The sequence below is a fragment of the Mammaliicoccus vitulinus genome, assembly GCF_029024305.1.
GTDB classification, from domain to species: Bacteria; Bacillota; Bacilli; order Staphylococcales; family Staphylococcaceae; genus Mammaliicoccus; species Mammaliicoccus vitulinus.
The window spans coordinates 173,015-230,685 of the sequence record NZ_CP118974.1 but is presented as its reverse complement, the minus strand read 5'-3'; the positions used below and the strand labels follow the sequence as shown (position 1 = coordinate 230,685).

The window sequence follows — 57,671 nt, the reverse complement described above, 5'->3', positions numbered from 1 at the left end:
GCTAGCGAATTTTTTCTGTACGCCAGGTAATGGCGCTGAACCACCTTGAATAAGGAAGTCTATATTATCAAAGTTCTTAACATTAAAGTTCGGTGCAACTAACATCGCATAATACATTGTAGGTATAAGCGACAAATAGTTCGGTTTATATTTAGCCATTAAATCGTTGAGCTGTTCACCTTCAAAATAGCGATGCAATACAATTGAACCACCTGCCATTAATAGTGGAATAACTAAGTCATTAAAGCCAAATACATGAAACATTGGTAACGATACAACTGTTGAAAAACCTGCATTAACTTTATACGTTAGAATCGTATTAACAGCATTTGTCGTAAACGATTCATATGTGAACATGACACCTTTAGGTAAACCAGTTGTTCCACTCGTATACATTAATGCTGCTAAATCATCTCTATCAACATCGGCCGTTTTGAAAGGTTTATGATTTCTAGGATGTACAAGTTCATCATATTCAGGTGAATCAATATCCATGTGCAAATAATCATCCGCAATACCTTGTAAACTACTTAAATGTCGATTTGCATAAAATATCATTTTAACGCCTGAATCTTCAATCACACTTTCAATTTCGTTCGGTTTCAGTCTCCAGTTCATCGGAAAGTATACTGCACCTATTTTAAATGAAGCGAATAATAAATCGATGACCGCTACATCATTTGGTGCAAATATGCCTACTACGTCTCCTCTTTGAACACCTTGTTCTTGAAGATGATTCGCTAAGTTTTCAGCACGAATATTTAAATCTTGGTACGTCCACTCCGTTCCTTTTAACGGATCGGTGACTGCTGCCTTCTCTTCATCAAATTGTGCTCTCGTCTTTATCCAATCGTAATTCATATTAAACTACCCCCTTAATAGTTTGAACCATTGCCTTTAATACATTGTTGCAATCCTCCCCAATTGTCTTGATAAATATTCTGATCTATCACTTTAAGTTCGTCATCAATAATTGGTTGAAATGCTATGTTTGCGAGTATATCTTTTTCCAAATCAAGACCAGCAGCTATTTCAATCAATTTCAGACCTTCATCAGTTAATTGGAATACAGCACGTTCTGTAACATAATAAATTTCTTGACCTAATTCTTTTGCATAAGATGCATTGAAGTCCATATTATGCACATGTTCCACAAACTTTTTAGAGTGACCTTCTTGTTCAATAACTAATGCTTTATCATTACAAGTAGACTGACTTCCGACTACCATTGTTCCTGAAAATATAATTTTTTTAACAGTTTGGCTGATGTCTATGAAACCCCCACAACCATTCATTCTATCGCCATATTTAGAAACATTTACATTGCCAAACTGATCTACTTCAGCAAAGCTTAAGTAAGCTATATCTAAACCACCATTATAAATAAAATCCCAAGTCATTTCGTGTCGCATTTTAGCATCTAAGTTATAATTCAAACCGAAATTTTGACCGCTGCCAATCATGCCACCAAACACACCAGTATCTATATTCAATTGCACTAAGTCATCAACTTTTTCCTCAACTAATAAATTAGAAAGCTCATTATTAATGCCAAACCCTATACTTACGACATTACCTTCACTTAAATATTGAGCTGCACGTCTTAAAATCACTTTACGTATACTAAATTTATTAGCCGGTTCAGGCATATCGAGCACTTTGTACTCACCTGATATAGCAGGATTATAATAATGTTGAAATGTTTGTCTATGATATTTTGGGTCATCATTTATAAATACATAATCCACAAGTTCTCCAGGTATAAAGACTTCTGTTGGTTTAAAACTACCATGTTGTACAACTTCTTTTACTTGCACAATTACTTTTCCACCATTTTGGTGAGCAGCTAAAGCAACACCATATCCTTCACCTAAATGTGCTTCATGGTTCATATAAATATTTCCCTCGCTATCAGCGTATGTACCACGAAGCAAAGCAATATCTACTTTAGGAAATGCATATTGTAAAAATTCTTCACCATTGATTTCTAATAATGAAACAATTTCTTCCTTAGTCATATTATTTACTTTTCCGCCAGTGTATCTTGGATCCACAGAAGTGTGTAATCCTATTTTAGAAATCATGTTTGGAAATTTATTCGATGAATTTCTATAATGGGTAGCCAATAAACCTTGTGGCACAAAGTAAGCTTCTAACTCATTATCTTTAATAGCCCCAATCGTTTTAGGTGACCCAATAATAATGCTCATAATGAGACGTTTAATCATACCTCTACTAACAAATGAATCTAAATCATATCCATCCCCGCGATAATCACTTATATCATTTGCTAACATAAACGTTAAATCATCAATATTACCAAATTCATCGTGAGCCTTAACAATATGTTTTAAAACATTAACAGGTAAATTGCTTACCGATAATGCAGCAAGTGCTATGACATCTCCACTTTTAACAATATCTTTTAAATCATTGAACGACATAATTTGCATACGATTATCCCCTTATCTCTCATTATTACAATCGTTACATAAAAGACCTCCCTAATATAATGTAAGCCCTTACATAACTTAATATAACATAGTGTAAATATGAATTAAAAGCGAAAAGGTATACAACAATATCTTTTAAATAACAAAAATTAAAAATTTACAACTAACACTTAGTACCTCCTCACATACTGTAGTTATAATATTTTTAAAAATATTCATCGTTCGATAACAAGCAAAAATTGACAAAGTAAGATGAATGTTAAGGAAATATTTAATTATATTTATATAACATTTATAGCGTTGATAAATAGAAAAAACCTATAAATGATTATGGAAAGATACTAGATACTAAGCGAAATTCGGTGTATAATTTCACGAAAATATTAAATTCATAATATTTGATAAATGAAACATTATGACGCAAAATTTAACCAAAATCGTTGGATAATTAAAGAAGGCCATCTAGCTTATGACTATTCATAAAAAAATAGCTATGAAGAAGTCTATTGGCATAGATTTCTTCATAGCTAATCTTAATATGTTCTTTCTTTATAACTTGTTATTCTTCTAGTTGTAGTTCTTTTGCTGTTTGTTTACGAATCTTTTGTAATAATTGTGTATCTTCGATTAAAGATTCACCATATGAAGGAATGATTTCTTTAATTTTTGGTTCCCAACTTTCAATATACTGCGGGAAGTTCTTTTCGATTACTTCTAAAGCAACTGATACAGATGTAGATGCTCCAGGTGATTCTCCTAATAAAGCAATTACTGTATGGTCTTCTGAATTCACAACTTCTGTTCCAAATTGAATAAATCCTCTACCATGTTCTTCTTTATCTTTAATAACTTGTACACGTTTACCTGCGATGTGGATATCCCAATCTTCGTCTTTAGCATTAGGTACAAAGCGACGTAATTCTTTCATACGATCTTCTTTTCGTTGTAATACTTGTTGAATTGAATATTTCACAAGCGATAAATTTTTAACACCTGAAGATAACATTGTAACAACATTACTTCTATTAATAGATTTGAATAAATCTAAGTTAGATCCATTCTTCAAAAATTTAGGTCCAATTGCAGCAAATGGGCCAAATAACAAACTTTCTTTTCCTTGAATATAGCGTCTGTCTAAGTGAGGAACCGTCATTGGTGGTGTGCCAGGTGGCTCTTTACCATAAACTTTCGCATTATGTTCACGCACAACTTTAGGGTTGTTACACACTAAGAATGCACCGCTAATTGGGAAACCTCCAAGATGTTTACTTTCAGGAATTTTAGTTTTTTGTAGTAACGGAATCGCATTGCCACCTGCACCGATAAAGATGTAATCTGCAACGTGCGTTTCTGTTTCTCCTGTTACAAGATTACGTACTTTCACTTCCCATTTGCTATTATCTAGTTGTTTAAAATCTACAACTTCATGACGGAAGTGTACTTGTGCATTGTCATGTTGTTCAATGTTTTTAACTAATTTACGTGTTAACTCACCAAAGTTCACATCTGTACCTTCATCAATTTTACTAGCAGCAAGAGGTTCGTTTGAATTACGACCTTGCATCATTAAAGGCATCCATTCCGCTAAAACTTTATGATCTTCTGTGTATGTTAAACCTTCAAACATCGGTAAAGATTTTAATGAATCATAACGACGCTTTAAGAAGTCTACATTTCGAATACCCATTACAAAACTAATATGAGGCAATGGTCTTATAAATTCTTTAGGATTTTCGATAGATTTATGCTTAACTAAGTATGACCAGAACTGTTTAGAAACTTCAAATTGTTCATTTATTTCTTTAGCTTTTTCTACATCAATAGAACCATCTTCTTGATCCACTGTATAGTTAAGCTCACATAAAGCTGCATGACCAGTACCAGCGTTATTTTTTCGTTCGAACTTTCAATAGCCGGTTGATCCAATCTTTCAAATAATTTAATGTTCCAATCCGGTTCAACATTTTTCAAAAAAGAACCAAATGTCGTACTTAAAATACCAGCACCAATTAAAATAATTTCTTTTGGTTGCTTATTATCCATTGTGATCACCTTTCTTTTGTAAAATTCATTATATGCTTACATAATGCTTTATTCTCTCTTCGAATAAAGCATTATTAAACTAATTATTATATATAAAAACCTTTAAACACTTGAAAAACACTGTATAAACTTATATTAAAACAACTGTTATGAAATGTAAATTGCAAGGTATGAAAGCGCTAATATATTTTAATCTTCATTTTTTGAGCGTTCTATTTGAATTTTCCCTAGTGTAATAATACACTTGTAGTAAATAGGGGTATCCTCTTATTTTGGCATTTTGGGTTTTAATATATAGTAATCAAGGAGGTTTTTTAAATGACTGTTGAAGGTAAACATTTTATAAAAGTGAACCGACAGAATGAACACAGATCCTCAGAAATTTCAGTAATGATCGAAGAAGGTGGATTAGGCGCTGATAGTTACTATCAAATTATTAAACCGAACACGAGTCATAAAGAGACAGAAGAGAACATTTTTCAATTTGAAGACGAGGTTAGCCAAAAGAGTGACGCTGAACTAATTGATTTACTCATTGTAAATGCACAGGAACATACTGCTGAAAATTATAAAGAAGCGCTCAATATTATTAAAACTGAATTGCTTAAACGTATGGGATAGACAACTTTTCGTAACGATAAGGGATAAAGATGAACAGGTTTTTTAGCTGTTTGTCTTTATCCCTTTTAATGTATATTTTTGTCAAAATATGGTACAATTTTATCGATTGGAATTTTTTACAAATTATCAAGGAGTCAACGAGAGATGATTGGTCACGAGAAAAACATCACTAAACACCAGACTAGATATCTACATGGTTTGGATGGTTTAAGAGCTTTAGCTGTTATAGCGATTATTATTTATCACCTTAACCCTAAATGGTTATCAGGTGGTTTTTTAGGTGTTGATACCTTTTTTATCATTTCTGGTTATCTGATTACGAGCTTACTCATTCACGAATACAAGCATACGGGCTCTATTAATTTGATGCAATTTTGGAAAAAGCGCATTAAAAGGTTGCTTCCTGCAGTCTTGTTTTTAATCAGTATCGTCTTGATATATACGTTAATGTTTGAACCGAATATCATTAAAAATGTTAAACAAGATGCGATTGCTGCATTGTTCTATGTATCGAACTGGTGGTATATATTTCATGATGTCAGTTATTTTGATAGCTTTAAAATAATGCCACTGAAACATTTGTGGAGCTTAGCAATTGAAGAACAGTTCTATATTTTTTGGCCAATTTCGCTTCTGATATTATTACGAATTAAGAAACTGAAGCAACATTTTTTGCTCATCATTTTTGTTTGTTCTCTTATTTCTTTATTGACTATGTTCCTTATAACACAACCAAATGTCGATAATTCAAGAGTGTATTTTGGCACGGATACTAGGTTACAAACTTTGTTGTTAGGTGTCCTACTCGCATACATATGGCCACCATTTAGACTTAAAGCGCAAATCCATTTACCGCTGAAGATCGTGATAGAATCATTCGGTTTTATCTCAATTGCACTGTTAATATTTTTCATAATGACTGTGTCATCAAATGATAATTGGTTCTATTTTGGAGGCATTTATTTTATATCATTATGTACATTACCTGCAATTGCAAGTGCTGTTCACCCTAGTACATTTTTAGCAAAAGTATTGAGTAATCGAATATTTTCATGGATTGGTCAAAGGTCGTATAGTTTATACTTATGGCATTATCCTGTAATAACATTTATGAATAAACACTTCGTACAAGGTCAAATACCTGTTTATATTATTGTTATTGAAATCATCTTAACTTTGATATTAGCAGAATGCTCTTATCGTTATGTTGAAGTACCTATTAGAGTTCAAGGCTTTAAATATTTCTTACCTAAAAAAAGCGCGTTGAAACCACTTATAATAAGAAGTTGTTTCGCTTTAATTTTGGTAAGCTGTTCAACCGTCATTTTATTAGGTCACTACGATGCTTTACAACATGAGGATAAAAAAGAAGTTAAAACAACTTTTACAGTTACAGATAATGAACCACCACATAAAAGCTTGATCTTACCTGTTCCCAAAATCATCATAAACAATCCACAATCCGCTCATCAGAAAGTCGATTATAAAGATGTACCTTTGTTTATTGGCGATTCAGTAATGGTCGATATTGGAGAAGAACTACATAAAAATTATCCGAATTCTTTAATTGATGGCAAAGTAGGTCGTCATTTATATGATGCTATCCCACTCGTTCATGATAAATACCCTTACTTTAAACAGCAGAATCAACAAGTTGTGCTAGAACTCGGTACAAACGGTGATTTTTCTTATGAAGACTTAACAAAACTCATTAACTTATTTGGTAATGCTAAAGTTTATGTAGTCAACACGCATGTTCCTCGAGACTGGGAAGAAAGCGTAAATGAAAAATTAGCAAAAGCCGCCGATGCTCATAAAAACGTACAATTAATAGATTGGTATAGTACATCACAAAGTCATTCTGATTACTTTGCTTATGACGGTGTACATTTAGAACACCAAGGCGTTCAAGCACTCGTATCAGAAATAAACAAACATATGAAACATTGATAATTTTGAAGTTAATATGTAAAAATTAAAAGAGCGTAAATTCCTATTTATAGAAGAATTTACGCTCTTTCTTATTTATCATGTGGACCGCGACTTGATAAATTCAACGGCTCTATTTATCATGTGGAGCCCGACTTGATAAATTCAACGGCTCTATTTATCATGTGAAGCCTGACTTGATAAATTCAATGGCTCTATTTATCATGTGGGCACTGACTTGATAAATTCAACGACTCTATTTATCATGTGAAGCCTGACTTGATAAATTCAATGGCTCTATTTATCATGTGGGCACTGACTTGATAAATTCAACGACTCTATTTATCATGTGGACCTCGACTTGATAAATTCAATGGCTCTATTTATCATGTGGAGCCTGACTTGATAAATTCAATGGCTCTATTTATCATGTGGAGCCTGACTTGATAAATTCAACGGCTCTATTTATCATGTGGAGCCCGACTTGATAAATTCAACGACTCTATTTATCATGTGGACCGCGACTTGATAAATTCAATGGTTCTATTTATCATGTGGGCACTGACTTGATAAATTCAACGGTCCTATTTATCATGTGGTGCCTGACTTGATAAATTCAACGGCTCTATTTATTTTTCTGGTGTAAACACACTGGCTTCACTATTTTCTGGGTAATAAAATCCTGAAGGTATGGTTTGTAATTCTATTAAACTTCCCCACGGTGCTTGAACGTACACAGTCTTATTGCCTTCTGTATCTTCATATTTTGTATTTTCATGTGGTTCTGACAAAGCTACGCCGCCTGCTTTTTGTATTTGTTCAAAAGCTTTATCAAAATCATCAACATAAAATGAAAGATGTGTATAACCTATATCTTGCAACAAGACCGGTTCTCTTTGTTTTGCATCTTTAAATTCAAACATTTCAATATTAGGACCATTTCCAAATACCATCATACGTTTTTTAATAATTTTCGCACCGTCTTCTAGTCCTAATACATTTTCAACAAATTCTCCTGCTCTTGGAGGATCTATTTCGGTTTGGCTATCATATGCAATTTTCCCATCTAGTGATTCTTTGAAAAATTTTGTTGCTTCATCGATACTCGGAACTGTTAATCCAATATGGTTGATACCTCTTGTAATGCTCAATAGTATCTCTCCTAACTTTCACTTGCTACTATGAAATGAATGTCATTGCGACTGATTTTGCTTTTCTTTTTTTCGTTTTGCTCTTACTGTTTCTTCTATTATTGAACCTACAATCAGCCCTACTGAAATAATGATGTTTCCTATCAATAGAATCATTTGAAATCACCCTTAATTTCATATTATTCTTCTGGAATAAACATTTATGCTAGTAAAGCTTTAGCGATTAAACGATATGACTGGACTCTGTCTTCATAAGAAATAGTGTTCGTACTTATCATAATCTCTTCACAACCATATTTATTTCGGAGTGATTGAAGTTCTTTTTTAACTACATTTGGATTTCCTATAATGATGTTGCGCTTCATTTCATATAGCATTTCTTTTTCTCTTTCAGATAGTTGATCGAATTCTAGCACTTTATGCGCTTTATCATCACCTTGAACTGCAGGAATCAAACTTTTTACTGCTCGTTCTTCCGCTTCTTGTGTAGTTTCTGCACATATAACAGATACCGTAACAATCACTTCAGGCTTCACATTTGAATTCTTTTGTTGAAAATGCTCACGATAACTTTGCACAATCGCTTTTCCATCTTGCTCGCTCATAAATTCTCCAAAGACATAAGGCATGCCATTTTTAGCAGCTAGCAACGCACTTTTCTCGCTTGTACCGAGTAACCAAGGGGTTGGTTGTACATCAGGCTTAGGTAAGACCGCTACTTTGTTATACTCATGTTCTGCTGGAAAATCATCTTTTAAAAACATGAGCAATTCTTCTAATAGTTCAGGTAAAGCCCAAACTTGTTTTAAATATTGCGTTGATAATGCATTCGTCGCTTCCGCAGAACCACCAGGCGCTCTACCGATACCTAAATCTACGCGATTTGGAAACAGTGTCGACAAAGTATTAAATAGCTCTGCTACCTTATAAGGTCGATAGTGTGGTAATAATATCGCGCCGGCACCAATTCTAATATGATTCGTATGCGCGCCAATATAAGCCAACAATACTTCTGGTGCAGAACTAGCAAGGTTTGATAAACCATGATGTTCTGTTAACCAATACCTAGCGTAACCTAAAGATTCACCTAACTGAGCTAAATTTAAAGAACCCTTTAAAGCATCATGAGCAGTTTCATTAGGCGATATCGGTGACTGATCAAGTATACTCAATTTCATATTAATCATTCCTTTGTTTCTTCTGGTATTTCAACAAGAACAAGACGATATTGTGCAACTTGGTCTGCCTCATATAAATTCGTTAAAGAAGTCGCATAATTGTATATCTTACCTTTGAAATCCTTATCTTTTTCAGGAACTTTAATATTAAACTTTTCTCTATATAATAAAACTGCGATATCATGGTACGCTTCACTCGTAACGTCGAATTCTACCGATATCTTGTACAAACCGTTATCCACGTCATCTTCAAAATAAGTTAATGGAATGCGCGTTTCATCTAAATAAATTTCTTTAACCAATTTACTCACCTTCATGTCATATATTTGTTATCTAAACTTAGTATAATATTTAAAATGCGATAATACATTTATTCTGTTTATACTATACACCTGCTAAATACCTACTATATTTGTCTATCGCACATGATATGCTTACAATGTAAGTGAAATATAAAAGAGATTTTGGGAATGTGGTGGAAACTTTGCTAGATAGACACGTTAAACTTATCAAGCTACTACTACTAAATAGTGAAAGTTATTTAAACGGGAATGAAATAGCTGACTATTTAAGTGTTTCTAATCGAACTGTAAGAAACGACATCAAATACATAAATAGCGAAATAATTGAAGGTGTCATCATGAGTGTTAAAGGTCGTGGATATACATTAAATAAGGAACTGTATAGCACAAGTGAGCTTGAAAAAATACTAGAACAATACGCGGAAAAGAATGGGCAAATACTTATAAAGTTGGCTTATCAATTACTGATGTATAAACAATCTGTGACACTAGATCAATTGGCACAAGATTTTATGATAAGTAAAAATGAACTGATCGATCATATGACACAAATTCAATCTTGGTGTGAGTCTTATGATATTTCAGTCGACCTCGTCAAAAGAAAAGGTGTGACCATTAACGGCAATGAAATGGATATACGAAATGCGATTCTTCATTTGAATCAACTTTCTACTAATAATGTTAAAGTAGAAGATTTTATCCTTCATGAAATTCCGAAAGCGCATAGCCAGTTAATAATGCACATTATGGAACAACATTTAAACGATTATGGCATCCAAACTTCTCATGTGCATATACGACAATTACTTGTACACCTTATTATCATTTTTAAAAGAATTCATAAATCAAATGAAAAATGGGATATTAACGAAGAAGCACTCGTCATTTCCCGGGCAATCATTCAAAATATCAACGAACAGTTAAAATACAATTTAAGTGATGAAACTGCAAAATTATTTTCATTCTTTATTAGCTATTACTTTGATAAATATGATCTTGGGTTTAAACATATATTTATTCAAAGCTATATAGATAGATTAATACATCAAATGAATTCAAAAGTTGGTATCGACTTCTCACAAGATCAATTGCTCCGTGAAAATGTTTATTCTCATTTTAGTAGAACTTATTTACGCATTGTGAAAAACATCTATATCAATAATCCGCTTACTGAAGATATTAAACGACAATACCCTTTTGTGTTTAATGCTTTATATGAAACAGTTAGTCATCTTGAAGCAGATGCACAACTTAATTTAAGTGAAGATGAAATAGCTTTTTTAGCATTACATTTCCAATCTTCAATAGATAGAAATGTTCAAGAGCATTTCAACATCGTCATTACATGTTATTACGGCCTCGGAATTTCAAGTTTATTAGAAGCTAGAATTCAAAAGCTTAACGACAAAATTAATATTACAGATACGATTAAACTTGAAGATGTGCCCCACTATCAATTTTCTAATATAGACATACTCGTCACGACACATGAAATTGATGTTACACACGTTCCTGATTCAGTAGAGGTCATTCAAGTTTCTCCGTTATTTTCTGAAGACGATGCATATAAAATCCAAACCATTTTAAATCAAAAACAAAATCCTATTTTAAAGAAAGACGCACTATCACCTATTGAATTTGTAACGTATCCAATTCAAAAAAACATCTCAACAACAGTCGATATTTTTGAACAAACGCAAATTATATTAGAAAATCAACATGCTATAACGAGTGGATATATAGAGAGTGCTTTAGAACGCGAAAAATTCTCTTCTACTTATATAGGTAACGGGATTGCTATACCACACGGTGATCCAACACGCGTTCTTAAATCTCATGTACTCATGTTTAGGCATCGCAAAAAGTTACCTTGGAAGCAACATAAAGTCCAACTCGTTTTCTTTTTAGCAATTGCAGAAAAGGATGCCCAAGTTATGAAAAAAATCATTCATAGTATCGCTGCTTTAACTGAACACGATGTTGATCAATTATTAAAACTTGATGATGAACAATTCAAAAATAAAATCATTCAGCACTTCAAAGAATAATTGCCACTACTAACGGCAATTATTCTTTTTTATACACCAATGAATGCGTTTACAATTAAATCAAGAAGGAGATGACGTTATGAAAATTTTAGCAATAACATCTTGTCCAAACGGGATAGCACATACTTACATGGCTCAGGAAAAATTAGAGCAAGCTGCTAAAGAAATGGACATAGATATAAAAGTAGAAACACAAGGTGGTGTCGGTGCTGAAAATGTACTTACATCAAAAGAAATTAGAGAAGCAGATGGCATCATTATCGCTGCAGATAGACAAGTCGATTTATCACGTTTTGACGGGAAACGATTAATTAATGAAAGTGTTAGAGAGGGTATTCATAATCCTAAACTATTAATTCAACGTATCATTGATCAAGATGCGCATATACACCATGAAAAAAATGGTAATAAACATACACATGATGAAGATGAACAAAAGAGCGGTCTACAAATGGTTTACCAACATTTAATGAACGGTGTATCGTTTATGGTTCCATTTATCGTAGTCGGTGGTTTATTAATGGCTATAGCATTAACATTAGGCGGGAACACTACACCTGAAGGGTTAAAAATTCCTGAAGATTCGTTTTGGAAATCTATCGAAAATATCGGTAGCTTAGCATTTAGTTTCATGGTGCCTATACTAGCTGGTTATATTGCAGTCAGTATTGCTGATAAACCCGGGTTAGTTCCAGGTATGATTGGTGGTGCAATTGCTGCTGATGGAAGTTTCTATGGTAGTGAAGCAGGCGCAGGATTTTTAGGTGGTATTGTGGCTGGTTTCCTAGCAGGTTATATTGCAAAATGGATTAAAAATATCAAAATTCCAAAAGCAATGGCACCTATAATGCCAATCATTATTATTCCTATCATCTCTTCAATATTAGTAGGACTTATCTTCATATTCGTTATCGGGGCACCAATTGCAAGCATTTTTGAAGGATTAACAACATGGTTAAAAGGCATGCAAGGTGCAAATAGTATCATCTTAGCCTTAATTATCGGCGCAATGATTGCATTCGATATGGGCGGACCTGTAAATAAAGTCGCGTTCCTATTTGGTTCAGCACTAATTGCTGAAGGTAATTACGCAGTTATGGGTATGGTAGCAGTAGCTGTATGTACACCTCCAATCGGACTGGGACTTGCCACTTTTATTAATAAACGCAAATTTAATAAAGGTGAAATTGAAATGGGTAAAGCCTCATTCACAATGGGACTTTTCGGTATTACAGAAGGTGCCATTCCATTCGCAGCTCAAGATCCACTACGTATTATCCCATCTAACATGATAGGTGCAATGGTTGCTGCCGTTATAGCATCTATAGGTGGAGTTGGAGACCGAGTAGCTCATGGTGGACCAATTGTAGCTGTCTTAGGTGGAATAGATCAAGTACTATGGTTTTTCATAGCCGTTATAGTCGGAAGTATCGTAACGATGCTTGTGGCATTACTTTTAAAGAAAAAAGAAACAGCAGTATCCCCAGCTGATATAGATGATTCAGACAGTGGTATTACATCGTCATTTATGGGTATCGATGAGAATGATGAAAAAGATCAAACCACTTCAAACGTTGAAACTCAAAATTCAGAAACAGAAGAATTTAAAGTATTTGATAAAAATGTTATTACAATAGAAAACAGCAACATTTCAAGAGATGAAGCAATCGACAAACTTATTCTAAATTTAAAACAACACAACTATATTGATGACGAAGAAATTTTGAAAGAAGCCGTACTTAAACGCGAATCAGAATCAACAACTGCAATAGGCATGAACGTAGCCATCCCACACGCTAAATCAAATGTCGTCAAACAACCAGTAGTAGCAGTCTTAAACAATAAAAGCGGTGTGGAATGGGAAAGCTTAGATGATACACAACCAAAAATCATCTTCCTAATAGCCGTACCAAATGATAGCAGTGACACACACTTGAAACTATTGCAAAGACTATCACGTACACTCATGGACGATGAAACACGAGAAACATTAATAAACGCAGAAAGCACTGAAGAAATATATCGCATCTTGAAAGAAATATAGAATAGATAAAAATTCCTGGAACAGAGAATTGAACTGACCCCAATTTGTGGGAATAAAATAAAAAAACGCTTTCGTTGAATTCATATCAAAATGAATTAATACGGAGGTGTTTTTTCTATGAAAAGAGTCACATATTCAGATATGTCTTGGATTAACTTTGGAATAAACTCACGACTTGAGCAATGTCTTGGATTAACTTCGGACTTAACTCACGACTTAAGCGATGTCTTGGATTAACTTTGGACTTAACTCACGACTTGAGCGATGTCTTGGATTAACTTCGGAATAAACTCACGACTTAAGCGATGTCTTGGATTAACTTTGGACTTAACTCACGACTTAGGCAATGTCTTGGATTAACTCAGCACTTAACTCACGACTTGGACTATGTCTTGGATTAACTTCGGACTTAACTCACGACTTAAGCAATGTCTTGGATTAACTTTGGAATAAACTCACGACTTGGACTATGTCTTGGATTAACTTCGGACTTAACTTCGGACTTAACTCACGACTTAGGCAATGTCTGATGTGCACCCCAAAAGTTGAACCTCAAATCTAGCTTATAGGGGTGCATTATTTATGAGAAAAAAATATGATTTTAACTTTAAATTAAAATTAGTAAAAGAGTACTTAGATGGTCAATCAGGTTATAAAGCACTTACCTTAAAACATGACATTTCCAGTTCATCTGTCATTCAAATATGGGTCAATCAATATAAAGAGTTTGGAGAAGATGGCTTACAAGAAAAAAGAAGAAACACTGTTTATACTAGCGAATTTAAATTATCTGTTATAAAATTTAGACAAGAAAATATGTTGTCTTATCGAGAAACAGCTAATCATTTTAAGATTATTAATCCTATAATGGTTGCCAATTGGCAACATCAATTTGATGAAAAGTGTCGTCTTGATCTAGCTAATAAACAAAAGGGACGGTCTATCAATATGGATAAAAAATATTCGGAAACTGATAATAAAAATTCATCTCTAAATGAAAATGAACGTGAAGAACTCGAAAGACTTCGCAATGAAGTTGAAACGTTAAAGGCAGGTATTGCTTATCAAAAAAAGTTACAAGCCTTGACCGACATATACGGAAGCAAAAATCAGAAATAGTAAAGATCATTACGGAACTACACGAAACACTTAATATAAAATTGAGTATTTTATTCAAAGTCGCTAAATTAGCTAAATCTGTATATTATTATTGGATAAATCAGTTCAATAAACCTAATAAAGATGATGAACTGATTAAAGTAATAAAAGAAATATGTAAGGAATCTAATTATACCTATGGTTATCGAAGAGTTACACAAGATTTAAGTAATAGAGGTATCAAAGTAAATCATAAAAAAGTAAGAAGATTAATGAAAGAATTAGGGTTATCTTGTTCGAAATTTACGCATAGAGGGCGTAAATTTCGATCATTCAAAGGTAAAGTTGGTAAGGTCGCTAAAAATATAATAAATCGTAGATTTAAAACACATGTCCCTTTTCAAAAAATAGTGACAGATATTACAGAATTCAAGTTGAAGAATGGCCAAAAATTATATTTATCTCCTTTTATGGACTTATATAGTTCGGAGATTATTAGTTTTGAAATTTCAAAACGTCCTTCGTTAGAGATTGTCATCAATCCACTAAAAGAAATGATAGCTATGCGTCCAGATTTAAGCTATCGTTTAACGATACACTCAGATCAAGGTTGGCATTATCAACATTCGCAATACACTAAATTATTAAAAGCAAATAAAGTATTTCAAAGTATGTCTAGAAAAGGTAATTGTTTAGATAACTCAGTTATGGAAAACTTTTTCGGACTACTTAAACAAGAGATGTATTATGGTCAAGAATTCGAAGATTTTCAGCAACTAGAACAAGCTATACATCGTTATATTCATTTTTATAATAATGAAAGAATCAAATCAAAATTAAAAGGCTTATCTCCTAAAAAATTCAGGAAACAAACCTTTCAAATATCATACTAAAAAAGTTCAACTTTTTGGGTTCAGTACAGTCTTGGATTAACTCAGCACTTAACTCACGACTTGAGCGATGTCTTGGATTAACTTCGGACTTAACTCACGACTTCCACCCTGTCTCGCCTTCTCTCACTCCGATTATATTTCTGGATATCTGCGTTTATATAAGTATACTTTGTATACTTATATAAAGCTGTTTAAAATAGGCAGTGTTAATAAGGTATTATCAACTAATATAAACTTGACATCATTTGTTAAAAACTATACATTGAAAGTAATTAAATAGATGCACTAGGGGTGTTTTAAACTGAGATGAGTATTTACTCAAACCCTTTGAACCTGAACTAGTTAATACTAGCGTAGGAAAGTGTTTGTGAAATGAATTTTAAGGGATGAATATGCCTTTTTATAAATGTTTTCTAATTTTACACAACTTTCTTACGGGAAGGTTGTGTATTTTTTTATTTAAATTTTGTATAGGAGTGATTTAAATGGTTAAAACAGTACTAGTTACAGGAAGTAGTAGAGGATTGGGTGCCACAATTGCACGCACATTGGCATCTGAAGGTTATCAAGTCGTCATCAATTACAATAGTAGCAAAGAACAAGCTGAAAACCTTGTAGCTGAAATCGGTCATGAACAAGCTATTGCTATTAAAGCAGACGTTACAAATCGTCAAGAAGTTGATCATTTAATAACAGAGAGCACGAAGCACTTTGGACAAATAGATGTCGTTGTTAATAATGCGCTCGTTAATTTCAAATTTGATCCTGTGCAACAAAAAGCTTTTGTTGACCTTTCTTGGGAAGATTATCAACAACAAATAGACGGCACTTTAAAAGCTGCTTTTAATATTGTACAAAGTGTTGCTCCACAATTTATAGAAAGAAAACAAGGTGCTGTTATAAGTATTGGAACTAACCTATTCCAAAATCCAGTCGTACCATATCATGAGTATACAACTGCAAAAGCTGGTTTAATTGGTTTTACACGAAATATTGCAGCGGAATTAGGACAATATGGTGTGACAGCAAACGTTGTATCGGGTGGATTGCTGAAAACAACGGATGCGAGTTCAGTGACGACACCAGAAGTTTTCGATTTAATCGCTCAATCTACACCACTAAAAAAAGTAACGACACCACAAGACGTTGCCAATATGGTGAGCTTCTTAGCTTCTGATAAAGCTAAAGGTATTACAGGTCAGAATTATACAGTAGATGGTGGTTTGACGATGAACTAGAATTTCAAACTATATAAGGAGAATATGAATGAGCAATTTCAAGAACGAGCAACTTAATATCGGTGTTTTATTATATGGGTGTGGACATCATCAAGCTGCATGGCTGATGGAAGATTCATCTATCGAACAAATTGGAGATATTTCATATTATCAATCGTTAGCACAACTCTCAGAAAATGGATTGTTAGACGCTGTATTCTTTGCTGATAACCAGTCTTTTCCTGCAAAGTCAGACAGTGAACTCCCTGCATTTTGGTTAGATCCAATCATAAATTTAACAGCAATATCACAAGTGACGCATCATATTGGATTAGTCTCAACAATATCCAGCTCATTTTCGAATCCATATACTGTCGCGCGACAACTTTTAACGCTTGATCATGCTACAAACGGTCGCGTCGGTTGGAATTTAGTCACTTCTATGTCCGATTTAGAAGCACAGAACCATAGCATGGAGGCTTTGCCATCACATGACAAAAGATATCAAAAAGCTAATGAATTTGCTGAATTAATGGATAAACTGTTCACATCTTGGCAAAAAGAGCATTTCATACACGATCGCGACAATAATCAACTCATTAAACATGATCAGATTAAACCTTTTAACCATTCAGGAGAACATTTCCAAGTAAATGGACCTTTATCAACGCCAAGTAGTCCACAAGGTAAACCTGTCGCTATGCAAGCTGGCGCTTCTAAGCAAGGTATAGCATTAGCAGTTAAACATGCAGATGCCGTCTATTCTGTATCTTGGAACATAAAACAAGCAAAAGCTTACAGAGCAAAATTAAACGACGCGATACAACAAAGTAGCACGCCGAATAAATATATTAAAGTCTTTCCTGGATTAGTGACTTATGTTGCAGAAACACGTGAAGCGGCTTTATTAAAAAAAGAAAAGTTAGATAAACGTCTCCCGATTGAAAATGCTATAAAACAACTGAGCACATTCGTAAGGCAAGATTGTACGAAATGGGCATTGGACGAACTAGTGCCAGCATTGCCTCCAGTTGAAGCATTCGACGGTCCTGTAGGAAGATACGAAACGATTTTAGAAATTATAGAAGACACTCAACCTACTGTGAGAGAATTATTAGGATATCTCAATGCAGGCGGTGGACATCTCACTTTAATTGGGACACCTGTAGAAATAGTAGACGAGATGGAACGTTGGTTTAAATTAGGTGTAGCAGATGGCTTTAATTTAATGCCACCTACACTGCCTTATAGTTTAGAAGATTTTGTAGAGTTCATCGTCCCAGAATTACAACGACGTGGTCTTTATCGAGAAGCATACTTCGGCCACACCTTTAAAGAACATCTCAATATAAATTAGAAAATAATATGAGATAAATAAATGACGATCACTACTGATATCGAACTGAATAGCGTAGACATAAAGACAAGCTCAGCAGCCAACTCAGGATAATTGTCATATTCTTGCGCAATGACCGAACTGTTAACAGAAGTTGGCATCGCTGAAGCGATAAATAAAGTTTGCGCAATAATACCATCTAGACCCATGCACTTTATAATCACAAGAGCAATCGCAGGCCCTACTACTAGCCTTATAAATATATAAATATAAGAAGATGACCATTTAAAGTTGAGCTTAATATTCGCAATTTGCGCGCCCAATAATATTAAAGCGACCGCAATCATGGCATCAGACAAATAACTTACAGTTGTCCACATGAATTCAGGAATCGGAATATGGTTGTAGTTTAAGATGATGGCTAATAAAAGCGCATAAATAATTGGCATCTTAAAATAATTCAGCAGCGCTTTAAGTTTACCTAATTGAACTGATTGAATCGCAAAGACACCATAAGTAAAGGTAAAGACATTTTGCAAAGTTAACACGATTACTTGCGCAGACATTGCAAGTGGATCACTTTTAAATACAATATCATTTAAAGGTGCACCGTAATTACCCGAGTTAAAAAAGAGCACGCTGTTCGTTAAAGTCGTCTCTTTACCTTTATCTAAATTTTGCATTTTGGCCAAGACAAACGCAACAATATAAAGCATTACTATGTATATAATAAAGAAAATGACGATAGAAAATAATAAATTGACAGCTAAGTCAGCCTTATAGAACTTCGCAAAAATAAATCCAGGCACAAACACATTAATATTTAACTTAGCTAACGTTCTTAAATCTAATTTAACACGCTTTTGCAAAACATAACCTAATGCCGTCATCAAAAAAATAGGCACAACTACAGTTAGTAGAATATTGAATATTTCAGCCAAAAAGGCACCCCCATTTCAAGCAAGATATGTTATCGATTACATTTTATCATAACATTCTTCATAACTTGTTGGGGGTGTGTTTTTGTATGAATTTATTTAATAAAAATATACTTAGACATTCCTAAAATAATAAAGTTATTAGAAATAATATACTTTGTGATGTAACATGCGTCATTATATGAGCGACCATGGCACATTCTAAATAGTATTTATAGTATAAAAACCCATAAATAGTACTAGCAATCATATTTAACGTCATTACTTTGATTATAGAAATCGTAATATCGCTATTTGATACTAAAAGCATGGCTGGTAAGTGACCTAATGAAAAAATAAGTGAGGATATTAGAATCGATATAATATATACAGATTTAGATTCTCTTTTAGTTATTTTGATTAAAGAATAACTAATTAAAGTCATTAATCCAAATCTTATAATAATTTCTTCTAGAACACCCCCATAGCTAACTCCCCCTAATAATTCTATAAAAGAATTTTCAAGCAAATTCTTGTTCTGTATAAATACATTAGATATCCATTCCCCAATTACTAGAATGAAACCTATAAAAACACCACTCAAAACACTAATCATTAATGTTTTTTTTAATTTTCCTTTTTGATATATTACAGATTTTAATTTAGTTTTCTGATGTAAAAAATGACCCAAAGTCAAACCGACTAAACTTAATATCAACGGATTTATCATGGATAAAAGCGTTAATTGGTATACCGAAAAATGAGAATGAACTTTCATTATTTCTAACTTCTCCATCACTAAGTGGCGTAACATTGGAATGCTTAATAATAAACAAGATAAGATAATCAAGATATAAATTAAGTATGCTTTAAAATTTTTATTCATGCTGAACAGCTCCCATATATAATATAGGTGAAACTATATTATATGACGTCGCGTAATAATCAATACATAAATCTAACTCTTTAAAAGATACTTCATAATACTATTCTGAAAAATGATTTTGTTAGCTCTAAGAGTTACCAATTTCATTATATTTTTCGTTTGTTCTTTTAAGTATATGCTCTATGTTGCAAGACTGATCAAACAAGCAACATAGAAAGCTTGTATGTTGCAAGACTCACTAAACAAGCAACATAGAACGCCTGTATGTTGCAAGACTCACTAAACAAGCAACATTCAGAGCCCGACTCCACTTCCACCACACACATCAACCTCATCCAATTAATAAAGTGTATATTTAACATTAAGTAATCATTTTTCACACAACCAAAAATTATATAGTTTTCGAATTTTTTTGTAAATTCTGTTTATTTTATTGAAATATGTTTTCATTCGTACTATCATTTAGTTTAATATGTTTTTTTAATATTGTTTTTTATATATAGAAGGAGAGTCAATCATGAGTGAAAATAGCAATCTTGTTACTTCAACACAGAATATTATTGAAGAAGCTTTATATAAACTAGGTTATGATGAAGGTCTTTATGAGCTCATTAAAGAGCCGGCTAGATTTTTAAAGGTTCGTATTCCAGTAAAAATGGATGATGGTTCGGTAAAAACTTTTACAGGTTATCGTTCTCAACATAATAGTTCGGTCGGACCTACTAAGGGCGGCATTCGTTTCCACCCTGATGTCGATGAGAATGAAGTGAAAGCTTTATCTATGTGGATGACCTTAAAGTGTGGCATCGTTAATTTACCTTATGGCGGTGGTAAAGGCGCAATTCAATGTGATCCTCATAACATGAGTAAGACGGAACTTGAAAGATTATCTAGAGGTTACGTAAGAGCAGTATCTCAAATTGTCGGACCTACTAAAGATATTCCAGCACCAGATGTGTATACGGATGCTCAAGTTATGGCATGGATGATGGATGAATATAGTTTAATGCATAAAGTAAATGCACCAAACTTCATTACAGGTAAGCCTCTTGCTTTAGGTGGTTCACTTGGTCGTGAACAAGCGACAGCTTTAGGTGCTGTCATCACAATTGAAGAAGCTGCTAAACGTAAAAATATTAATATTGAAGGATCACGTGTTGTCATCCAAGGTTTTGGTAATGCTGGTAGCTTTATCGCTAAAATCTTACATGATAAAGGTGCAAAAATCATCTGTATTTCAGAAAGTCGTGGCGCATTATATGATCCTGAAGGTTTAGATATTGATCATTTATTAGAGCTACGTAAAGAACATGGCAGAATCACACCTTTATTTGATAACCTCATTCCAAATAGCGAGTTGTTTGGGCTAGATTGTGACATTTTAGTACCTGCTGCTTTAGCTAATCAAATCACTGCTCAGAATGCTGGAGATATTAAAGCTAGCATTGTAGCTGAAGCTGCAAACGGCCCTACTACTCAAGAAGCTACACGTATCTTAACTGAAAACGGCGTGTTGTTAATTCCTGACGTATTAGCAAGCGCCGGCGGTGTTACCGTGTCATACTTTGAGTGGGTGCAAAACAATCAAGGTCTTTATTGGACTGAAGAAGTAATCAATGATTTATTGAAAGAAAAATTAGTTGAAGCTTTTGATAAAGTCTATGAAATATCTCAGAATAGAAATTTAGATATGAGATTATCTGCCTATGTCGTTGGTGTTAGACGTACAGCTGAAGCAACACGTTTCAGAGGTTGGGCATAGCATTATAAATAAAGAGGTTGGCACATAAATCCCAACTTAAAATAAATCACCCAATCCGTTGGAATCATTTTCGGATTGGGTGTTTTTATAATTTATTCAAAATAATGATGTTCTTTTAGAAACTTTTCAGCAATAATTGCAGGTTCTTCTTTTTTACCATCAGCTTTGAAATTCAGTTCTTGCATTTTTTTAGTAGACACTTTGCCAATTAATTTTTCGATAGATTTTTTAGCTTTAGGATTATCTTTCAAATATTCATTTGTTGCTAAAGGACTTGCATCATATGGTGGGAAGAAATGACGATCATCTTCTAACGTCACTAAATCATAGGCGGAAATTCTACCATCTGTCGTATAACCAAGTGCTACATCGATACTTTTATTCTTCAAGGCATCATATACGAGTCCAATCTGCATTGTTCTTATATTTTCAAATTCAAATCCGTAAGCTTTCGCGAACGCTGGATAACCATCACCTTTACGTTTAATCCATGTTGCATCACTTGCTACTCTGAGTTTGTCTCTATGTTTCTTTAGATCTGATACTTTTTTTAAATTGTATTTTTCTGCCGTTTCTTTCGTTACGGTAAAAGCAAAAGTATTTTCAAAGCCATATGAATCAAAAAATGTTTGATTAAATTTATTTTCAAAGCCTGTTTTAACTGCTTTTTCGGCTTTTTTAGTATTTGTAATAGGTTCCAAACCAAGTGCACCTACTAAATCAGTACCTGTATATCTCGTAGCTGATATTTGAGCATCGTCATTTAAAATCGCATTGTGTTCAATAGCTGCAGAACCTAAATTGTTTACAATGACGGGTTTAATTTCTTCATTTGTATCATGCTCAATTTGTAGTCTAATCATATGGGCCATAATTTGAGACTCGCTTGTTGCGAGCGCTGTTATTTTAACAGTTTCTGACGATGCCCCGCCTAACCCAGGTAAAGAACAGCCACTTAACAATATTGTACAAATTATAATTAAAGTAAATTCTTTAAGTTTGATAACAGTTCCCCTCCATAAGCTTTATATTTATATAGTAGTGACTCTTATATTACCATAAAAATTTAACGCCAATTACAGTCTGTATAACGGGCAGTCTAAAGGGTGTCTTGATTTATATTGTTTAGTTTATATTCAATATGACAACTGCTATAATGTGAATGAGATAAAAATAAATCATTAAACATATAGATGCACGGAGGATAAATGAATGGACGACTCATTAAGAAGTAGAAGAAAGAATGAACATATTCAATTAGCTTTAGATACTTATCAATCAGCAGGTACTGATTTTGATAAAGTACAGTTAATACATCAATCCATTCCTTCAATAAATAAAAACCAAATCGACTTATCTGCAACATTTCCTCACTTCACTTTTAAATACCCTTTATATATCAATGCAATGACAGGTGGAAGTGAAAGAGCAGCAGCAATTAACAAGGCATTAGCACAAATAGCGAAAGCTTGTGATATTCCAATGGCAGTCGGTTCAACACATTCAGCTTTAAAAGATTCTAACGCTGAAGCAAGTTTCACAGTTGTTCGAGATGAGAATCCAGATGGCATCATTTTAAGTAATGTTGGCGCAGATATTGAATATGCAAAAGCAAAAAGATCAATTGAATTACTAAATGCAGACGCTTTGCAAATTCATGTTAATGCCCCACAAGAATTAATCATGCCTGAAGGTGATACTCAGTTTGAAAATTGGTTAACAAACATCCAAGAAATCCAAGCACATATTGATATCCCTGTCATTATTAAAGAAGTAGGTTTCGGTATGAGTGCTGAAACGATTCAAAAAGTTAAAAACATCGGTATTCAATATGTAGATGTAAGTGGTCGAGGCGGCACTAACTTTGCCGATATCGAGAACCAAAGAAGACCATTGAAAGACATGGCATTCTTAAATCAATGGGGACAAAGCACTGTGCAAAGTTTACTCGAAGCTAAATTATTAAATACAGACATGCATATACTAGCAAGCGGTGGCGTTAAAAACCCACTTGATGCAATCAAATCATTAGTATTAGGCGCAGAAGCAGTCGGTCTTTCAGGATATGTACTTAAATATTTAGATGAATACGGCGTAGAAGAAACAATTGAACATATGAAGCAATTCATTGAACAAATGCACGTCATAGCAAACTTGCTCAACGCATCAAACGTATCAGACTTGAGATCAGTCGGCTATGTGTTGGCACCTGAATTACAAACTTACGTAGAGCAACGCTCAAAAATTATAAATCCCGAGTAATATGAAGCAGCTTTTTCTTAATGGGGAAAGCTGCTTTCCGTTTGTGAGATATTGAGGAAGTTCAGACTAAAATAGCGCCACCCCTCAAAATTAAACGAAAATCTATCTATATATCTTACGAAACTAACCTGCTCATTCCAAAAACTCCTATCTCTATCTCGCTTTATATCAGACTTTTTTACGATATAATATTCATTTTCAATGTAGGATATAAAGTGATAATATTAAACATATATATGAACCGCATCTTTAAAGTGCACACACGCTTTTTTTATAAAATAAAAATTAAAGGAGAGCTGAATATGAGCAATCAAGATATACCATCTTTATATTATACTGAAGCTTCGAAAAGTGCTGTTCCACTCCTTGCAAGTGAACAACATTTACAAACTGTTACTGCGGAGCCTTGGCTAAAAATTTCTGACGAAGGTCTTCAATTAGAAGGCTTATGTTTTGATAGAAATCACAACCTTTTTTTATGTGAAGTTTTTGGTGGAACAATATTCCGCGTAGACTTACCTGAGAAAAAAGTAAATACTGTATTCAAATCTGAGAAAACAAACCCGGCTTCTGTTAAAATACATAAAGATGGGCGCTTATATTTGTCTTACTTAGGTGATTTCAAAAATTCTGGTGGTGTTATATCCACAGATGCTGATGGCAGAAACCCTCAAAATATTGTTTCAGATATTGATACTGAATATTGTGTAGATGATTTAGTTTTTGATCGTAAAGGCGGATTCTATTTCACTGATTTTAGAGGGTACTCAACTAATCCTCTTGGTGGTGTTTATTATGTATCACCTGATCATCAAACGATTACACCTATCATTCAAAATATTGCTGTAGCAAATGGTATTGCTTTAAGCACAGATGAGCGTGTGCTTTGGGTTACTGAAACAAACGCGAATAGATTACACCGTATTTCTTTAGAAGAAGATGGTGTTACGATTGAACCATTTGGTGCTTCTATTCCTTATCATTTTACTGGCCATGAAGGTCCTGACTCTTGCTGTATAGACAGTGATGACAACCTTTATGTCGCAATGTATGGTCAAGGTAGAGTACTTGTTTTTAACAAAAGTGGTTATCCAATTGGACAAATATTAATGCCAGGTCGAGATCAAGGTCATATGCTAAGATCTACACACCCTGCTTTCATTCCAGGAACTGATCAATTGATTATTTGTGCAAATGATATAGAACGTGGTGGCGATTCTTGGTTATTTACGGCAAAAGGCTTCGCAAAAGGACATAATAGTTATCAATTTCATTAAAAATGCAATTATTATATAATAATTAGTTAAAGTTTTTGAATATATCGTGACAGAGCTTTATAATAATAAAGTGTTGTTTAACAAAAAATAAAATAGGAAATATTAAAGGTGATTGAAGATATGGCACAAATAGGATATGGGGAAGCAAATGGGAAAGTGATTTTAATAGGAGAGCATGCTGTTACTTTTGGACAACCAGCAATAGCTATTCCATTTACAACAGGTAAAGTGAAGGTAACAATCGCGTCACTTAGTGAAGGTGCGCCTTCATACATCAATAGTGATGTATATGAAGGTACGTTACAACAAGCACCTGAACATATTAAAGCTGTTACGACTCGTTTTATCGAAAAACATCATATAGAAGACTCTATAAATGTTACTTTTGAAACGAATCTTCCCCCTTCAAGAGGATTAGGTTCCAGTGCTGCTATGGCTATCGCCTTTGTAAGAGCAAGTTATGATTATATAAACAAGCCTCTTTCTGACGAGTTGTTAATAGAAGAAGCGAATTGGGCAGAACAAATCGCTCATGGCAAACCGAGTGGCATTGATACACAAACGATTGTTTCTAATAAGCCTGTTTGGTTCCATCAAGGCAAAGTTACAACTTTAAGACCTTTATCATTAAATGGTTATATGGTTGTAATAGACACTGGTGTTCGAGGTTCTACAAAGAAAGCAGTCGAAGATGTCCATCAACTATGTAATCATGACGAGCAATATATGCGATATATTGAACATATTGGCAATCTCGTATATGAAGCAAACGAAGCAATTGAACAGCATGATTTCAACCAATTAGCGCATGTGTTTGAGCTTGCTCAAGATAATTTACGTAAGCTTACTGTCAGTCATGACAATATCGAATCATTGCTTGAAATCAGCAAAACACAAGGTGCAACTGCTGGTAAACTGACTGGTGGCGGACGCGGCGGTAGTATGATTGTACTCGCACAAAATCTTGAAATCGCTGAAAAAATAGCGACAAATGCTGAAAAATTCGGTGCACATCATACTTGGATTGAAAAATTAGGAGGTTAACGAGATTGAATATTAGTGGCAAAGCCCGTGCTCACACAAATATTGCATTAATTAAATATTGGGGAAAAGCCAATGAAGACTTAATCATTCCCATGAATAATAGCTTATCCGTTACACTAGATAAATTTTATACAGAAACAAAAGTGACATTTAGTCCTGAGTATACGAAAGACACTTTAATTTTAAATGGACAAGAAGTTAACGAAGAACAAGCTAAGAAAATTTATAAATTTATGGATATCGTAAGAGAGCGTGGTAATACGTCATTACACGCATACATCGATAGCGTGAATTATGTACCTACCGCTGCCGGACTTGCTTCTTCAGCAAGCGCATATGCAGCCTTAGCAGCAGCTTGCAACGAAGCGCTTGATTTAAACATGTCTGATACAGATTTATCAAGATTAGCACGCAGAGGTTCTGGTTCTGCTTCTAGAAGTATTTTTGGTGGATTTGCTGAGTGGGAAAAAGGATATGATGATAAAACATCATATGCGCATTCAATTGATGCACAAAATTGGGAAGACGACTTATCTATGATTTTTGTCGTAATCAATAACCAATCCAAAAAAGTCTCTAGTCGTTCTGGTATGTCTCATACACGCGATACATCTCGATTCTATCAATATTGGTTAGATCATGTAGATGAAGATATTGCATCTGTAAAGCAAGCAATTAAACAGAAAGACTTCAAACATTTAGGCGAAGTCATAGAAGAAAATGGATTGCGTATGCACGCTACAAATTTAGGTGCCCAACCTCCTTTTTCTTATTTAGTACCTGAAAGTTATGAAGTTATGGAAATTGTCCATCAATGTAGAAAAGCCGGATTCCCTTGCTATTTTACAATGGATGCTGGACCAAATGTTAAAATTTTAGTTGAAAAGAAAAACCAACAATTTATACTAGACGCTTTACTTAAATCTTTTAATAAAGAACAAGTTATTGCGAGTGATATTACACACACAGGAATTGAAATTATTGAATAAGGAAGAGATAAAATGATTCAAGTCAAAGCGCCAGGAAAGCTGTATATTGCTGGAGAATATGCAGTAACAGAGCCTGGATATAAATCTGTATTAATCGCAGTTGACCGATTTGTAACGGCCACTGTAGAAGATACTCATTCAACTTCAGGGTTTATCCATTCTAAGACTTTACATCATGAACCGATTACTTTTAAAAGAGAACAAGATAAAATAATCATTTCTGATACAGATGCAGCAGATCAACTTAAATATATTACACAGGCTATCGAAGTCTTTGAGCAATATGCAAAAAGTTCAAATGTCACTTTAAGACATTATAACCTTACAATAGATAGTAACCTAGATGATGCATCAGGACATAAATACGGATTAGGCTCTAGCGCCGCTGTATTAGTATCCGTCATTAAAGCCTTAAATGAATTTTACAATATGCAATTATCCAATTTATACATTTATAAATTAGCCGTTATCGCAAACATGAAATTACAAAGCTTAAGTTCTTGTGGCGATATAGCCGTTAGTGTTTACACAGGTTGGTTAGTCTATAGTACATTTGATCATGATTGGGTCAAACAACAAATCGAAGAAACATCTGTCCTGGAAGTCCTTTATAAAAACTGGCCAGGTCTACACATAGAACCACTACAAGCACCAGAACATATGGAAGTACTAATCGGATGGACAGGTTCACCAGCCTCTTCACACCATTTAGTAAGTGAAGTTAAACGACTGAAAGCCGACCCAACAATATATGGACAGTTTCTTGATCAATCACAAACATTTGTTGAGCAACTTATCAAAGCCTTCAAAACGAACAATATTAAAGGTGTACAAGAAACAATTAGAAAAAATCGCACAGTCATACAATACTTAGACTCATTCGCTACAATAGACATCGAGACACAACATTTAAAAAAACTATGTGATATCGGTGAAAAATACGGCGGAGCAAGTAAAACATCCGGCGCTGGCGGCGGAGACTGCGGTATTACCATCGTTGAAAATGATAAAAACAAAAGCAAAATATATGAAGAATGGTCAAATAACGACATCAAACCACTCAACTTCAGTATTTACCACGGACAATGAAATAAAGAATTGAATATAAAGAACCCCGTTGCACAACAAATACGTTGAGCAACGGGGATTTTTTTATGTTGTAAAGTAATTAAGAGGTAGCTGGACTCAATATTAAGTTATACAAAAGATAGCAAGGGGAAATTTTGGTTATGTCTTGGATTAACTCAATACTTAACTCACGACTTGGGCATTTTCTTGGATTAACTTCAGACTTAACTCACGACTTGGGCTATGTCTTGGATTAACTTCGGACTTAACTCACGACTTGGGCATTTTCTTGGATTAACTCCAGAATTAACTCACGACTTCGACAATGTCTGTACTGAACCCAAAAAGTTGAACTTTTTTAGTATGATATTTGAAAGGTTTGTTTCCTGAATTTTTTAGGAGATAAGCCTTTTAATTTTGATTTGATTCTTTCATTATTATAAAAATGAATATAACGATGTATAGCTTGTTCTAGTTGCTGAAAATCTTCGAATTCTTGACCATAATACATCTCTTGTTTAAGTAGTCCGAAAAAGTTTTCCATAACTGAATTATCTAAACAATTACCTTTTCTAGACATACTTTGAAATACTTTATTTGCTTTTAATAATTTAGTGTATTGCGAATGTTGATAATGCCAACCTTGATCTGAGTGTATCGTTAAACGATAGCTTAAATCTGGACGCATAGCCATCATTTCTTTTAATGGATTGATGACAATCTCTAACGAAGGACGATTTGAAATTTCAAAACTAATAATCTCCGAACTATATAAGTCCATAAAAGGAGATAAATATAATTTCTGGCCATTCTTCAACTTGAATTCTGTAATATCTGTCACTATTTTTTGAAAAGGGACATGTGTTTTAAATCTACGATTTATTATATTTTTAGCGACCTTACCAACTTTACCTTTGAATGATCGAAATTTACGCCCTCTATGCGTAAATTTCGAACAAGATAACCCTAATTCTTTCATTAATCTTCTTACTTTTTTATGATTTACATTGATACCTCTATTACTTAAATCTTGTGTAACGCTTCGATAACCATAGGTATAATTAGATTCCTTACATATTTCTTTTATTACTTTAATCAGTTCATCATCTTTATTAGGTTTATTGAACTGATTTATCCAATAATAATATACAGATTTAGCTAATTTAGCGACTTTGAATAAAATACTCAATTTTATATTAAGTGTTTCGTGTAGTTACGTAATGATCTTTACTATTTCTGATTTTTGCTTCCGTATATGTCGGTCAAGGCTTGTAACTTTTTTTGATAAGCAATACCTGCCTTTAACGTTTCAACTTCATTGCGAAGTCTTTCGAGTTCTTCACGTTCATTTTCATTTAGAGATGAATTTTTATTATCAGTTTCCGAATATTTTTTATCCATATTGATAGACCGTCCCTTTTGTTTATTAGCTAGATCAAGACGACACTTTTCATCAAATTGATGTTGCCAATTGGCAACCATTATAGGATTAATAATCTTAAAATGATTAGCTGTTTCTCGATAAGACAACATATTTTCTTGTCTAAATTTTATAACAGATAATTTAAATTCGCTAGTATAAACAGTGTTTCTTCTTTTTTCTTGTAAGCCATCTTCTCCAAACTCTTTATATTGATTGACCCATATTTGAATGACAGATGAACTGGAAATGTCATGTTTTAAGGTAAGTGCTTTATAACCTGATTGACCATCTAAGTACTCTTTTACTAATTTTAATTTAAAGTTAAAATCATATTTTTTTCTCATAAATAATGCACCCCTATAAGCTAGATTTGAGGTTCAACTTTTGGGGTGCACATCAGTCTTGGATTAACTTCAGACTTAACTCACGACTTTACCCTTTTCTCCTACGACTTGAATTCTAGGAGTTGTCTTTTACCACCTTATACAAAATCCAAGCACAGTCACCTTTTTACGCCTCTGCTTCATTTATATTTATTTATTAACGATTGTGGGATATGACAATAATCATCTGGACATTTGTCTAGTCTGTCTTGATGTTCTTCTGCACTTTTTACATAATTCGTTAATGGCATCACTTCAACCACAATTTTCTCAGCATCGTTTCTATTTTTAATAAATTGACGTGCTGCTTCTAAATGCTCTGAATTCTCACTATAAACGCCTGTTCTATATTTTAAGCCAACATCGACACCTTGTTTGTTCAAGCTATATGGATCAATAACCTCAAATAAGTACCCCATCAAATCATTAACTGTTACAACTTCAGGATTAAAGACCGTCTTTACACACTCGGCATAACCATCATACTCGCCTGCTCTATTATGACTACTACCATTCGCTCTACCCGCTTCAGTTTCAATCACTCCAGGTAAAGTCTTCACGAAAGCTTGTACACCCCATAAACAACCGCCTGCTAAATATATCGTTTCCATACATTACGCTCCTAAAAATAAGTTATGCCCATTATACAAGAAAACACCGTAAGTACATTGGATTTTCAATTATTATGTTAAAATACAATAAACTCAATTCCCACAAAAATTAAATCCTGGAGATACCGTTTCAGATTAAATTGAACAACGAGGTGTAACATGAAATTAATATCATATAATGACTCATACTATAAACATATCAAAGACTTTCAGATTAATGCTTCCCAATTACAATTCACTATCGCACCACTAGATAATATTAGATTAGCAAAACAAAACCCCAACAGACATTGCATATTGGGGCTTTCCGAACAAAATGATTTAGTTGTATTTTTTGTCTTACATGAAGACAGTGAATTTACGAATTACTTTTCTACAACACCAGAAACAACTATATTTGTAAGATCATTATCTACAGATGAACGTCATTTAAGACAAGGTTATGCTAAAAAAAGTTTAGCACTACTAGATACATATCTATTAGAGCATATGCCCCATATTAAGCACATTGCCCTACTTGTAGATAAACCAAATCAAATCGCCTACAAACTATACATTAGTCTAGGGTTTAAAGACGTCGGCGTAGAAGTAAACAATGATGGAGATATGCAGTTATTAATGGAGAAAAGTATATAAAAATCACCCATTCCTTAACTGTTTCTTAACTATTATTAAATAACTTTTAAATGCCGATTTTTTGGATTTTTTTATATTATAATCAACTCATCAAACGAAATGGAGATGATTATATGAATTTCAAAAAATTAATTCCTGTTACTTTATCGGCTGTTATTTTAGGTTTTGGAGCAGTCAGTGTCACTGAAGCGAATCATGCTAATGCGAGAACTTATTCTCAAAATGGTATCACATTACACGATGATGATCGTTTACCTTTCCACACTACGGAAGATTTAGCAGTGCTTTTAAATAAACATACAGACCCTTTAACTAAAACTCAACTTATTCATTATTTTAAATCATTAGGTTTTAAAAATGTAGGACAAGTTATCAAAACTGCCGAGAAACAAAACATAGATGTTTCAGCTTTTTATAAATACAGAAATCATAAAGGTTGGAAGTAATGATTTTGTAAAGTGTATTCCTCAGAATCAAAAATATAAAAATCACCCAATCCGTTAATACAATTTCGGATTGGGTGATTTATTTTGAGAAAGTGATTGATGCCTAAGCGCTTATTTAAATCCTTCTATAAATGTTACTTTATCTATTGAACCTGCGTGTGCTAATTGATGTCTTAATCTGCTATTTCTCATAGCTTCATTATTATCTAGTTCTTTTAAAGTTTCTATTAGTTCAGCATATTTTTCTAATGAAAATTGATTTTCTGTGGCAATATAATTTTCATTATGCAGTGTTTCTATATATCCTAACACGAGCAATTGATAATCAAATGCGCTTTTAACTGCATCCAAAATTTCATTTCCTTTGTTAATATCTAAATATATATCGCATTTTTGATATAAAGAAAGAATTTTATCTTTTGGAGCGTTAGGAAATAGCATGACGTTCTCATGACTATTTAGTTTCATCAATTTTTGTGACATCTCTGTTAAAGCTACAATATGAAATTGGTATTGTGGAAGACTATTCACCATCTCTTCTAGATGAGGAATTTGATCAGAGTTTGTTAATGTTAAAACATTATGGGATTGTTGGTTCTGACCTACAAAATCATATACATAACCTGATTTCAAAATTCGATTTTTATGTTCTTCTTCTACTAGCTCAGATAAGTGATTAAATTCATGTTCACTTGGCGCTATAATATGACAACTTCGCATTTTTTTAGATAACATCAACTTCATATTTCCAGGTATCGTATCTCCTGTTTTCTCTTGCCAAAACAAATAATCATTACCTTCAACTTTTAAGTCGTGTAGCACTGCACAAGATATAGATAATGAATTTATTAAAAAACTGTCCATGGAAATATTAGCTACTTTCAAATAAAAGATGACAAACTGAACTTTTGAATGAAAAATATATTCCTTGTCACGCCATTTTAAAATGATATCATTTGTTATAAAATTCTCAGTTATAATTTCTTGATTTTTATCATTGAACCAGCGCTTGATAATTCTTCTTTGATTATCATCCACTAACAATTGAGCATATTTCAAACCGTTCTTATTATAATAGTCGATTACTTGTGTCTTTCCATTTTTATTTAACCACTCTATTCTTTCAACTATTCTAAAACTAAAATTCTTTTTATAAATAATTCTACCTTTCGTTTCCCCCATATGTTTAACTTGTGCTGAATTATTGCTACCTTCAATCTCCCAATATCTTGGAATCATCACTTGATTGAAAAATAAAGGATCTGATGAATGATTACTGTTACACGCAAAAAATTGATAAGGCGTTAGTACATTTGAAGGTAAAAATCCATCTTCTTCAATCACGATTGTTTCATTGTCCATACCAACATTTTTAAATGTCTTATAAAGTACTTTAGTTTTTGTGTCGAATGATTCAAAAAGATTAATCATGTAGCACCTCTTTAATTAAAACAAACCATCTTTGTTTTATATTTTCTGTTTTAAAAGTTTCAGCGATTTCATAAGAACGATTATGATAAGCTGCATGATCATTATTGAAAAATTGTATAATGGCATCAGCTAAATTTTCTACAATTTGTTGTTCAGATTGTTTGGTTATATTTATAGGTATTAAATGACCATTTTCGTCATGAACGATAAAAGTTGTATTACCATAATCAACTTCAAATCCAATCATTCCTAACCCTGATCCTATTGCCTCCATTAGCGTTAAACCAAATCCTTCACTAGTAGAACCGGATAAAAACAATTATAACTTTCACATCATTCAACATATAAAATGAATCCCCCTTCCACCTCGATTTCATGTTAAATAGATAAATAAAAACGATTTCATATTATTTCGCAAAATCAAACAATTGAAAAATGCAACTTTTTTGATACAATATAATGAGGATAAAAATGTGCACTCATATTAATATCGTTCCATACTTCACCAAAGATACTATCAAATAGACTTTTAATATAAATTAATAAACAGAATTAGAGGAGATTAGAAAATGGATTATAGAGTATTATTGTTTTATAAATATACAACAATTACTGACCCTGAAACTTTTGCAACAGAACATTTAGAATTTTGTAAAGACCTAGAGCTTAAAGGCCGTATTTTAGTAGCAACGGAAGGTATTAACGGGACACTTTCAGGTACGAAAGCTGACACAGACAAATATATGGAACAAATGAAAGCAGATGAAAGATTTGAAGGTATCACATTTAAAATTGATGAAGCAGAAGAACATACTTTCAAAAAAATGCACGTGCGTCCAAGAGCTGAAATCGTAGCTTTAGATCTAGAAGATGATGTAAACCCAAGAGAGTTAACAGGTAATTATTTATCACCTAAAGAATTTAAAGAAGCATTATTAGAAGATGATACAATCGTAATCGATGCTAGAAATGACTACGAATATGACTTAGGTCATTTCCGCGGAGCAATCCGTCCAAACATTACAAGATTTAGAGATTTACCAGATTGGATCAAAGAGAACAAAGAACAATTTATGGATAAAAAAATTGTTACTTACTGTACAGGCGGTATCCGTTGTGAAAAATTCTCAGGATTCTTACTTAAAGAAGGATTTGAAGATGTAAGCCAACTAGAAGGCGGAATTGCAACATACGGTAAAGACCCAGAAACTAAAGGTGAATACTGGGACGGTAAAATGTATGTATTCGACGAACGTATTAGTGTAGATGTGAACCAAGTAGAAAAAACTGTAGTCGGTAAAGAATGGTTCGATGGTACACCATGCGAAAGATACATTAACTGTAGTAACCCAGAATGTAACCGTCAATTCTTAGTAAATGAAGAAAACGAACATAAATATTTAGGTGCATGTTCACACGAATGTGCAGAACATGAAAGTAACCGCTACGTAAAAGCACATGATATCAGTGAAGAAGAAAAAGCAAATCGCTTAGAAAACTTTAAAGCATTAGTATAAAAAAAGACGCTCAGTTGAGCGTCTTTTTTGTTATCGTTAAAGATAAAATAACTATTATCATTTTAAATTCATTTAAATAAATTTGATATTACATCCGTATTAGTGCTCCTATTTACTTCCTTGTACTTATCGATTAAACGACTATCAATGCTTGCCATTTCACTTAAAAACTCAGAACTCACCTTTAAATCCTCTAATAAATATTCAGGTGTTATCACACGCTCTTTGAAGAAAAAGTTTAATAAGCTATTAATTTTTACAGGTTTAGCTAATTTAATTTCTTCATCTAAAGGTTCTCTTTTTTTATACCCTTTTTTATTAACAGAAGACCAAAAATATCTATATTGAACATCAGTCATTAAATCAAGATAATAAGCTCTCATCGCTATAGCTTGAATAGAAACAAACCATTTTTCTTTTAATAATTTAATATGATCCGGATTGGATTTTTTTGTTAGTTTATTAAAGTCATTAATAAATTCAGCTTCTGGTAAAAGAAACTCAGCTGCAAATATATCTGCTTCTTTTTCAATTTGCTTATATTCATCTTGAGGTAAAATATCAAATTCAATATGTCTGTGTAGAAGTAAGTGACATAATTCGTGCGCGATATCAAAATTCCTTCTCACAGCAACGCCTTTATTATTACCTAAAGCAATATATGGTATATCAGAATCAGACCAAAAACTAAATGCATCCGCTTCGTTATCTATAGCCTTCTCGTAAACCATAATACCTGATTTTTCTAAATAAAATAACAAACGATTATTACTATTATTTCCTAATAAATTCTCTCTACTGATACTTGCACACATCTTGACGATTTTAATTCTATCCATATCCCCTGCTGACATTATAAAATCTTCAAGTTGATTAATTAACTCAAAAATAGGCATTACAGGTGACTTAACATATGAAAGTAAATAATTTGTGAAATTAGACAAATAATTAGCTTGATGATGCTGTTTATTCAATAACTTTGTAGATACTTTATAACTTTTGGCTCTGAATGCTATAGAATGCTTATCAACTGAATTCTGTTTAAAAGCATCAGGTTGTTCACTAATAAAATAACTTGTTTTCACATGAAATAACTTAGACAAATCATAAATCTTATTAATTTCAGGCATCATATTCTTAACTTCATATTGCCATATAGCCTGTTCACTCACATCAACTTTTTCCGAAAGTTCTTTACGACTTAATCCATTAAGCATTCGAATACTTTCGAGATTGCTCCCAATAAACATTTATTTCACCTATTCTTTTAATCCTTATCAAATTCCATTTCTTCTTCAATTCCAAACCCAAATTCATACACTGGGTCTACAATAATATCATCTAAATCATGATCAGATTTTAGAACTTCTAAATCTTTATCATCAATAATATACAATTCTTCACTTTTGATTATATTCAATAATTTTTCTGTTAAATCATAATACATGACTGCTGTATTATCACTTGGATTAGGTATCCATAACTTTGCAGAATTTAATTGTCTAGATATAACATCAATACCATAAGTGATAATAGCAAAAATATTACCTTCATGATTATTTTCATTATTTATATCTTTAAAAAGTAAACTGTCTGCATCTAACTGATATGATTCCTGACTTTTTAACTGAATTTGTTTAAAATCAAGCCCATTATTAAATTCCATTAAAGATTTTAAATATTTTTTCTCTTTCTTCTCTTTATCATTCAATGGATTTTTACCAAACGTAACATTTTTATCATCAAAATATTTTTCATTCTTAAAAATAAAAGTGATTTTATTTTTGCCTTGCTCTTCATTTGTATTAAACTTTAATAATTTCCATGATGGACCAGCATTTTGCTTTCTAATATTTACATACTGATTGATATGTTTATATACTTGATCTTCAATATGATTAGATTTTACAAATGCATAAGCATCACTGATTTGCATTGTTTCCTTTTTTTCTTTTCTTACATCAATATAATCCTTGTAACCTGCAATAATACCTTTAACAATCGAATCGAGTAAATTAGTGTTAATAGAAATCATTTAGTCACCTCTTAAAATATATGTAATTAATACAAATATACATTATAAAAACTGTAAAATCAAAGAATTATTTAAAGTGAAATACCTTAATCTCTAATATATATAAATTAAAAAATCACCTTGCTTATAAAAATATAAAACAAGGTGGTGCCTATGGAGATAGTGCTTTCGAACATTATCTCACCTATCATTGTAGGTGTGACACTTACGTTGTTATCATACTGGTTAGATAAACGTAAGAAAAATGGCGACAAATAACCAGCATCAAATAAACCCCCTTACTAATTACAGTAGTAAGGGGGTTTGATGTTGCCTATGAAAATAGTGCTATACAGATATTATAATAAATCTCCTAGAAAATGTAAATAAAAATTTTTAACTTATCTTTACAATTCATAACCTACATAGACTATTTATCAACAATTATTTTTATTCTTATATATAGCTTCACTTTTGGGAATTAAACCATTTAAACTAGGTTCGTATACTTTATGATTATATGTATTTTTAGCAAATTCCCTAATGTTATTCACGAATTCACCTAAAGCTTCGTCTAATTTCCTTTTTGAAAAAGCTATGGCATTCTTATCAAAATCGGCTAAGTTATAGTTTTGGTTATATATTTTGTATGCTATTCTAAATTTGTTAAATCTACTTTCTACTGGCTCATAAAATCCTAGTAACTCTTGAATAGATGCATTAGAATCATCAATATGATGACTCATCATTGTTATTACTTCTTGCATTAGTTGATCTAAAGAACGAAAATCTTGTTCTACATCATAATAAATTTCCATAGTATTCTCTTTACTATAATTAGCATTCTTAAAATCTAGTCTGTTATTTCTTACTTTAGAAGACTTATATGTCAGTATATCAATCATACTCACTAAATCATTATTATACTCTCTTTCTTTATCTTTAACTTGTTTTTTAAACTGTAGCCAAACAGCAGAAAATGTACCTATTAAAGCTAAAATTCCCCCTACTAAAGCTGCTATAAATTCACTCATTCTTACAACTCCTTATACTCTTTTTGTATACATATACACATTATACTATGAAATAAATCTTTATATATATATAACAACCCCCTTCAAAAAATGGTAAATTTCTATTCTTCATCTATTTCTCTCAATAAACACGATTTTTCGTTTACTCTTCGTCATTTTCCCGTTTTCGTCTACAAATCTATAGTTGGTTAATACAGTGTGATTCGTTTTGATGAGTTTGATATCATTGATGCTTGTTACTTTTTCTGTATAAGCATAGAAGTTAAAGCTGTATTTAGATGTTCCTGATTCGTTTTCGAATTTCGTATATCTTTTTTTATGTTCTTTCACTTTAAATACTGCTATGACTTTTCCATCATGTGGATGAATGCCTATTATATATTGTGTCTTCTTTGCTACTTGTTCACTGATTTCTAAGTCACTTACGACTGCTCTTTTGAGAATTTTAGATGATGTTGAGTATGTTCTCATTCCTGGTACGCTATGTCCGGTTGTGTCTATTGCGAGTTTCACGATGAGTATATTTGGGTTTTTCAATTTTTCTATATCGATATATTGCGTTTGAATATGTTGTTGTATCATATTTAGATTACCGTATATTTTCGAGCTGATTTCATAATTTTTTGTTTGATAATCATTGGCATAATTGTACATTTGATTATATGATACGACGTCTCCTAAATTTGCTGGATTAAATATTCGATATTGATTAATGAGTGCTTTCACGGCAATCTGGGCTTCTCGCTCGCTTATATCTGTCATAAACACGACTGGAGATATGAGGGCGTGATCTATGAGTAATCTTTCGTTATGTTTATAATCTTTTATGATTGGAATGTCTTCTAAATCTTGAATATTTAAATTTCCCAGGTGATAACCAATATGTATGAGTTCTTTGTTTTCATTGTTTATGAGACCATATACATAGTATCGATTGAAGGCTTTAATGTCTTCTATTTTTAATATAACTTTATCATCCGCTTCAACTATTTGTTCTACACTATCCGGTACTCTAAAATCTCGAAAAATATCTTCTGAAAAGTCATCTTCATACTGTTTATAATATAGTGAGTGAAAATGATCGAGCATCTTATTTCCTAGAGTAGGCACAAATACTTGTGACTTTCTTGTATGTCGATACAATTCACTAGTAATCATATCTTGAACATATAAAGAGCGCATGATTTTCGTTGTGTTTTCTTCTATATCTTTCGTTTCAATCAATACTTTCCCTTCATTAACCTCTTGTTCAAACGTCACTTTATGACTAATATGCTTGTAATCTCCTTTAGGAATTTTCACTAATAGTTTCCCTCTATAATTAGGCATATCTTTAATCGCTTTTAAAATGAAATAATGCTTATAACTAAAGTTACACCATGATGTTTTTTCTAAATATTGTTTAATAATTTCCATCATGCTTTCAACATCTTGATAATGATCATAATAAACGGTATACAGTGACTTTAGCGTTCCCTTTCTCTTATGATCACTAATTCTAAATGTTATCCACTGGTGTAAATCCGTATTCAGCAATGTAATATAATAAGAATTTTTGTTACCTGAAAAAGCAAAAGAAAACAACTTTTCACTTGGCTTTAGTAACTTTGTGATTTCAGTTTTTAATACATCAGCAAGTGTCTTGCTATGAGTATTCACAAAATCTTTTCCGTATAACATATATTCCATCCCCTAAATTAAATGAATATATTATAAGATATTATTACTGATTTTAAAATTTTGACCATATTAGAAAGCTTGACCATAAAATTATGGACAAGCCTTCTTCTCAAATTCACTCTAAAATGATATAACGCCAATCATGCCAGCTACAAATATCATAAACAGTGATGAACCCACTGCCCATTTCATAACTACTTTTTGGTTTGTACCATAATCTATTCCTAACATACCGACTAATAAGTAACCTGCTGCATATAATGGACTCAATACGTGTAATGGTTGTCCAAGTATTGAAGCTCTCGCCATCTCTGCTTTTGAAACGCCGAATTGTTGTGCTGATTCTGCTAATATTGGCAAGATTCCATAATAAAATGGATCGTTCGCCATAAAGTAAGTGAAAGGCATACTTAATATCGCTGTGATTAAAGCAAAGTGATTACCCATAGACTCCGGAATAATATTAACTAATGCTTTTGCCATTTCATCTACCATTTCAGTTCCGTTCATGACACCTGTAAAAATTCCTGAAGCAAATACTAAACCAACAACTGCTAATACGTTGCCTGCATGTCTTTTAATCAATTCCGACTGAACTTCCAAACTTGGATAATTGATTAATAATGCTAATGCAAAACCTATCATAAATAGAACAGGTATTGGTAAGAAATTCGTAATGAGTGCAACTAATAATAAGATTGTTAAAAGTGCATTTACGATAACGATTTTAGGTCTAAGTAATGCCTTTTCGTCTTCATCTGTGCCATTTGAATTATGCATATCATCTAAAGTTAAACTTAAATGATTTTTTACGCCGATTCTTTTTCTTTCCTTTACACCTAGAACATATGCGCTGAACACAGCAAATAGAATACCAGCAATCATAACTGGAATAATAGGTAGAAACACTTCTTCAGTCGTTAATTGAAGTGAAGAAATTGCTCTAGCTGTTGGTCCGCCCCACGGTGTCATATTCATTACGCCAATCGATAATAATGCTAAAGTTGATAATATGTATAAATTCATGCCCATTTTCTTATATAAAGGGAGCATAGCAGTAACTGTAATAATAAATGTTGTTGTTCCATCTCCATCTAATGCGACTAATGATGCTAAAGCTACAGTTCCTATTGTAATTTTAACAGGGTCCCCTTTAACAGCTTTCATAATCGCTTCAATAACAGGATTAAATAATCCAGCATCAATCATGACACCAAAGTATAAAATTGCAAATATAAGCATAATACCAGTAGGCGCAACAGTTAAAAGCCCGTCCACCATGTATTCACCTAGATTTGAGTAAAAACCCCCGATTAACCCAAAAACTGTTGGTACTATAATTAATGCAGCCAAAGCTGACATCTTTTTACTCATAATGAGAATCATAAAGATAATAACCATTACGAAACCAAGTATTGCTAAATTCATGATTTTACCCCCTCTATTTCTATTTTTTAATTGTAAGCGTTTTCTGAATTATTCGCAATAGACTTTACGTAAAATTTTCAGAATATTTTTATTTTTATAGGATTGTACACGAAATTTTCGAGAGATAAACGACTGGAATCATATCTCAAGACAAGCATGCACAAGTAAAATTGTAAGACTATAAAAAAATAAGCATATCACGTTAATACTGAGAAAAATCAGCAACATGACATGCTTATTTATTTTGAGTTGAGTATAATGTCTCAGACTCTATATCTTAAATTATTTCGATAATGCTAATTTTATATGTGCTAAGTGGTGTTCTTCGTGCCACGATAATTTTGCTATTTTAGATGCAACTGTAATTTCACCATTATCTTCATGTGTAAATGCTCGTTTTAATTGTTTCTCTGTCAAACCTCGACCGATTGCTACTATACGTTCGTTCATGCCTTCTAACATTCTGAGTGAACATTCTATTGGCAATTTACTATCAGGCAATTTAGCCCATTCATCTTGGTCAAAACTGATTATTGTTGGTTTTCTATCATCTGTTAATGCTATTTTTAATCGTTGATACATATTAAGTTGAGAATCTGCTATATGATGTACAAGCTGTCTTACAGTCCAGCTACCTTCGCGGTAAGTCTTATCCAAATCTGCGCTGTCCAGACCATCCACTACTTTTCTTAATCGATTGGCATAATTGCCCATTTCATCTAACCACTGTTGAATATGATCCATTGTTACTGTTTCAGGTAATTCTTGCTCTCCGATAGGAAATCTCGCATCCATTTTAATCACCCTTTTTAGTTATTTTAGATTCACGTTCATTATATGTCATATTCTCTGTTTAGCAAAAGTTAAGCATTAGTGAAGATACGTAATTTGGTATTTATATATATGAACGCTGGTTAAATGGCTGGTTTTATGGCTGGCTTTATTAGCAAGATTCACCTGTTATGCTCGTATGACCACCCTTATTAGCAAGATCTACCTGTCTTGCTCGTATGCCATCCCTTATAATCAAACCTCACCCTTTCTACTCGCATACTCATCCTTACTTTTCCTACTCGCATGTATGCCACCTTCTCTCCTACAAAAAATACACATACTTTAATCCTGCCTTTAGACTACTCTCCATAAAAAAGCGTCAGCAATATCTTAAAAGATTTGCTGACGCTTACTGTTCATATACTATTTTGTGATTTTCACTTTACCGACTGTATTGTCTTTACTTTTAGCTGTGACTTCAAATTTCAGACCATTGCTTGGCAATAATACACCTGCATCTTGTTGACCTTTATTTGAATAATCTTGGCTATCATCGAATAGTGGATTTTTCTTGATTTTATTATCGTGTAATTCATAACCTTCTTCATTTTTCAGTTTCATTTGTGGTTGATGATCTAGACTGAATGCTGCATCTCTAATTTGGAATTGAGTTGTTGCAGGATCATCTGCCATGCCTTTTTTCTTCCAGTTTAATGCACTTTGATCTGCATCAACAATACTAATGAAACCTTGTCCTGGATGGCTGCTCACATTGTTGTCTGAGAAACTCTTGTCTACATACCAAACTGTTAAACCTTTGTTATAAGACATCGTTCCGCCACCGCGTTTAATATTTTGCAAGCCTTTATCAGGACCAGTGAAGTTTCTCCATTGTAATAAATAATAGTTATCGTCATATCTATTACCATCACTTTGTTCAAATCCTTGTAATTCAAATTTAGAATCACTTTCAGCATCATCACTTAAAATGGCTTTACCATCATTTGATGACACTTTAATTTGGTCGATAAACCAACCAGGATTTGTTTCATATTTATCCGTTACATATAAAAATCTTAATTTAACTTTTTTACCATCGTATTTTGATAAATCGAATTTCGCATCTACATATCCATCAGACTTACCATCTATACCGTTACCTTGGTTTTGTCCGCTTCCTTGTGGATCATCGTTATTCGTAATACTGCCTTTTATGTTTTCCCAGTTTTGACCGTCATCTGTAGACACTTGAACGTAGGCATAGTCAAATCCTTGTTCAATGTCGTACCAAGTTTTGAAGTTTAATTCACTTGTCTTAGCTGACGTTAAATCTAAAGAAGTTGCCATCGCGTGTTGAGAATCATCATCTGCGCCACTCCAATAAGCTTTCTCTCCTTGAGCTGGCTTTTGTATCAACGTTGATTTAGCTGGTAATTTAACTTTTATAGCATCACTGTTCGTACCTTTCGTTGTTGCTTCATCTATTAATTCAGATGTTTCGCCATTAATTTCAGATGCATCTATTTCACTACCTGTTTGCCAGTTACCACCATGTTGTTGTTGAAGCATTTCTTTCATGTAAGGATCAAATCCTGTTGGTTCAGTACCTGGAATCGCACCTGCCCAACTACCCGAAGACATAATTGACCAGAATGACACTGGTTCACCTTTTCCTGAATATTCCGTGTCGTATTCATCTGGTAAACCTAAATCATGACCGTATTCATGAGAGAATACACCGGCAGCACCATCTTCAGGTTGAACTGTGTAATCGATAGCTGCTAATTTACCATCAAATTGGTCAAGACCTGAATCTGTACCCGGAATTGTATATGGTTCACCTTGTTCATCGAAATCAAGCGACCATCTATGTGACCAAATTGCATCTGTACCTAATTTACCACCACCAGCTTCTTCGCCAGGACCAGAGTGTACAATCATAATGTGATCAATAATACCATCTTTCTCATCATAAACACCATCACCATCTATATCGTCACGATCCCATTGATCGTAGTCACTTAAGTTTATACTCGAATCATTTGCAGCTTGTTCTAAAGCTTCTTGAATCAATTCTTTTGGCTTACCGTCACTGCCACTTTCATCTGGTACGTTTCCTCCATAGTAGCTTGCAGGATGTTTAGCTTTGTACCAACCGTGTACTTGACCATCGACATCATAACTGCCGCCAGATTGATTTTGATAATATTGTTTCATACTCATTAAGTTCTTACCATTTGGACCTTCATAACCATTTTCTCCAAACACCATATCTTGAAAATGTGAAATCGGATATTCATCATAATACATATCCGTCTCATCTTTCGTGATAGAGCTATTAGGATAGTCTGGAAATTCCATAGCAAGCACTAACACTTTATCTTTACGTACTTTGCCGCTATATTTTTCTTCTTGAACTTTATCTACGCGTTTACCATTATTCTCTTTCTTATACATTTCTTTTTTGTTCTTATTCAATTGACCTAGACGCTTACCGTTATTTCCCTTGTTATACTTCTTATCAAAAAGTCCCTTATTAGGTATGTATTTCTGACGATACTGTTCACCCTTACCGTCCATATATTGCTTTAACTTTTCATCTTTCTGTTCAGGCGTATTCGCAGACTCAATAACCCCTTCTTTTTCTAACGTTTCAAGCAAACGATCTTCATTCGGAGCAACACTATTTGCAGATGCTTGAGAAGCAAAAGCAGGCAATGCAATTAGAGCACTCAATGAAGCAATTGATAATTTCTTTAAAAATAAACGCACTGTATAAAATCCCCCTTATTTATCTAATCTAAATATATTATATACAATTTACCATAAAATAGTATCAAGAATTCTAAAAATTCTAATTTTTTATATTTAGTATATCAAAATAATACAGCATCATATCATTCGTAAGTCGCATGATATTGACTTGTCGTCAGCTCTATACAACGAAAAAAAGCATTTCATCACTTAGCTTCAACAATGATGAAATGCTTTTGCTTATTTTAGAATGGATTTCTATTCAGCCATTGTCCGCCGTCCATCGTGATACAATCTCCGTTAATATATTCCGCTTCTGGAGAGAATAAGAACCGAGCTAACCCTGCAATTTCTTCTGGTTGCCCCATTCTTCCAACAGGTACGCTGTCTATCGTTTGTTGACGCGCGTCTTCTGACAACGATAATTTTTTAGCACCACCAGTATTATCGATCGGTCCTGGTGCAATAGCATTAACGGTTATACCATATTTTGTGCCCCATTCAACTGCAAGTGTTCTTGTCATAGAAAGCACACCAGCTTTAGCACTTGCTGAATGTATAACACCTGCGCCAGCTGTCCATGAATATGTCGCAACGATATTGAGTATACGACCTTTACGTCCACTTTTAATCCATTCTTTCCCTACTGCTTGTGAGCAATAAAAAGTACCATTTAAAACAATATCAATAACAGAATTCCAACCATTTAATGATAAATCTTCTGCTGCACATAAAAAGTTCCCTGCTGCATTATTAACGAGGCCATCTATTTTACCGAATGTTCTAATCGTTTCATCCACTGTAAATTGAACTCTTTCAGGATTCCGAACATCCATATCTATACAAAGAATTTGTCCTTCATATTGTTCTATATCTTTTTGAGCTTCTTTAAGACGTTCTAAAGAGCGGCCTGTAATGACGACTTTTGCACCATCAGCAGCAAAGCGTTTAGCCATTGCTTTCCCCATACCGCTACTACCACCTGTTACGATTATCACTTTATCCTTCATATATACTCTCCTTATTGTTACTATATTTGAATAACTATATCGAGTAAGCGCTTACATATAGTGTACAATAAGTTGCTATAAAGGACAATTAAACAAGTGTTATAAATCGCACATAAAAAAGGATAAACCTTTATTGATATAATATAAATAAGAGGCTGGGACATAAATGTCCAACTATAATGATTTTGTAAAGTGCATGCTTGCCTAGGGGTATGGTTCGAGCCTGTAGTCTCTCTCTCATACTATTCCCCCGGGCGTCAGCACTTTACAAAATTAGAAATATAAAATCACCCAATCCGAAAATGATGCCAACGGATTGAGTGATTTATTTTAAGTTGGGATATATGTCCTAACCTCTATTGTTCTATCTTAATATCCTGATCCTACTTCTTCTCCATCTTCATCGTACTCGGTTACTTCACCGTCTTCATCAATGGTGTAAGATCCTGCTAAGTTTCCATCTTTATCTTCAAATGAGAATCCCCATTTTCCTTCATCTGTTTTTTCTGGTTCTTTAAATGTATATGAGTCTGTATCTAATGTTTCACCTTCGTATGATTCAACTTTATCTATAACATTATCACGCGTCACTTCTTCTGAACTGCTGTCAGAGTCATCGCTTTGTTCAGTGTCAGTGTCGTCTTCTAAAGTAGAAGTATCTTCGTCATCATTTGATGGCATTGAATCACCAAACTCAATTTTATTAGCTACGTTTGCTACTTTTCGATTATCTTTATACTTACTGTATAAATCAGAAATATTTAAGATTTTAGTTGTTTCACTATCTTTAATATCATTGTAATCGTTTATCACACTTTGAGTCATGATATACACAACTTCTTTTTTATTCACACCGACAATCGTAGCGTAACTCCCTTTCGAAGCATTCAAGCCATAAAACTTCATGCCTTCAGGTTTATTTTTCATCTTATTCAGTTGTGGACTTTCAGAAAGCTCTAAAGTATCAATATCTTGTTCTTGCTTTTCACCCGCACCAAAAGTTTGAGTATATTTCCCGGATAATAATTCATCTCCAGTAACAATTTTAGATTCTAAATTAGGTTCAAGCATTGCCATCGCTATACTTTGCTGTTCAGTTATATTAGATTCGTTTTTAATACCACTTTCATTATTATCTTCATTGTTGCTTGATTGATCATTACTAGTGTCATTATTGGATTGTTTACTCGTCGACTCACTTTTTTGATCATTGTTAGACGACTTTTCATCATCTGAATTACCACCGATATTTATACTACATCCCACAAGCGTCAAAGAAGAACATAGTACGAGTCCCGTAAAGAACTGCTTTTTCAAAAGAACCACTCCTTATATTTTATAATATATTATTCAAATAAATTTATACTAGTTTAATATATATTCTTTTCTATTGTAACAAACACATTGTATTTTGAAATAATTATTAGAATATTTTATAAAATTAAAATGAAAAACTTGCGTTATCTATATAAAACAAAAACAACCTGTCGCATTTACTGTGACTGGTTGTTTTGTTTTATATATATTTAGCTTCTTTCTTGTATTGATTCTGCGAAGACTTCTGGCTCAACATGATTTGATTTTGTTTCTGGCTTTTTATCTTTTTGCCATATTGTTTCTAGTTCTTCTAATGTTTTACCTTTTGTTTCAGGGATGAATTTCCATACGAATATGCCTGATAAGATACTCATTGCTGCATAAAATCCGTATGTCATTGTTCCACTAATATCCATCATGAATGGATAAGTTGATGTGATTGTAAAGTTCGCTAACCACTGTACGGCTACGGCAATAGCCATTGCGCCACTTCTGATTCTATTAGGGAATATTTCTGATAGTAATACCCAGATGATTGGACCCCAACTCATCATAAATGATGCTGTATAAATAACCATAAATAATAATGTAATGAATCCGAATACACCGTTTGCTGTTAATACACTCATACCGATCATGCCGATAGCCATTCCTGTTGATCCTATAATAAGCAATGGTTTACGTCCGAATTTATCTACATAGAATATCGCGATTAATGTGAAGATTACATTTACTAACCCCATAACGACTGTTTGCATCATTGAAGCATCGCTGCCTACGCCTAAGTTCTCAAATATTCTCGGTGCATAGTAAAGTGCAACATTTATTCCGATAAATTGTTGGAATATTGATAGTAATATCCCAATGATAATAACTGTTTTACCGAAGCTGAATAGTGGTGCTTTCAGTTCTTTAGTTTTACTTTTTGTAGCTAAAATATCATTTAATACGTTTTTCGCATGTTCTTTTGATGAATAAATTTTGTTAAGAACAGTAAGTGCCTCTTTATCTTTATTAGCTAAAATTAAATACCTTGGTGTTTCAGGTACTAAGAATAACAGTACGAAAAATACAATTGCTGGTATGGCTTCTGTCATAAACATATAGCGCCATCCGATTAAATCAACCCAACTTTGGGATTGACCAAACGTAATACCATAGTTTACAAAGTATACGACTAACATACCAAATATAATGGCAAACTGGTTCCAAGATACGAGTCTACCTCTGATTGCTGATGGTGAAATCTCACTAATATACATCGGAGAAATTGCAGAAGCTAAACCTACTCCAATACCACCGATAATACGATAAATATTAAACATAATCAGCAATCCAAGAGTCGATTCTCCTCTATCAAAAAATAGAAACTCTGGATATCCTGATAAAATTGCAGATATTATAAATAGAATTGCTGCGACTTGCAAAGACTTCTTACGTCCTAACCTTTTTGAAACAATTGAAGACAATAGTCCACCGATAATACAACCAATTAATGCGCTTGATACAGTTATACCATGAACGAAGCTACCATAATCTGCTGTAATATATTTTTGTAATGATTGTTCTGCACCAGAAATTACTGCTGTATCATAACCAAATAATAGCCCACCAAGCGTTGCAATTAATGCAATCTTAAAGATAAACTTCTTATTATCATAACTACTCATTACCCCATCTCCCTAGTTCTTTATTTAAATTGAGTTAAATCTTTCGTTATTGGCTGAGTTGCAGTATAAATTAATTTATAAATGTTAAATAGTTTATGATATGATTCAGAATGACTTGAAACTGGCGATACTTTCCCGCGATATTTTATCCAAGATTCATTCATATCGTCGAATGAGTCAAACCATTGTTCACCCATTGCCGCTAACATAGCCGCGCCGTATGCAGGTCCTTGTTCTTCAGTTCGTGTCGTAATAGGCACATTAAAGATATCCGCTTGAATTTGAAGCCACTCTTCATTCTTAGCGCCACCGCCGATAGATACGATTTCTTTAATATCAATATCTTTATTTCTCATAATTTCAATACTTTCATTTATAGAATATGTAATACCTTCAAGTACTGAACGTTTCATATCCAATTGCGTCGTATTGGCATCTAAACCTATAAAGCTACCCCTAATAGATGCATCATTATATGGCGTACGTTCGCCTAATAAATACGGTGTATACATCAATCCATTGGAACCAATTTTAGATTGTGAAATATCCTTTAAGAACACATTAAAATCTTCAGATGTATTGATCAGTTGTTTGAGCCACTCTAAACTATAACCTGCTGAAAGTGTCACGCCCATTACATATTTTTGATTCGGTACACAATGACTAAAGTAATGCATATTACCATCATTTTCGTAATTCGGACTATTTTCAATAGAGAGCGCCACACCTGATGTGCCAATGCTTACAAGTTGTTTCGTTTCATCTGTAATACCTGAACCGAGTGCACCACAAGCATTATCCGCTCCGCCTTGATAAACATTTATTTCCCAGTCAATATTCAGCTTTTCTCTAATGCGATCCGTTAATACACCACTGCTCTCATGCGAACCAATTACTTCTGGACAAATATTCGAATCAATATTTAATTGATTTAATAATTCCAGAGACCATGCTTCAGATTTAATGTTATACATAATTGTTCCAGCGGCATCTGATGGTTCTGTGTGAACATTGCCCGTCAATTTATAAACAACATAATCTTTAGGCAACATAAACTTATGAATTTTATTATAATTTTCCGGTTCATGATTTTTTAGCCATATTAATTTAGGCAGTGTAAAGCCTTCAAGTACGGTATTTTGTGTATGTTTAAGCAATGTTTCTAAACCAACCGCTTGTTTGATATCCTCCACTTCTTGAGATGTACGAGTATCATTCCATAAAATAGCTGGTCTGATACTATTTCCATCTTCATCAATCACGACTAAGCCATGCATTTGACCCGAAAAGCTAATACCAGAAATTGATTGTCGATCAAACTTGTTTAATAAATGTCTTAAACTGTCTAATGTCGCTTCATACCAAACATCAGGATCCATTTCGCTGTATCCAGATTTAGGATGTTCAGTTTTGTAGCTAATACTATGTGAGTCAACAACCTCACCGCTTTTATTGACCACGATTGACTTTAAACCACTCGTACCGATATCAATGCCAATTACGTAATTCATTATTATCAGTCTCCATTATTAATATTTAAAATATATTGATTAATTTGCGTTTTGATGACTTCTAAATGATCAGATTCATTCTCAATTTTTGTGATATTATGCGCGTATTCTTCTAATTCTTTAAATGAAGTTGTACCTTCAACAATTTGTTTACCAATACCTTCACTGAATGTTTGATATTTTTTATTAATGATATTTTCAAAGAAATTATCTTCAATCATTTTGTAAGCTACTCTTAAACCAAGTGCAAATGTATCCATACCCGCAATGTGCGTTAATAATAAGTCTTCTTGTTTGAAAGAAGTTCTTCTAGGTTTTGCATCAAAGTTTAAACCACCTGGATTTAATCCACCATTTTTAAGAATTTCGTACATTGCTAATGTTGTATCATACACGTCTGTTGGAAATTCATCCGTATCCCAACCTAATAAAGGATGTCCTTGGTTAGCATCAACTGAACCTAATAATCCATTATCGCGTGCATATCTCAACTCATGTTGGAAAGTATGACCTGCTAAAGTAGCATGGTTTGCTTCAATATTAAATTTAAAAATATTGTCTAAACCATATTTTTGTAAGAAAGCATGTCCAGTAGCAACATCTGTATCATATTGATGAGAAGTTGGTTCTTTCGGTTTAGGTTCAATTAAAAATTGTCCTTCATAACCAATTTCTTCAGCATAACTTTTAGCCATTTTGAAGAAGTTTGCTAAGTTATCTAATTCTAACTTCATATCTGTATTTAATAAGCTTTCGTAACCTTCACGACCACCCCAGAATACAAAGTTTTCAGAGCCTAATTTTTTAGCGATTTCTAAAGATTTTTTAACTTTTGCTGCTGCATATGCATAAACTTCAGCATTAGAAGAAGTTGCTGCACCGTGAACGAAACGTTCATGCGTGAAGTTATTTGTCGTATTCCATAATAATTTTTTACCAGTTTGTTGCATCTTCTCTTGAATTAAATCAACAATGATATCTAAATTTTCGTTAGATTCTTTTAAAGTTTTGCCTTCAGGCGCAATATCTACATCATGGAAACAGAAATATTCGATATTCAATTTTTCCATAAATTCAAAAATCGCTTCAACACGAGCTTTCGATTTACCCATTTCATCTAAATTATCCCAATCACGTTCAGCTGTACCAACACCAAATGGATCTGAAAGGTCAGCAGTGAAAGTATGCCAGTAAGCAACACTAAATCTTAAATGCTCGGCCATCGTCTTGTCGCCTAATTTTTCTTCTGGATTATAATATTTGAAACTATAAATGTTATTTGATTTAGAACCTTCGTATTTTATTTTATCGACGTTAAAGTATGTCATGATAATCCCCCTAGTTTTAGTTGGTTAGTTTAATAAACAAACTAACTTTAGAAATAATATAGCACATCCAATTAAATATGTAAACGCTTACCGTCAGAAAATTGAAAATACCATAAAAAAAATCGTACTAGAATTTTTGTTCTAGTACGATCTTGGATATGGCGCAATATAAACTCATGACTCGATGTCTAAGTAAATATCGTTAATTTGCAGTACTTTTTGAATAATCGCTAATGAGCCGCCTAACAACGTTGCAAATTTCACATTTGATGTGAGTTTAATTTGAATGTCATTGCGTGAATATTGTTTGAACTCGTTCTTAATAGCTTCTAATATTTCAGGCAGTTCATTGAATAAAGGACAGTTAATATAAATGGCACTCGGATTAAACTGAGTGTTTAAATTATGTATTAACACAGCAATTTTATTTATAAATTGCTCCATTTCTTCAACAACAACTTCTTGCTTTTCATTATAATATTGAATCAACTTACTAAGCGTCATCTTCTCACCAAGATGTTGACTTAAATTATTCAATAAAGCTTCCTGTGAAAAAATATCTTCAATTTTATGATACGTTTCTATATCATTATTAACTTTAGAAACAAGTGTCTTACCAATTTCGCCCGCTTCACCATTCGCTCCTCGATACAATTGGTTATTAATAATCAAACCAGCACCTATACCTTTATGTATACTCATAGCAATAAGATTATTATAAGCTAAATTATGATTAAAATTACGTTCATATAAAGCTGAAAGATTCGCTTCATTTTCAACTACAACCGGAACATTCGTAAATTCCTTTATCTTATCAGCAATAGAAATCCCTTCTGTTTCATGGAACGGTAAATAAATCACATTCTGATCATTATCCACAACACCATGTATGGAAACAGACACACCTAACAATCCATTTAAAGTATCATATTTCTCGTCAATATCCACATGATTTTTTAATATATTCAATATGCTACTGACATTTTTATCAGGCAATTCAAAAGACTGATGTTTAATGATATTACCATCAAAATAATTGTACATCACTTCAACAGAACTATAAGTTAAATCCAATGAAATAAAATAGCCATACAGATGATTAACCTTGAGAAGTATTGGCTTTCTACCACCACTTTTAGTACTGTCACCTTCACCAACCTCATGAACTAAAGATTTATACTTTAACTTATTCAAAATACTAGAAATCGTAGCTTTATTAATTTCTAGATTTTTAGAAATTTGAGTACGCGAAATATTATGATGATTATAAATTTCTCTTAGCACTCTCTTTTCATTGTCATTTATATTTAAAATGTTTTCCATAATTGCATACCCCATAAGTCATTTTGAATTTAGTTTAAAGTTTGTCATGTATTTTTATACCAACCATTTTAACATAAATGAGCTTAAATCTTAGAACAACTTAGGCTAACTCTTGGATTAACTCACGAACTACATTGTCCTTGTAATTACTTTTCTTTTTTAATATTTCAAAATGCTACACATTTCCTAAGTGGCGATATTTTATGCAAAGTCGTTGCTTGATTTTCAATTTTTTGACATTTATGCAAGCTAAATAATCAATTAGGGAATTTTTAACATTTTGTGCATATTTGATTTTATACTTAATGTATCTTAAATAGAAAGAGGGTTTGCATATGGACTTCACTGGTGTTATTACAAGCATTATTGATTTAATCAAGACTTGCATTCAGACTTTCGGTTAAGTTTTTTGTTTCAACACAATAAAAAAACAGAGGAAGTATTCAACAACTTGGTTGTTTCCTCTGTTTTTTTAAATATATAAAGGTGAATGTAAATCGATTGTTATAGAACTTAAAATATTTGCATAATAATTCTAGAAATATATAGAATCGCAATGATAAGACTGCAAATAAACACCCAGCTCTTATATTTCTTTTTTGTAGGTTTTTCAGCTTCTATTTCATCTTTTCTCTCTAGATATTCTAATAGTTCTTTTTCAATTTCTTCATTAACGTCTTCATGTTTATCCTGAGTCAATATAATCCCTCCACTATTATATCCACAGTGCTTTAAACTTATATTATTACAAAATATGTAAAAGGACAATCATCATCTTGTTTATATTTTTAATTATTGATAAGTGCTGTTACTTCACCTTTAAATACAATCTCTTCTTTTTCGTTATATGTTGAAAGTGACACTGTAACAAGTCCATTTTCTTTTTTAATGGATTTTTTATTTGTAATCTCAGCGATCACATACAAAGTGTTCTCTGGATAAACAGGTTTGATAAATTTCACGTTGTTCATTTGAGTTCCAGCTACTACTTCTTCTCCGTACTTACCTTCTTCTACCCATAATTTAAATGACATTGAAAGTGTATGCATGCCAGACGCAATAATACCTTCAAATCTACTTTGTTGTGCTTTTTCTTTATCAATATGCATATATTGTGGATCGAATGTCGTCGCAAATTGAATAATATCTTCTTCTGTTACGTGGAGTGTTTTTGTTTTGAATGTATCTCCTACTATAAAGTCATCGTATTTCATATTTCTCTCTCATTTCTGTTAAATTGTCGTGTTCTCTTAATAAAGTAACACTCTATATTTCGAGTTATTATACTCTATAGGTTAGCCTACCGTCACTGAAACGTAAGACTCACCGCTGTTTTTCAATGAACAGCTGATGAAATAAAGTAAAGCCATACTCATCAGCGATTTGATTGGTATGGCTTTACTTGTTATTTCGACAAATGCACCATTTTATCTGCCTGATCTGTAAATATACCATCTACACCCCAATTTGCTAGTTGGTTTGCGCGTGCTGGTTTATTGACTGTCCATACATTTAATTCATATCCCGCTTCTTTTACCATTTTCACTTTTGCTTTTGTAAGTTTTGCATCTTCTGTGTTCACTATTTTAGCGTTGCAGTAATCTAAAAGTGTTCTCCAGTCTTCGCGAAATGAAGTTGTATGAAATATGACTGCTCTTTTATATTGTGGCATGACTTCTTCAGCTAATTTAACAAGTACGACATTAAAGCTTGATATTAATACTTCTTGATTTTCATTTAAATTTTTCAGCTTTTCACTTACTTGTTTAACCATACTTTTTGAAAGTGCTAATCCATTCTGACCTGTTACGCCTTTTAATTCTACGTTTAAATTCATATTGTATTCATTCGCTATGTCGATTACTTCATCAAATGTCGGTAAGTGTTCATCTTTGAATGTTGCACCATACCATGATCCTGCTGAAGCACCTTTAATTTCTTCATAGTTCAACGCTGTTATTTCCCCGGACATATTTGTCGTCCGTTCTAAATAATCATCATGAATGATAATCAGTTGTTCATCTTTTGTAATCGCAACATCTAACTCTAACCAGTTCACACCTTCTACTTCTGAAGCAGCTTTAAATGATGATATCGTATTTTCTGGAGCTTTACTCGGTAATCCTCTATGTCCATATATCGTTAGCATATTACCTCTCCTTGTATGATTGAATTTTTAATTGTTAACAGTTTGATTCAAAGCATATTTATAACAGACGTTCTTTGAATCAATGTATTTGTATTATCACATTAATGACGCTGTTATTTCCATTAAAATGCGCAAGAATGATTTTATAAAGTGCATGCTTGCCTGTGGTTGCTTTATGAATATGGCTCGAGCCTCTAGTCGCACGCGTCATGCTATTCCCTCGGGCGTCAGCACTTTATAAAATCTGAAATATAAAATCACCCAATCCGAAAATGATTCCAACGGATTGGGTGATTTATATTTCTATAACTATTCTTCTATTTTATATGTTCTAATATGATCTTCTATGCTTTCTAGATATACTTTTGAATACGGGTCTTGTTTCAGTTCGCGTTCGAGATCAAATTCTTGATTATCAAATCGGTTAAAGAATGTTTCGTATTCTTCTATTGATAGTTGTTCTCTTGAATCTAGCATATTTAAGTGTTTTTCTTTATCTAACACTTTTTCATATCCTTCAACGATTGAACCACTAAAGATTTCACCTACTGCTCCTGAACCATAACTGAAAAGACATACTTTTTGTTCTGGTTGGAACGTATGGTTTTGCAATAATGAGATTAAGCTTAAATATAATGAACCTGTATAAATGTTACCAACGTCTCTATTCCATAGTACAGATTCTTGATATGCATCCATTAATCTATTTTTGATTGAATCTTCTACGTTTTCGTTTAAAATAGTCTTGAAAGCCTTTTCCCCCATTTTAGTAAATGGTACATGGAAACAGAATGATTCAAAATCTTTCACGTCATAACCAGTACGTTTAGAATATTCATTCCATACTGTGTTAAATGATTCGATATATGCGTCTTTAGATAATTTACCATCTACGACAGGATATCTTTCAGAAGTTGGTCTCCAAAAATCATATACATTGTTCGTATAAGCGACACTGTCATCATTCAATTCTAAAATTCTAGGATTATGGCTTAGCAATAACGCGACTGCTCCTGCACCTTGTGTAGGTTCACCACCTGAATTTATTCCGTAACGCGCGATATCTGATGAAATCACGAGTACTTTTTTACCTGGATGATTTGATAAGAAATCTTTTGCAAGCTGTATTGCTGCTGTTGCAGAGTAACATGCTTCTTTTATTTCAATACAACGTGCAAAAGGTTGAATGTTTAATTGGCTGTGTATTTCAATCGATGCTGCTTTTGAATGATCAATTCCTGATTCAGTTGCAACGATCACCATGTCGATATCTTTTTTATCTTGTTCAGATAAAATATCTTGAGCTGCATTAATACCCATTGATATAATATCTTGGCTCACAGGATTCACAGCCATTTTTGTTTGACCAATACCAATCTTGAATTTATTTGGATCTACTTGACGAGCTTTTGCCAAATCATCCATGCTAACATAGAAATTTGGGATGTAAAAATCTAATTTATCGATACCTATTGCCATAATAATTTCCTCTCAATATGTTATTTTATATTTAAATCATATCAAAATAACATATTTAATTACAGTTATTAGTAAATAAAATTTTAAGGAGAATATAAACATGAATAAAGTTGTAATCGTAAGTGCTCAAAGAACACCGGTTGGGAAATTTAGAGGTAAGTTGAGTAACTACTCTGCAGTAGAATTAGGTACAGCTGCTTTAAAATCTGCTATGGACCAAATTCAATTAGATCCTAATCATATACAGAATGTTATTTTCGGGAATGTCGTTCAAGCTGGAACTGGTCAAAACCCTGCCCGTCAAATAGCGGTTAACGCAGGATTACCATATACAACGCCTGGTATGACTGTTAACGAAGTTTGCGGATCTGGACTTAAATCCATTATTTTAGGTAAACAGCTTATCCAACTAGGCGAAGCTAATGTCGTTGCTGTCGGTGGCGTAGAAAGTATGACTAACACACCTGAACTGATTCTTAAAAAAGGTGATGCGCCGGTTAAAAGCTTTATGCACGATGGATTAACTGACGTATTTCATGAAATCGCAATGGGTCTAACTGCAGAAGAAATTGCAACTCAATATAACGTTAGTCGTGAGGCACAAGATGCGTTTGCGATGAACTCTCATTTAAAATCCGACAAAGCAACAAAAGACGGTAAATTTAACTTAGAAATGGTACCGCTAGAAGATGTTAACGGCGAAACGATGACTGCTGATGAATTAGTAAGGCCTGAAAGTAATATGGAAGATTTAGCTGCATTAAAAACAATTTTCAAAGAAGATGGTACTGTTACAGCAGGTAATGCTTCAGCTTTAAGTGATGGCGGATCAGCTTTAATACTTATGAGCGAATCGTATGCTGAAGAACATGGTTATACAATTTTAGCTACTTTAGGTGCTCATGCCGAGATAGGTTGTGACCCACTATACATGGGATACGCACCTTTTTATGCAGTAGAAGAACTGTTAAATAAGACAGGAAAAACGATTCAAGATATAGATTTAGTCGAAATGACGGAAGCATTTTCAGCGCAAAGTATTCCTGTGAAACAAAATCTTAATATTCCAGATGAAAAATTTAATATATACGGTGGCGCGATTGCTTTAGGACATCCACTAGGCTCTACAGGTTCACGACTTGTTACAACACTTACACATGCGTTAAGACAAGAAAATAAACGCACTGGTATCGCGACTGCTTGTATCGGTGGCGGTCTAGGTATCGCATTAATGA

The 57,671-nt window shown here is 33.1% G+C and carries 49 protein-coding genes, 3 pseudogenes and 1 riboswitch (2 of these 53 running past the window's edge); of the genes and pseudogenes, 21 read left to right on the top strand and 31 right to left on the bottom strand.

Annotated elements, in window-relative coordinates; all coding sequences use genetic code 11:
* The 3 genes and pseudogenes from fadD to mqo form a co-directional block, all read right to left on the bottom strand.
* Positions 1–861, bottom strand: partial view of a long-chain-fatty-acid--CoA ligase FadD gene (fadD, locus tag PYW35_RS01100; RefSeq protein ID WP_103323415.1) — the 5' portion only. Its footprint begins 663 nt before the window's first position; 861 of the gene's 1,524 nt are visible here — the first part of the coding sequence; it begins with the start codon at positions 859–861; the stop codon falls past the left edge of the window.
* A 14-nt stretch (positions 862–875) separates the two neighbouring features.
* On the bottom strand, positions 876–2,453 hold the full coding sequence (gene fadX / locus PYW35_RS01095; protein WP_103323414.1) for a fatty acid degradation protein FadX: 1,578 nt from the start codon (positions 2,451–2,453) through the stop codon (positions 876–878).
* 559 nt (positions 2,454–3,012) lie between these two features.
* Positions 3,013–4,496 (bottom strand): annotated as a pseudogene (mqo, locus tag PYW35_RS01090) (malate dehydrogenase (quinone)).
* Between the two features lie 318 nt (positions 4,497–4,814).
* Between mqo and PYW35_RS01085 the strand changes: the two are divergent.
* Positions 4,815–5,117, top strand: coding sequence for a hypothetical protein (locus tag PYW35_RS01085; RefSeq protein ID WP_103323413.1), 303 nt, complete (start codon positions 4,815–4,817; stop codon positions 5,115–5,117).
* Positions 5,118–5,261: 144 nt separating this feature from the next.
* Positions 5,262–7,067 carry an acyltransferase family protein gene (locus tag PYW35_RS01080; RefSeq protein WP_103323412.1) on the top strand — a complete coding sequence of 602 codons (1,806 nt, stop codon included), beginning with the start codon at positions 5,262–5,264 and terminating at the stop codon, positions 7,065–7,067.
* A 608-nt stretch (positions 7,068–7,675) separates the two neighbouring features.
* On the opposite strand, the gene PYW35_RS01075 is transcribed toward PYW35_RS01080, so the two are convergent.
* From PYW35_RS01075 to PYW35_RS01065, 3 genes are all read right to left on the bottom strand, one after another.
* Complete coding sequence (locus tag PYW35_RS01075; protein WP_016912935.1) at positions 7,676–8,197, bottom strand: VOC family protein; 522 nt, start codon at positions 8,195–8,197, stop codon at positions 7,676–7,678.
* 200 nt (positions 8,198–8,397) lie between these two features.
* Complete coding sequence (locus PYW35_RS01070; protein ID WP_103322744.1) at positions 8,398–9,375, bottom strand: LLM class flavin-dependent oxidoreductase; 978 nt, start codon at positions 9,373–9,375, stop codon at positions 8,398–8,400.
* 5 nt (positions 9,376–9,380) lie between these two features.
* Positions 9,381–9,686, bottom strand: coding sequence for a DUF3219 family protein (locus PYW35_RS01065; protein ID WP_338086593.1), 306 nt, complete (start codon positions 9,684–9,686; stop codon positions 9,381–9,383).
* A 161-nt stretch (positions 9,687–9,847) separates the two neighbouring features.
* On the opposite strand from PYW35_RS01065, the gene PYW35_RS01060 reads away from it, so the two are divergent.
* The 7 genes and pseudogenes from PYW35_RS01060 to PYW35_RS01035 all read left to right on the top strand — a co-directional run bounded on the left by PYW35_RS01060 (position 9,848) and on the right by PYW35_RS01035 (position 18,334).
* Positions 9,848–11,725 (top strand): BglG family transcription antiterminator, encoded by a 1,878-nt coding sequence (locus PYW35_RS01060; protein ID WP_338086587.1) that lies wholly within the window; start codon positions 9,848–9,850, stop codon positions 11,723–11,725.
* Between the two features lie 79 nt (positions 11,726–11,804).
* Positions 11,805–13,188, top strand: a pseudogene (locus PYW35_RS01055) (PTS fructose transporter subunit IIC); the annotation flags it as partial.
* A 143-nt stretch (positions 13,189–13,331) separates the two neighbouring features.
* A pseudogene (locus PYW35_RS13285) lies at positions 13,332–13,769 on the top strand (PTS sugar transporter subunit IIA); the annotation flags it as partial.
* A 582-nt stretch (positions 13,770–14,351) separates the two neighbouring features.
* Complete coding sequence (locus PYW35_RS01050; protein WP_103323507.1) at positions 14,352–14,888, top strand: helix-turn-helix domain-containing protein; 537 nt, start codon at positions 14,352–14,354, stop codon at positions 14,886–14,888.
* The gene (locus PYW35_RS01045; protein WP_204107879.1) at positions 14,864–15,760 is read left to right on the top strand and encodes an IS3 family transposase; all 897 of its coding nucleotides are present in this window, start codon (positions 14,864–14,866) and stop codon (positions 15,758–15,760) included. Before PYW35_RS01050 ends, PYW35_RS01045 begins: the two co-directional genes overlap by 25 nt.
* Positions 15,761–16,037: 277 nt before the next feature.
* A riboswitch (TPP riboswitch) is annotated at positions 16,038–16,137 on the top strand.
* 108 nt (positions 16,138–16,245) lie between these two features.
* Positions 16,246–16,998, top strand: a complete 753-nt coding sequence (locus PYW35_RS01040; protein WP_016913102.1) for a 3-oxoacyl-ACP reductase — start codon at positions 16,246–16,248, stop codon at positions 16,996–16,998.
* Positions 16,999–17,026: 28 nt separating this feature from the next.
* Complete coding sequence (locus PYW35_RS01035; protein WP_103322601.1) at positions 17,027–18,334, top strand: NtaA/DmoA family FMN-dependent monooxygenase; 1,308 nt, start codon at positions 17,027–17,029, stop codon at positions 18,332–18,334.
* Here PYW35_RS01035 and PYW35_RS01030 read toward each other — a convergent pair.
* A complete protein-coding gene (locus PYW35_RS01030; RefSeq protein WP_103322600.1) occupies positions 18,331–19,254 on the bottom strand; it encodes an AEC family transporter in 924 nt (307 codons plus the stop codon). The two genes, PYW35_RS01035 and PYW35_RS01030, sit on opposite strands and share 4 nt — an antisense overlap.
* 121 nt (positions 19,255–19,375) lie before the next feature.
* A complete protein-coding gene (locus PYW35_RS01025) occupies positions 19,376–20,116 on the bottom strand; it encodes a CPBP family glutamic-type intramembrane protease (RefSeq protein ID WP_103322599.1) in 741 nt (246 codons plus the stop codon).
* A 517-nt stretch (positions 20,117–20,633) separates the two neighbouring features.
* On the opposite strand from PYW35_RS01025, the gene PYW35_RS01020 reads away from it, so the two are divergent.
* Positions 20,634–21,878 carry a Glu/Leu/Phe/Val family dehydrogenase gene (locus PYW35_RS01020; protein ID WP_103322598.1) on the top strand — a complete coding sequence of 415 codons (1,245 nt, stop codon included), beginning with the start codon at positions 20,634–20,636 and terminating at the stop codon, positions 21,876–21,878.
* A gap of 92 nt (positions 21,879–21,970) precedes the next feature.
* Here the strand turns inward: PYW35_RS01020 and PYW35_RS01015 are convergent, their stop codons facing one another.
* A complete protein-coding gene (locus tag PYW35_RS01015) occupies positions 21,971–22,882 on the bottom strand; it encodes an osmoprotectant ABC transporter substrate-binding protein (protein WP_169925683.1) in 912 nt (303 codons plus the stop codon).
* A 208-nt stretch (positions 22,883–23,090) separates the two neighbouring features.
* Here PYW35_RS01015 and fni point away from each other — a divergent pair, with 208 nt between their 5' ends.
* The 5 genes from fni to PYW35_RS00990 all read left to right on the top strand — a co-directional run bounded on the left by fni (position 23,091) and on the right by PYW35_RS00990 (position 28,539).
* Positions 23,091–24,140 (top strand): type 2 isopentenyl-diphosphate Delta-isomerase, encoded by a 1,050-nt coding sequence (gene fni / locus PYW35_RS01010; protein WP_103322596.1) that lies wholly within the window; start codon positions 23,091–23,093, stop codon positions 24,138–24,140.
* A 302-nt stretch (positions 24,141–24,442) separates the two neighbouring features.
* The gene (locus tag PYW35_RS01005; RefSeq protein WP_103322595.1) at positions 24,443–25,417 is read left to right on the top strand and encodes an SMP-30/gluconolactonase/LRE family protein; all 975 of its coding nucleotides are present in this window, start codon (positions 24,443–24,445) and stop codon (positions 25,415–25,417) included.
* Between the two features lie 120 nt (positions 25,418–25,537).
* Positions 25,538–26,461: a mevalonate kinase gene (mvk, locus tag PYW35_RS01000; RefSeq protein ID WP_103322594.1), complete on the top strand. Its 924-nt coding sequence runs from the start codon at positions 25,538–25,540 to the stop codon at positions 26,459–26,461.
* Between the two features lie 5 nt (positions 26,462–26,466).
* Complete coding sequence (mvaD, locus tag PYW35_RS00995) at positions 26,467–27,450, top strand: diphosphomevalonate decarboxylase (protein ID WP_103322593.1); 984 nt, start codon at positions 26,467–26,469, stop codon at positions 27,448–27,450.
* Positions 27,451–27,462: 12 nt separating this feature from the next.
* Positions 27,463–28,539, top strand: a complete 1,077-nt coding sequence (locus tag PYW35_RS00990) for a phosphomevalonate kinase (RefSeq protein WP_103322592.1) — start codon at positions 27,463–27,465, stop codon at positions 28,537–28,539.
* 337 nt (positions 28,540–28,876) lie between these two features.
* Here the strand turns inward: PYW35_RS00990 and PYW35_RS00985 are convergent, their stop codons facing one another.
* From PYW35_RS00985 to PYW35_RS00975, 3 genes are all read right to left on the bottom strand, one after another.
* A complete protein-coding gene (locus PYW35_RS00985; protein WP_204107874.1) occupies positions 28,877–29,707 on the bottom strand; it encodes an IS3 family transposase in 831 nt (276 codons plus the stop codon).
* A gap of 41 nt (positions 29,708–29,748) precedes the next feature.
* Positions 29,749–30,285 (bottom strand): helix-turn-helix domain-containing protein, encoded by a 537-nt coding sequence (locus tag PYW35_RS00980; RefSeq protein ID WP_103323507.1) that lies wholly within the window; start codon positions 30,283–30,285, stop codon positions 29,749–29,751.
* Between the two features lie 179 nt (positions 30,286–30,464).
* On the bottom strand, positions 30,465–30,935 hold the full coding sequence (locus tag PYW35_RS00975; RefSeq protein WP_103322246.1) for a peptide-methionine (S)-S-oxide reductase: 471 nt from the start codon (positions 30,933–30,935) through the stop codon (positions 30,465–30,467).
* A 159-nt stretch (positions 30,936–31,094) separates the two neighbouring features.
* On the opposite strand from PYW35_RS00975, the gene PYW35_RS00970 reads away from it, so the two are divergent.
* Both PYW35_RS00970 and spn read left to right on the top strand, forming a co-directional pair.
* Positions 31,095–31,571: a GNAT family N-acetyltransferase gene (locus tag PYW35_RS00970; RefSeq protein WP_103322247.1), complete on the top strand. Its 477-nt coding sequence runs from the start codon at positions 31,095–31,097 to the stop codon at positions 31,569–31,571.
* Between the two features lie 113 nt (positions 31,572–31,684).
* Complete coding sequence (spn, locus tag PYW35_RS00965; protein WP_103322248.1) at positions 31,685–32,017, top strand: SPIN family peroxidase inhibitor; 333 nt, start codon at positions 31,685–31,687, stop codon at positions 32,015–32,017.
* A gap of 111 nt (positions 32,018–32,128) precedes the next feature.
* Here the strand turns inward: spn and gtfB are convergent, their stop codons facing one another.
* Both gtfB and PYW35_RS00955 read right to left on the bottom strand, forming a co-directional pair.
* On the bottom strand, positions 32,129–33,448 hold the full coding sequence (gene gtfB, locus PYW35_RS00960) for an accessory Sec system glycosylation chaperone GtfB (protein ID WP_103322249.1): 1,320 nt from the start codon (positions 33,446–33,448) through the stop codon (positions 32,129–32,131).
* Positions 33,441–33,767, bottom strand: a complete 327-nt coding sequence (locus tag PYW35_RS00955) for a glycosyltransferase (protein ID WP_226908906.1) — start codon at positions 33,765–33,767, stop codon at positions 33,441–33,443. The genes gtfB and PYW35_RS00955 overlap by 8 nt, the downstream gene beginning before the upstream one ends.
* 250 nt (positions 33,768–34,017) lie before the next feature.
* Here PYW35_RS00955 and trhO point away from each other — a divergent pair, with 250 nt between their 5' ends.
* The gene (trhO, locus tag PYW35_RS00950) at positions 34,018–34,965 is read left to right on the top strand and encodes an oxygen-dependent tRNA uridine(34) hydroxylase TrhO (protein WP_016912105.1); all 948 of its coding nucleotides are present in this window, start codon (positions 34,018–34,020) and stop codon (positions 34,963–34,965) included.
* A gap of 68 nt (positions 34,966–35,033) precedes the next feature.
* Here the strand turns inward: trhO and PYW35_RS00945 are convergent, their stop codons facing one another.
* Positions 35,034–36,215: a spr1629 family repressor/antitoxin gene (locus tag PYW35_RS00945; RefSeq protein WP_103322250.1), complete on the bottom strand. Its 1,182-nt coding sequence runs from the start codon at positions 36,213–36,215 to the stop codon at positions 35,034–35,036.
* A gap of 17 nt (positions 36,216–36,232) precedes the next feature.
* The gene (locus PYW35_RS00940) at positions 36,233–37,000 is read right to left on the bottom strand and encodes a spr1630 family ClpXP-sensitive toxin (RefSeq protein WP_226908907.1); all 768 of its coding nucleotides are present in this window, start codon (positions 36,998–37,000) and stop codon (positions 36,233–36,235) included.
* 153 nt (positions 37,001–37,153) lie between these two features.
* Here PYW35_RS00940 and PYW35_RS00935 point away from each other — a divergent pair, with 153 nt between their 5' ends.
* Positions 37,154–37,258 carry a type I toxin-antitoxin system Fst family toxin gene (locus tag PYW35_RS00935; RefSeq protein WP_107537546.1) on the top strand — a complete coding sequence of 35 codons (105 nt, stop codon included), beginning with the start codon at positions 37,154–37,156 and terminating at the stop codon, positions 37,256–37,258.
* A gap of 158 nt (positions 37,259–37,416) precedes the next feature.
* Here the strand turns inward: PYW35_RS00935 and PYW35_RS00930 are convergent, their stop codons facing one another.
* From PYW35_RS00930 to PYW35_RS00880, 11 genes are all read right to left on the bottom strand, one after another.
* On the bottom strand, positions 37,417–38,013 hold the full coding sequence (locus PYW35_RS00930; RefSeq protein ID WP_103323295.1) for a type I secretion system protein: 597 nt from the start codon (positions 38,011–38,013) through the stop codon (positions 37,417–37,419).
* A gap of 108 nt (positions 38,014–38,121) precedes the next feature.
* The gene (locus PYW35_RS00925; protein WP_103323296.1) at positions 38,122–39,693 is read right to left on the bottom strand and encodes a hypothetical protein; all 1,572 of its coding nucleotides are present in this window, start codon (positions 39,691–39,693) and stop codon (positions 38,122–38,124) included.
* A 120-nt stretch (positions 39,694–39,813) separates the two neighbouring features.
* Positions 39,814–41,121: a CitMHS family transporter gene (locus tag PYW35_RS00920; RefSeq protein ID WP_016912108.1), complete on the bottom strand. Its 1,308-nt coding sequence runs from the start codon at positions 41,119–41,121 to the stop codon at positions 39,814–39,816.
* A gap of 282 nt (positions 41,122–41,403) precedes the next feature.
* On the bottom strand, positions 41,404–41,916 hold the full coding sequence (locus PYW35_RS00915) for a YfiT family bacillithiol transferase (RefSeq protein ID WP_016912109.1): 513 nt from the start codon (positions 41,914–41,916) through the stop codon (positions 41,404–41,406).
* 402 nt (positions 41,917–42,318) lie between these two features.
* The gene (locus tag PYW35_RS00910) at positions 42,319–44,667 is read right to left on the bottom strand and encodes an immune inhibitor A domain-containing protein (protein ID WP_103323297.1); all 2,349 of its coding nucleotides are present in this window, start codon (positions 44,665–44,667) and stop codon (positions 42,319–42,321) included.
* Between the two features lie 227 nt (positions 44,668–44,894).
* Positions 44,895–45,659 (bottom strand): 2,4-dienoyl-CoA reductase, encoded by a 765-nt coding sequence (gene fadH, locus PYW35_RS00905; protein WP_103323298.1) that lies wholly within the window; start codon positions 45,657–45,659, stop codon positions 44,895–44,897.
* A 369-nt stretch (positions 45,660–46,028) separates the two neighbouring features.
* Complete coding sequence (locus PYW35_RS00900) at positions 46,029–46,976, bottom strand: hypothetical protein (RefSeq protein WP_103323299.1); 948 nt, start codon at positions 46,974–46,976, stop codon at positions 46,029–46,031.
* A gap of 209 nt (positions 46,977–47,185) precedes the next feature.
* Positions 47,186–48,646 carry a D-xylose transporter XylE gene (gene xylE / locus PYW35_RS00895; protein ID WP_103323300.1) on the bottom strand — a complete coding sequence of 487 codons (1,461 nt, stop codon included), beginning with the start codon at positions 48,644–48,646 and terminating at the stop codon, positions 47,186–47,188.
* 20 nt (positions 48,647–48,666) lie between these two features.
* Positions 48,667–50,157 carry a xylulokinase gene (xylB, locus tag PYW35_RS00890; protein ID WP_103323301.1) on the bottom strand — a complete coding sequence of 497 codons (1,491 nt, stop codon included), beginning with the start codon at positions 50,155–50,157 and terminating at the stop codon, positions 48,667–48,669.
* A 5-nt stretch (positions 50,158–50,162) separates the two neighbouring features.
* Positions 50,163–51,485: a xylose isomerase gene (gene xylA / locus PYW35_RS00885; RefSeq protein ID WP_016912637.1), complete on the bottom strand. Its 1,323-nt coding sequence runs from the start codon at positions 51,483–51,485 to the stop codon at positions 50,163–50,165.
* Positions 51,486–51,659: 174 nt separating this feature from the next.
* On the bottom strand, positions 51,660–52,808 hold the full coding sequence (locus tag PYW35_RS00880; RefSeq protein ID WP_107592923.1) for an ROK family transcriptional regulator: 1,149 nt from the start codon (positions 52,806–52,808) through the stop codon (positions 51,660–51,662).
* A gap of 335 nt (positions 52,809–53,143) precedes the next feature.
* Here PYW35_RS00880 and psm-mec point away from each other — a divergent pair, with 335 nt between their 5' ends.
* On the top strand, positions 53,144–53,212 hold the full coding sequence (gene psm-mec, locus PYW35_RS00875; protein ID WP_103323307.1) for a phenol-soluble modulin PSM-mec: 69 nt from the start codon (positions 53,144–53,146) through the stop codon (positions 53,210–53,212).
* Positions 53,213–53,321: 109 nt separating this feature from the next.
* Here psm-mec and PYW35_RS00870 read toward each other — a convergent pair whose 3' ends face one another.
* The 4 genes from PYW35_RS00870 to PYW35_RS00855 all read right to left on the bottom strand — a co-directional run bounded on the left by PYW35_RS00870 (position 53,322) and on the right by PYW35_RS00855 (position 56,436).
* On the bottom strand, positions 53,322–53,507 hold the full coding sequence (locus PYW35_RS00870) for a hypothetical protein (RefSeq protein WP_016912635.1): 186 nt from the start codon (positions 53,505–53,507) through the stop codon (positions 53,322–53,324).
* 89 nt (positions 53,508–53,596) lie between these two features.
* Complete coding sequence (locus PYW35_RS00865) at positions 53,597–54,022, bottom strand: MaoC family dehydratase (RefSeq protein ID WP_016912634.1); 426 nt, start codon at positions 54,020–54,022, stop codon at positions 53,597–53,599.
* A 191-nt stretch (positions 54,023–54,213) separates the two neighbouring features.
* Positions 54,214–54,957 (bottom strand): glycerophosphoryl diester phosphodiesterase, encoded by a 744-nt coding sequence (locus tag PYW35_RS00860; RefSeq protein ID WP_103323302.1) that lies wholly within the window; start codon positions 54,955–54,957, stop codon positions 54,214–54,216.
* Between the two features lie 309 nt (positions 54,958–55,266).
* A complete protein-coding gene (locus PYW35_RS00855; RefSeq protein WP_103323303.1) occupies positions 55,267–56,436 on the bottom strand; it encodes a hydroxymethylglutaryl-CoA synthase in 1,170 nt (389 codons plus the stop codon).
* 100 nt (positions 56,437–56,536) lie between these two features.
* On the opposite strand from PYW35_RS00855, the gene PYW35_RS00850 reads away from it, so the two are divergent.
* Positions 56,537–57,671, top strand: partial view of a thiolase family protein gene (locus PYW35_RS00850; RefSeq protein ID WP_103323304.1) — the 5' portion only. It continues 26 nt past the right edge of the window; the window shows 1,135 of its 1,161 coding nt (coding positions 1–1,135); it begins with the start codon at positions 56,537–56,539; its stop codon lies beyond the right edge, outside the window.

Coding starts and splice junctions, on each gene's coding strand:
- PYW35_RS00920 (WP_016912108.1), bottom strand. CDS start 41,121: ATGAATTTAGCAATACTTGGTTTCGTAATGGTTATTATCTTTATGATT.
- PYW35_RS01080 (WP_103323412.1), top strand. CDS start 5,262: ATGATTGGTCACGAGAAAAACATCACTAAACACCAGACTAGATATCTA.
- PYW35_RS00860 (WP_103323302.1), bottom strand. CDS start 54,957: ATGCTAACGATATATGGACATAGAGGATTACCGAGTAAAGCTCCAGAA.
- PYW35_RS00925 (WP_103323296.1), bottom strand. CDS start 39,693: ATGTTATACGGAAAAGATTTTGTGAATACTCATAGCAAGACACTTGCT.
- PYW35_RS00990 (WP_103322592.1), top strand. CDS start 27,463: ATGATTCAAGTCAAAGCGCCAGGAAAGCTGTATATTGCTGGAGAATAT.
- PYW35_RS01020 (WP_103322598.1), top strand. CDS start 20,634: ATGAGTGAAAATAGCAATCTTGTTACTTCAACACAGAATATTATTGAA.
- PYW35_RS01040 (WP_016913102.1), top strand. CDS start 16,246: ATGGTTAAAACAGTACTAGTTACAGGAAGTAGTAGAGGATTGGGTGCC.
- xylA (WP_016912637.1), bottom strand. CDS start 51,485: ATGACATACTTTAACGTCGATAAAATAAAATACGAAGGTTCTAAATCA.
- PYW35_RS00855 (WP_103323303.1), bottom strand. CDS start 56,436: ATGGCAATAGGTATCGATAAATTAGATTTTTACATCCCAAATTTCTAT.
- PYW35_RS01025 (WP_103322599.1), bottom strand. CDS start 20,116: ATGAATAAAAATTTTAAAGCATACTTAATTTATATCTTGATTATCTTA.
- xylB (WP_103323301.1), bottom strand. CDS start 50,157: ATGAATTACGTAATTGGCATTGATATCGGTACGAGTGGTTTAAAGTCA.
- PYW35_RS00975 (WP_103322246.1), bottom strand. CDS start 30,935: ATGGAAACGATATATTTAGCAGGCGGTTGTTTATGGGGTGTACAAGCT.
- PYW35_RS01085 (WP_103323413.1), top strand. CDS start 4,815: ATGACTGTTGAAGGTAAACATTTTATAAAAGTGAACCGACAGAATGAA.
- gtfB (WP_103322249.1), bottom strand. CDS start 33,448: ATGATTAATCTTTTTGAATCATTCGACACAAAAACTAAAGTACTTTAT.
- PYW35_RS00980 (WP_103323507.1), bottom strand. CDS start 30,285: ATGAGAAAAAAATATGATTTTAACTTTAAATTAAAATTAGTAAAAGAG.
- PYW35_RS00935 (WP_107537546.1), top strand. CDS start 37,154: ATGGAGATAGTGCTTTCGAACATTATCTCACCTATCATTGTAGGTGTG.
- PYW35_RS00915 (WP_016912109.1), bottom strand. CDS start 41,916: ATGGATGCGAGATTTCCTATCGGAGAGCAAGAATTACCTGAAACAGTA.
- PYW35_RS00880 (WP_107592923.1), bottom strand. CDS start 52,808: ATGGAAAACATTTTAAATATAAATGACAATGAAAAGAGAGTGCTAAGA.
- PYW35_RS01035 (WP_103322601.1), top strand. CDS start 17,027: ATGAGCAATTTCAAGAACGAGCAACTTAATATCGGTGTTTTATTATAT.
- PYW35_RS00940 (WP_226908907.1), bottom strand. CDS start 37,000: ATGATTTCTATTAACACTAATTTACTCGATTCGATTGTTAAAGGTATT.
- fni (WP_103322596.1), top strand. CDS start 23,091: ATGGACGACTCATTAAGAAGTAGAAGAAAGAATGAACATATTCAATTA.
- PYW35_RS00945 (WP_103322250.1), bottom strand. CDS start 36,215: ATGTTTATTGGGAGCAATCTCGAAAGTATTCGAATGCTTAATGGATTA.
- PYW35_RS00970 (WP_103322247.1), top strand. CDS start 31,095: ATGAAATTAATATCATATAATGACTCATACTATAAACATATCAAAGAC.
- PYW35_RS00930 (WP_103323295.1), bottom strand. CDS start 38,013: ATGAGTGAATTTATAGCAGCTTTAGTAGGGGGAATTTTAGCTTTAATA.
- PYW35_RS01070 (WP_103322744.1), bottom strand. CDS start 9,375: ATGAAATTGAGTATACTTGATCAGTCACCGATATCGCCTAATGAAACT.
- mvk (WP_103322594.1), top strand. CDS start 25,538: ATGGCACAAATAGGATATGGGGAAGCAAATGGGAAAGTGATTTTAATA.
- trhO (WP_016912105.1), top strand. CDS start 34,018: ATGGATTATAGAGTATTATTGTTTTATAAATATACAACAATTACTGAC.
- spn (WP_103322248.1), top strand. CDS start 31,685: ATGAATTTCAAAAAATTAATTCCTGTTACTTTATCGGCTGTTATTTTA.
- fadH (WP_103323298.1), bottom strand. CDS start 45,659: ATGAAGGATAAAGTGATAATCGTAACAGGTGGTAGTAGCGGTATGGGG.
- fadX (WP_103323414.1), bottom strand. CDS start 2,453: ATGCAAATTATGTCGTTCAATGATTTAAAAGATATTGTTAAAAGTGGA.
- PYW35_RS01050 (WP_103323507.1), top strand. CDS start 14,352: ATGAGAAAAAAATATGATTTTAACTTTAAATTAAAATTAGTAAAAGAG.
- PYW35_RS01005 (WP_103322595.1), top strand. CDS start 24,443: ATGAGCAATCAAGATATACCATCTTTATATTATACTGAAGCTTCGAAA.
- xylE (WP_103323300.1), bottom strand. CDS start 48,646: ATGAGTAGTTATGATAATAAGAAGTTTATCTTTAAGATTGCATTAATT.
- PYW35_RS00865 (WP_016912634.1), bottom strand. CDS start 54,022: ATGAAATACGATGACTTTATAGTAGGAGATACATTCAAAACAAAAACA.